At 60.8% G+C, this 57,671-nt stretch carries 53 protein-coding genes and 1 tRNA gene (2 of these 54 only partly in view); 15 read left to right on the top strand and 39 right to left on the bottom strand.

Translation table 11 applies throughout. The features are described 5' to 3' along the window. From IM739_RS12520 to IM739_RS12510, 3 genes are all read left to right on the top strand, one after another. Positions 1 to 356, top strand: partial view of an extracellular solute-binding protein gene (locus IM739_RS12520; protein ID WP_237368059.1) — the end only. Its footprint begins 1,450 nt before the window's first position; the window shows 356 of its 1,806 coding nt (coding positions 1,451–1,806); its start codon lies beyond the left edge, outside the window; the stop codon is at positions 354 to 356. A gap of 110 nt (positions 357 to 466) precedes the next feature. Continuing rightward, the gene (locus IM739_RS12515) at positions 467 to 1,138 is read left to right on the top strand and encodes a DsbA family oxidoreductase (protein WP_237368058.1); all 672 of its coding nucleotides are present in this window, start codon (positions 467 to 469) and stop codon (positions 1,136 to 1,138) included. Between the two features lie 57 nt (positions 1,139 to 1,195). Then, the gene (locus IM739_RS12510) at positions 1,196 to 2,137 is read left to right on the top strand and encodes a DMT family transporter (protein WP_237368057.1); all 942 of its coding nucleotides are present in this window, start codon (positions 1,196 to 1,198) and stop codon (positions 2,135 to 2,137) included. Here the strand turns inward: IM739_RS12510 and mfd are convergent. Further along, the gene (gene mfd, locus IM739_RS12505) at positions 2,134 to 5,646 is read right to left on the bottom strand and encodes a transcription-repair coupling factor (RefSeq protein WP_237368056.1); all 3,513 of its coding nucleotides are present in this window, start codon (positions 5,644 to 5,646) and stop codon (positions 2,134 to 2,136) included. The genes IM739_RS12510 and mfd overlap by 4 nt on opposite strands. 6 nt (positions 5,647 to 5,652) lie before the next feature. Further along, a complete protein-coding gene (locus IM739_RS12500; RefSeq protein WP_237368055.1) occupies positions 5,653 to 5,964 on the bottom strand; it encodes an FAD assembly factor SdhE in 312 nt (103 codons plus the stop codon). Between the two features lie 96 nt (positions 5,965 to 6,060). Between IM739_RS12500 and recG the strand changes: the two genes are divergently transcribed. Continuing rightward, positions 6,061 to 8,166 carry an ATP-dependent DNA helicase RecG gene (gene recG, locus IM739_RS12495; protein WP_237368054.1) on the top strand — a complete coding sequence of 702 codons (2,106 nt, stop codon included), beginning with the start codon at positions 6,061 to 6,063 and terminating at the stop codon, positions 8,164 to 8,166. Here recG and IM739_RS12490 read toward each other — a convergent pair. The 10 genes from IM739_RS12490 to pcsA form a co-directional block, all read right to left on the bottom strand. Continuing rightward, positions 8,153 to 8,869 (bottom strand): DUF502 domain-containing protein, encoded by a 717-nt coding sequence (locus IM739_RS12490; protein ID WP_237368053.1) that lies wholly within the window; start codon positions 8,867 to 8,869, stop codon positions 8,153 to 8,155. The two genes, recG and IM739_RS12490, sit on opposite strands and share 14 nt — an antisense overlap. A gap of 9 nt (positions 8,870 to 8,878) precedes the next feature. Further along, a complete protein-coding gene (locus tag IM739_RS12485; RefSeq protein WP_237368052.1) occupies positions 8,879 to 9,382 on the bottom strand; it encodes a GNAT family N-acetyltransferase in 504 nt (167 codons plus the stop codon). Beyond that, positions 9,379 to 11,205 carry a glutamine--fructose-6-phosphate transaminase (isomerizing) gene (gene glmS / locus IM739_RS12480; protein WP_237368051.1) on the bottom strand — a complete coding sequence of 609 codons (1,827 nt, stop codon included), beginning with the start codon at positions 11,203 to 11,205 and terminating at the stop codon, positions 9,379 to 9,381. The genes IM739_RS12485 and glmS overlap by 4 nt, the downstream gene beginning before the upstream one ends. A gap of 135 nt (positions 11,206 to 11,340) precedes the next feature. Next, positions 11,341 to 12,702 carry a bifunctional UDP-N-acetylglucosamine diphosphorylase/glucosamine-1-phosphate N-acetyltransferase GlmU gene (glmU, locus tag IM739_RS12475; RefSeq protein ID WP_237368050.1) on the bottom strand — a complete coding sequence of 454 codons (1,362 nt, stop codon included), beginning with the start codon at positions 12,700 to 12,702 and terminating at the stop codon, positions 11,341 to 11,343. A 78-nt stretch (positions 12,703 to 12,780) separates the two neighbouring features. Next, complete coding sequence (locus IM739_RS12470) at positions 12,781 to 13,530, bottom strand: FadR/GntR family transcriptional regulator (RefSeq protein ID WP_237368049.1); 750 nt, start codon at positions 13,528 to 13,530, stop codon at positions 12,781 to 12,783. A gap of 170 nt (positions 13,531 to 13,700) precedes the next feature. After that, complete coding sequence (locus tag IM739_RS12465) at positions 13,701 to 14,774, bottom strand: BMP family ABC transporter substrate-binding protein (RefSeq protein ID WP_237368048.1); 1,074 nt, start codon at positions 14,772 to 14,774, stop codon at positions 13,701 to 13,703. A gap of 41 nt (positions 14,775 to 14,815) precedes the next feature. After that, entirely contained in the window at positions 14,816 to 15,736 is a 921-nt protein-coding gene (locus IM739_RS12460) for an ABC transporter permease (protein WP_237371060.1), read from the bottom strand. After that, complete coding sequence (locus IM739_RS12455) at positions 15,730 to 16,827, bottom strand: ABC transporter permease (RefSeq protein ID WP_237368047.1); 1,098 nt, start codon at positions 16,825 to 16,827, stop codon at positions 15,730 to 15,732. Before IM739_RS12455 ends, IM739_RS12460 begins: the two co-directional genes overlap by 7 nt. After that, positions 16,817 to 18,379, bottom strand: coding sequence for an ABC transporter ATP-binding protein (locus tag IM739_RS12450; RefSeq protein ID WP_237368046.1), 1,563 nt, complete (start codon positions 18,377 to 18,379; stop codon positions 16,817 to 16,819). Before IM739_RS12450 ends, IM739_RS12455 begins: the two co-directional genes overlap by 11 nt. Positions 18,380 to 18,514: 135 nt before the next feature. Next, on the bottom strand, positions 18,515 to 19,246 hold the full coding sequence (gene pcsA / locus IM739_RS12445) for a phosphatidylcholine synthase (protein WP_237368045.1): 732 nt from the start codon (positions 19,244 to 19,246) through the stop codon (positions 18,515 to 18,517). A 216-nt stretch (positions 19,247 to 19,462) separates the two neighbouring features. Between pcsA and IM739_RS12440 the strand changes: the two genes are divergently transcribed. Next, positions 19,463 to 20,665 (top strand): UbiH/UbiF family hydroxylase, encoded by a 1,203-nt coding sequence (locus IM739_RS12440; protein ID WP_237368044.1) that lies wholly within the window; start codon positions 19,463 to 19,465, stop codon positions 20,663 to 20,665. On the opposite strand, the gene IM739_RS12435 is transcribed toward IM739_RS12440, so the two are convergent. Both IM739_RS12435 and IM739_RS12430 read right to left on the bottom strand, forming a co-directional pair. Then, complete coding sequence (locus tag IM739_RS12435; RefSeq protein WP_237368043.1) at positions 20,642 to 21,604, bottom strand: AEC family transporter; 963 nt, start codon at positions 21,602 to 21,604, stop codon at positions 20,642 to 20,644. The genes IM739_RS12440 and IM739_RS12435 overlap by 24 nt on opposite strands. A 72-nt stretch (positions 21,605 to 21,676) precedes the next feature. Further along, the gene (locus IM739_RS12430) at positions 21,677 to 22,423 is read right to left on the bottom strand and encodes a cytochrome c biogenesis CcdA family protein (protein ID WP_237368042.1); all 747 of its coding nucleotides are present in this window, start codon (positions 22,421 to 22,423) and stop codon (positions 21,677 to 21,679) included. Positions 22,424 to 22,712: 289 nt separating this feature from the next. On the opposite strand from IM739_RS12430, the gene IM739_RS12425 reads away from it, so the two are divergent. The 6 genes from IM739_RS12425 (at position 22,713) to IM739_RS12400 (ending at position 27,426) form a co-directional block, all read left to right on the top strand. After that, positions 22,713 to 22,788 (top strand) — tRNA-Lys (locus tag IM739_RS12425). Between the two features lie 195 nt (positions 22,789 to 22,983). Continuing rightward, positions 22,984 to 23,301 carry a hypothetical protein gene (locus IM739_RS12420; RefSeq protein WP_237368041.1) on the top strand — a complete coding sequence of 106 codons (318 nt, stop codon included), beginning with the start codon at positions 22,984 to 22,986 and terminating at the stop codon, positions 23,299 to 23,301. A 184-nt stretch (positions 23,302 to 23,485) separates the two neighbouring features. Further along, the gene (locus IM739_RS12415; protein WP_237368040.1) at positions 23,486 to 24,769 is read left to right on the top strand and encodes an efflux RND transporter periplasmic adaptor subunit; all 1,284 of its coding nucleotides are present in this window, start codon (positions 23,486 to 23,488) and stop codon (positions 24,767 to 24,769) included. 8 nt (positions 24,770 to 24,777) lie between these two features. Continuing rightward, positions 24,778 to 25,494 carry an ABC transporter ATP-binding protein gene (locus tag IM739_RS12410; RefSeq protein ID WP_237368039.1) on the top strand — a complete coding sequence of 239 codons (717 nt, stop codon included), beginning with the start codon at positions 24,778 to 24,780 and terminating at the stop codon, positions 25,492 to 25,494. Continuing rightward, entirely contained in the window at positions 25,484 to 26,689 is a 1,206-nt protein-coding gene (locus tag IM739_RS12405) for an ABC transporter permease (protein ID WP_237368038.1), read from the top strand. The genes IM739_RS12410 and IM739_RS12405 overlap by 11 nt, the downstream gene beginning before the upstream one ends. A gap of 113 nt (positions 26,690 to 26,802) precedes the next feature. Further along, complete coding sequence (locus IM739_RS12400) at positions 26,803 to 27,426, top strand: GntR family transcriptional regulator (protein WP_237368037.1); 624 nt, start codon at positions 26,803 to 26,805, stop codon at positions 27,424 to 27,426. 61 nt (positions 27,427 to 27,487) lie between these two features. On the opposite strand, the gene IM739_RS12395 is transcribed toward IM739_RS12400, so the two are convergent. From IM739_RS12395 to cysG, 5 genes are all read right to left on the bottom strand, one after another. Beyond that, on the bottom strand, positions 27,488 to 28,300 hold the full coding sequence (locus IM739_RS12395) for a ferredoxin--NADP reductase (RefSeq protein ID WP_237368036.1): 813 nt from the start codon (positions 28,298 to 28,300) through the stop codon (positions 27,488 to 27,490). Between the two features lie 169 nt (positions 28,301 to 28,469). Then, the gene (locus IM739_RS12390) at positions 28,470 to 28,982 is read right to left on the bottom strand and encodes a DUF934 domain-containing protein (protein ID WP_237368035.1); all 513 of its coding nucleotides are present in this window, start codon (positions 28,980 to 28,982) and stop codon (positions 28,470 to 28,472) included. 14 nt (positions 28,983 to 28,996) lie between these two features. Beyond that, entirely contained in the window at positions 28,997 to 30,667 is a 1,671-nt protein-coding gene (locus IM739_RS12385; RefSeq protein ID WP_237368034.1) for a nitrite/sulfite reductase, read from the bottom strand. A gap of 15 nt (positions 30,668 to 30,682) precedes the next feature. Then, complete coding sequence (locus IM739_RS12380; protein WP_237368033.1) at positions 30,683 to 30,997, bottom strand: DUF2849 domain-containing protein; 315 nt, start codon at positions 30,995 to 30,997, stop codon at positions 30,683 to 30,685. Positions 30,998 to 30,999: 2 nt separating this feature from the next. After that, positions 31,000 to 32,442, bottom strand: coding sequence for a siroheme synthase CysG (cysG, locus tag IM739_RS12375; protein ID WP_237368032.1), 1,443 nt, complete (start codon positions 32,440 to 32,442; stop codon positions 31,000 to 31,002). 268 nt (positions 32,443 to 32,710) lie between these two features. Between cysG and IM739_RS12370 the strand changes: the two genes are divergently transcribed. Both IM739_RS12370 and mazG read left to right on the top strand, forming a co-directional pair. Further along, entirely contained in the window at positions 32,711 to 33,298 is a 588-nt protein-coding gene (locus IM739_RS12370; RefSeq protein WP_237368031.1) for a deaminase, read from the top strand. Between the two features lie 23 nt (positions 33,299 to 33,321). Then, on the top strand, positions 33,322 to 34,155 hold the full coding sequence (mazG, locus tag IM739_RS12365) for a nucleoside triphosphate pyrophosphohydrolase (protein ID WP_237368030.1): 834 nt from the start codon (positions 33,322 to 33,324) through the stop codon (positions 34,153 to 34,155). A gap of 178 nt (positions 34,156 to 34,333) precedes the next feature. Here mazG and hflX read toward each other — a convergent pair whose 3' ends face one another. The 9 genes from hflX to dusB form a co-directional block, all read right to left on the bottom strand. Beyond that, the gene (gene hflX / locus IM739_RS12360; protein ID WP_237368029.1) at positions 34,334 to 35,668 is read right to left on the bottom strand and encodes a GTPase HflX; all 1,335 of its coding nucleotides are present in this window, start codon (positions 35,666 to 35,668) and stop codon (positions 34,334 to 34,336) included. A 67-nt stretch (positions 35,669 to 35,735) separates the two neighbouring features. Continuing rightward, entirely contained in the window at positions 35,736 to 35,987 is a 252-nt protein-coding gene (gene hfq / locus IM739_RS12355; protein WP_007604043.1) for an RNA chaperone Hfq, read from the bottom strand. A gap of 109 nt (positions 35,988 to 36,096) precedes the next feature. Continuing rightward, entirely contained in the window at positions 36,097 to 36,960 is an 864-nt protein-coding gene (locus IM739_RS12350; RefSeq protein ID WP_237368028.1) for a D-amino-acid transaminase, read from the bottom strand. Between the two features lie 18 nt (positions 36,961 to 36,978). Further along, entirely contained in the window at positions 36,979 to 38,355 is a 1,377-nt protein-coding gene (gene trkA, locus IM739_RS12345; RefSeq protein WP_237368027.1) for a Trk system potassium transporter TrkA, read from the bottom strand. Positions 38,356 to 38,406: 51 nt separating this feature from the next. Continuing rightward, positions 38,407 to 39,771 carry a nitrogen assimilation response regulator NtrX gene (gene ntrX, locus IM739_RS12340; RefSeq protein ID WP_237368026.1) on the bottom strand — a complete coding sequence of 455 codons (1,365 nt, stop codon included), beginning with the start codon at positions 39,769 to 39,771 and terminating at the stop codon, positions 38,407 to 38,409. Beyond that, entirely contained in the window at positions 39,761 to 42,028 is a 2,268-nt protein-coding gene (locus tag IM739_RS12335) for a sensor histidine kinase NtrY-like (RefSeq protein ID WP_237368025.1), read from the bottom strand. The genes ntrX and IM739_RS12335 overlap by 11 nt, the downstream gene beginning before the upstream one ends. A 185-nt stretch (positions 42,029 to 42,213) precedes the next feature. Next, entirely contained in the window at positions 42,214 to 43,665 is a 1,452-nt protein-coding gene (gene ntrC / locus IM739_RS12330; protein WP_237368024.1) for a nitrogen regulation protein NR(I), read from the bottom strand. Then, a complete protein-coding gene (locus IM739_RS12325) occupies positions 43,665 to 44,798 on the bottom strand; it encodes a two-component system sensor histidine kinase NtrB (protein ID WP_237368023.1) in 1,134 nt (377 codons plus the stop codon). The genes ntrC and IM739_RS12325 overlap by 1 nt, the downstream gene beginning before the upstream one ends. Next, a complete protein-coding gene (gene dusB / locus IM739_RS12320; protein WP_272911310.1) occupies positions 44,795 to 45,796 on the bottom strand; it encodes a tRNA dihydrouridine synthase DusB in 1,002 nt (333 codons plus the stop codon). Before dusB ends, IM739_RS12325 begins: the two co-directional genes overlap by 4 nt. Before the next feature lie 173 nt (positions 45,797 to 45,969). Here dusB and IM739_RS12315 point away from each other — a divergent pair, with 173 nt between their 5' ends. After that, positions 45,970 to 47,178, top strand: a complete 1,209-nt coding sequence (locus IM739_RS12315; RefSeq protein WP_237368022.1) for a bifunctional 2-C-methyl-D-erythritol 4-phosphate cytidylyltransferase/2-C-methyl-D-erythritol 2,4-cyclodiphosphate synthase — start codon at positions 45,970 to 45,972, stop codon at positions 47,176 to 47,178. Beyond that, positions 47,175 to 47,681, top strand: a complete 507-nt coding sequence (locus IM739_RS12310) for a CinA family protein (RefSeq protein ID WP_237368021.1) — start codon at positions 47,175 to 47,177, stop codon at positions 47,679 to 47,681. The genes IM739_RS12315 and IM739_RS12310 overlap by 4 nt, the downstream gene beginning before the upstream one ends. Here IM739_RS12310 and IM739_RS12305 read toward each other — a convergent pair. The 11 genes from IM739_RS12305 to eno all read right to left on the bottom strand — a co-directional run. After that, positions 47,666 to 48,118 (bottom strand): type II toxin-antitoxin system RatA family toxin, encoded by a 453-nt coding sequence (locus IM739_RS12305; protein ID WP_237368020.1) that lies wholly within the window; start codon positions 48,116 to 48,118, stop codon positions 47,666 to 47,668. The genes IM739_RS12310 and IM739_RS12305 overlap by 16 nt on opposite strands. Positions 48,119 to 48,491: 373 nt before the next feature. Further along, entirely contained in the window at positions 48,492 to 49,463 is a 972-nt protein-coding gene (gene lipA, locus IM739_RS12300) for a lipoyl synthase (protein ID WP_237368019.1), read from the bottom strand. A 45-nt stretch (positions 49,464 to 49,508) separates the two neighbouring features. Further along, the gene (locus IM739_RS12295) at positions 49,509 to 49,760 is read right to left on the bottom strand and encodes a GlsB/YeaQ/YmgE family stress response membrane protein (protein ID WP_237368018.1); all 252 of its coding nucleotides are present in this window, start codon (positions 49,758 to 49,760) and stop codon (positions 49,509 to 49,511) included. A gap of 79 nt (positions 49,761 to 49,839) precedes the next feature. Continuing rightward, positions 49,840 to 51,285 carry a dihydrolipoyl dehydrogenase gene (gene lpdA / locus IM739_RS12290; protein WP_237368017.1) on the bottom strand — a complete coding sequence of 482 codons (1,446 nt, stop codon included), beginning with the start codon at positions 51,283 to 51,285 and terminating at the stop codon, positions 49,840 to 49,842. Positions 51,286 to 51,367: 82 nt separating this feature from the next. Beyond that, positions 51,368 to 51,634: a YdcH family protein gene (locus IM739_RS12285; RefSeq protein ID WP_237368016.1), complete on the bottom strand. Its 267-nt coding sequence runs from the start codon at positions 51,632 to 51,634 to the stop codon at positions 51,368 to 51,370. 119 nt (positions 51,635 to 51,753) lie between these two features. Continuing rightward, positions 51,754 to 52,392: an SGNH/GDSL hydrolase family protein gene (locus IM739_RS12280; RefSeq protein WP_237368015.1), complete on the bottom strand. Its 639-nt coding sequence runs from the start codon at positions 52,390 to 52,392 to the stop codon at positions 51,754 to 51,756. A 15-nt stretch (positions 52,393 to 52,407) separates the two neighbouring features. Further along, complete coding sequence (locus tag IM739_RS12275) at positions 52,408 to 53,733, bottom strand: pyruvate dehydrogenase complex dihydrolipoamide acetyltransferase (protein WP_237368014.1); 1,326 nt, start codon at positions 53,731 to 53,733, stop codon at positions 52,408 to 52,410. A 15-nt stretch (positions 53,734 to 53,748) separates the two neighbouring features. After that, the gene (locus IM739_RS12270; RefSeq protein ID WP_237368013.1) at positions 53,749 to 55,125 is read right to left on the bottom strand and encodes a pyruvate dehydrogenase complex E1 component subunit beta; all 1,377 of its coding nucleotides are present in this window, start codon (positions 55,123 to 55,125) and stop codon (positions 53,749 to 53,751) included. 15 nt (positions 55,126 to 55,140) lie between these two features. Further along, positions 55,141 to 56,187: a pyruvate dehydrogenase (acetyl-transferring) E1 component subunit alpha gene (gene pdhA / locus IM739_RS12265; RefSeq protein ID WP_237368012.1), complete on the bottom strand. Its 1,047-nt coding sequence runs from the start codon at positions 56,185 to 56,187 to the stop codon at positions 55,141 to 55,143. A 149-nt stretch (positions 56,188 to 56,336) separates the two neighbouring features. Next, on the bottom strand, positions 56,337 to 56,654 hold the full coding sequence (locus IM739_RS12260; protein WP_237371058.1) for an FtsB family cell division protein: 318 nt from the start codon (positions 56,652 to 56,654) through the stop codon (positions 56,337 to 56,339). Between the two features lie 140 nt (positions 56,655 to 56,794). After that, positions 56,795 to 57,671: the 3' portion of a phosphopyruvate hydratase gene (gene eno, locus IM739_RS12255; protein ID WP_237368011.1), read on the bottom strand. It continues 398 nt past the right edge of the window; 877 of the gene's 1,275 nt are visible here — the last part of the coding sequence; its start codon lies beyond the right edge, outside the window; the stop codon is at positions 56,795 to 56,797.

Genomic DNA, 57,671 nt, shown 5'->3' with positions numbered 1-57,671 from the left:
ATTTCGACTATGACATGATCGTCAAGTCCTACACGTCCTCGCTGTCGCCGGGCGCCGAGCAGCCGAATCGCTGGGGTTCGGCTTCGAAGGATGCGCCGGGAAGCTTCAACTATGCCGGCGTGGCCGATGCCGATATCGACCGGATGATCGAGGCCTTGCTGCAGGCCCGCGACCCGGAAGATTTCAAGGCTGCCGTCAGGGCCTATGACCGGCTGCTGGTGGCGGGGCACTATGTCGTGCCGCTCTATCATACAGGCGAGCAATGGGTCGCACGCTGGAAGCATATCGGCCGCCCGGAGGCGACACCGCTCTACGGTTATCAGCGCTCCGTGTGGTTTGACGCGCGCGCGCAGTAATCTCACGCGGACGTGCATGGCAAACCGCCAGTCCCGGCTTGACCCGGGCTGGCGTTTGTCTATTGCGGACACTGAATTTTCGCCTGTCTCTCCCCGAAAGGACATTCATCATGGATCGCATCACCATCGACCTCGTTTCGGACGTCGTCTGCCCCTGGTGTTTCCTCGGCAAGGCGCGGCTTGAGCTGGCGATCGCGGAGGTGCAGGACGAGGTCAGCATCGACATCAACTGGCGGCCCTACCAGCTCAACCCAGACTATCCGCCGGAGGGTGTCGATCATCAGGTAGAACTTGCCAAGAAACTTGGCGGCAAGGAGCGCATGGATCAGGCCCATGCGCAATTGCAGGCGCTGGGGGCCGAGGTCGGGATCGCGTTCAATTTCGAGGCGATCAAGATTGGCCCGAATACGCTGGACGCGCACCGGCTGATCCACTGGGCGAGCCAGGAGAGCCGGGAAGTTCAAGGCCGCGTCGTCGACGGATTGTTTCGCGCCAATTTTGAACAAGGCCGCAATATCGGCGATGCGAAGGTCCTGGTCGACATTGCCGAGGAGGCAGGAATGATGCGCTCGGTCGTCGAGACGCTGCTGGCCGGTGAGGCCGATGTCCAGCATGTGTTGTCGGAAGTCGATGCGGCCAAGCAGATGGGCGTGAACGGTGTGCCCTTCTTCATCTTCGACCAGCAATATGCCGTCAGCGGTGCGCAGCCTGCGGCCGAACTTGCCAATGCGATGCGCGAAATCGCCAAGGCCAAGGCGGAAGCCATGCGCAATCTGAATTGACGGTTGGCGCGAACACCCGTATCCCGATGAGGTCACCTCCTCCCCGGGATTTTCACCTTGTCTTCCGATACCACGTTCAAAGGCGTCATCCTCGCCTTCATCTGCTTTGCCGCCTACGCATTCAGTGACGGATCGATCAAGCTGGTCGAAGGGCGGGTGTCGCCGTTCCTGGCCGGCTTCATCGGATCGAGCTTCGGCATTCTCGCCATTCCCTTCCTGATGAAGAGGGGCGACCACTGGCTGGATCTGGTCCGCACCACGAACTGGCCGCTCTGGTCATTGCGCTTCGTCTGTTCGGCGGTCGGCACGATCGGGAGCATCATCGCCTTTACCCAGCTCAGCATGGCCGAAGCCTTCTGCCTGATCTTCCTGCTGCCGTCGTTTGCGACGATCATGTCGGTGATCTTCCTCAAGGAACAGGTCGGCATCAAACGCTGGAGCGCCGTGCTGATCGGCTTCATCGGTGTCCTTGTCGTATTGCGGCCGGGCTTTCGCGAATTGCAGACCGGCCACCTGGCTGCGCTCGTCTCCGGATTTGCCGGTGCCGTCTCGATCGTCATCTTCCGGGCGATGGGTCCGAAGGAAAAGAACATCTCTCTCTATGGCGCGGGCCTGCTCGGCAGCGTGCTGATCTGCGCCGTCGTTGCCGTGCCGAACTTCCAGATGCCGTCAACCGGCGACTTTGCCTTGCTCGCCGCCTTCGGCATCCTCGGGGCCATCGGCAACGTGCTGATGATGCTGGCCTCGTTTTACGCGCCGCCCGCCATCGTCGGGCCGATCCAGTACAGCCAGATGCTCTGGGCAATCCTGCTCGGCTATCTCGTCTTCGGCGACAAGGTCGATGGTTTCATGGCTGTCGGCATCGCGCTGATCGTCAGCTCTGGTCTGCTGACGCTGACGCGCGAGCGCAAGCGCGGCGTCGCCCTGCCGCCATCCCTGCCCGGCAAGAGCGAGGCGGCGCTGGCGGTCAAGCCGGAATTCGACGACGAGCGCGCTTAAGCGCCCTTTGCCAGTTCCGCCAGTTGCGTCATCACCACGGCAGCCCCAGCCAGCCGCTTGTCCGGCGTCGGCAGGTCGCGGGTGAGGAAGACGCTATGGTCGGGACGGATCTTGGCCATCGTGCCCTGCTTGGCGATATAACCAACCAGTGCTGCCGGGTTGGGGAATTGCTTGCCGCGGAACTGGACGACGACGCCCTTGGGGCCTGCTTCCAGTTTCTCGACATTGGCCTTGCGGCACAGCGCCTTGATATAGACGACCTTCAGCAGATGCTGGACCTCGACCGGCATCGGGCCGAAGCGGTCGATCATTTCGGCACCGAAGCCGTCGATGTCGTTCAGTTCGGTGATCTCTCCAAGACGACGGTAGAGGCCGAGGCGCAAATGCAGGTCCGGCACATAGTCGTCCGGGATCATCACCGAGGTGCCGACCTGGATCTGCGGTGACCAGCCGGTATCATGGACCTCGTCGACGCCCTTCACTTCGGCGACCGCCTCCTCCAGCATCTGCTGGTAAAGCTCAAATCCGACCTCCTTGATATGGCCGGACTGTTCCTCACCGAGAAGGTTGCCCGCGCCACGGATGTCGAGGTCGTGGCTGGCGAGCTGGAAACCGGCGCCAAGCGTGTCGAGCGACTGCAGGACCTTGAGGCGGCGTTCGGCGCTTGTGGTCATCACCTTGTTGACCGGCAGCGTCAGCAGCGCGAAGGCGCGGACCTTGGAGCGGCCGACGCGGCCGCGGATCTGGTAGAGCTGCGCCAGGCCGAACATATCGGCGCGATGCACGATCAGGGTATTGGCCGTCGGCACGTCGAGGCCGGATTCGACGATCGTGGTCGACAGCAGCACGTCATAGCGGCCTTCGTAGAAGGCGTTCATGATGTCTTCGAGTTCACCGGCGGCCATCTGGCCATGGGCGATCGCCACCTTCAGCTCCGGCACGTCACTATCGAGGAAGGCCTTGATGTCGGCAAGATCGGCGAGACGCGGGCAGACATAGAAACTCTGGCCGCCGCGATAATGCTCGCGCATCAGGGTTTCGCGGATGACCAATGGATCGAATGGCGAGATGAAGGTGCGCACCGCCATGCGGTCGACCGGTGGCGTGGTGATCAGCGACAGTTCGCGCACGCCGGTCATGGCGAGCTGCAGGGTACGCGGGATCGGCGTGGCCGAGAGGGTCAGGACATGGACGTCGGACTTCAGCTCCTTCAGCCGTTCCTTGTGCTTGACGCCGAAATGCTGCTCCTCGTCGATGATCAGCAGGCCGAGATTGGCGAAATTGACGCCAGCCCCGAGCAATGCATGGGTGCCGACGACGATGTCTGTCTTGCCGTCCGCCACTTCCTTCTTGACCAGGTTGAGTTCCTTGGTGCCGACCAGGCGCGAGGCCTGCTGGATACGGATCGGCAGGCCGCGGAAGCGTTCGGTGAAGGTCTTGAAATGCTGGCGGGCCAGGAGCGTGGTCGGAACGACGACGGCGACCTGAATGCCGTTCATCGCCGCGACGAAGGCAGCGCGCAGGGCCACTTCCGTCTTGCCGAAGCCGACATCGCCGCAGATCAGCCGGTCCATCGGGCGGCCTTCGCCAAGATCGGAGCGTACGGCCTCGATGGCATTCATCTGGTCTTCCGTCTCGTCATAGGGGAAACGGGCGGCGAATTCGTCGTAGAGGCCCTCCTGGGTGGTCAGGACCGGTGCCGTGCGGGTCATGCGCTCGGCGGCGATGCGGATCAGGGCACCGGCCATATCGAGCAGGCGCTTCTTCAGCTTGGCCTTGCGCATCTGCCAGGCGCCACCGCCGAGCTTGTCCAGCGGAACTTCGGTGCCTTCGCCGCCGAAACGCGACAAAAGATCGATGTTCTCGACCGGCAAAAACAGCTTGGCCTCGTCGGCATATTGCAGCTCGAGGCAGGCATGCGGTGCACCCGCAGCCTCGATCGTTCTCAGACCGATGAAGCGGCCGATGCCATGTTCGGCGTGCACTACGATCGAACCTTCGTCGATGCTGGCGACTTCAGAGATGAAATCGGCACCACGCTTGCGGCGCTTTGAACGACGGACCATGCGGTCGCCGAGAATGTCCTGTTCACCGACGATGATCAGATCGCCGGCTTCGAAGCCACCCTCGAGGCTGAGCACGGTGGTGCCGGCTTCGCCCTTCTTGAGGGTCGCCATATCCTTGAGGGCGGCCACGGGTTTGAGCTTTTCAAGGCCGTGTTCGTTCATCACCTGCAAAAGGCGATCGAGCGAGCCTTCCGACCAGCCGGAAATCAGCACCTTGGCGCCGGCCGCCCGTTTGTCGGCGATATATTTGACAGCCTGTGTGAAGACGTTGACGCGCTTGGCATCCTCGCCGTCCTCGGTTGCGGCGGCGGCCTTGGCCCAGCGTGGTGACGGGCGGGCTTCCACCTCGATGACGGTGCGGCTCTCGCCGCCATGCTCGGCAAAGGGAGTGATGCGGATCGGATCGAAGGCATCGAGGTTGCGGCCGAATTCGGCGGCGCCGAGATAGAGGCGCTCGGGCGGCACGGGCTTGTAGGGTGTTCCCTGCGACAGGTGGCCCTTGCCCGGCGTCGCACTGTTGAGGCGCGCCTCGTAATAATCGCGGATCAGCTTGGCCCGCTCTTCGGCCGCCTCACGCACAGTATGGTCGGTGACGATGCGGAAACCCTTGAGATAGTCGAAAGTGGTTTCCAGATGATCATGAAACAGCGGCAACCAGTGCTCCATGCCGGCATAACGGCGGCCTTCGGAGACGGCCGCGTAGAGCGCATCGTCACGGGTGGCGGCGCCAAACAGCGACAGATAGTTCTTGCGGAAGCGGCCGATCACCTCCGGCGTCAGCGTCACTTCGCTCATCGGGTTGAGATCGAGCGAACGAACCTGGCCGATGGTGCGCTGGGAGGCCGGGTCGAAGGAGCGGATGCTCTCCAGCGTGTCCCCGAAGAAATCGAGGCGAACAGGCTCTTCGGAGCCGGGGACAAACACGTCGAGGATGCCCCCGCGCACGGCGAATTCGCCGACCTCACGGACGGTCGCGACACGGTCGAAGCCGTTGCGCTCCAGCCGCGCGGCGATGTCGTCCATCTTCAACGTGTTGCCGGGTTTGGCAGAGAAACCGAGGCTGTCGATGATATCGGCGGGCGCCACCTTCTGCAGCATGGCATTGACGGTGACGAGCACGATCGCCGGATGCGGCTTCAGATAGAGCGAAATCAGGCCGGTCAGCGCCGAGAGGCGACGGGCCGAGACATCGGCCGAAGGCGAGACGCGGTCATAGGGAAGGCAATCCCAGGCGGGCAGCGTCAGCACCGGGATTTCCGGTGCGGCAAAGCTCAGGATCTGCTCGATGTTTTGCAGGCGCTGGCCATCGGAGACGACATAGGCGACCGGCCGGCCTTCGCGGGCAAGCTCGGCCAGAATGAAGGCATCCATGCCATCGGGCACATGCGACAGCGTCAGTGCGGATTGCGCCTTGGCGATCCGCTTCACATCGATCAGGGACATATTGGACTACTTTGCAAGCGTTTCGGCGTTGACCGGCGAAAAATCGGGGCGAAGAGCGGCAATGCGGGTAAAGAGCGGCGTCTGGAAACGGTCGGGGATGGGCGCGGCACCCGTTACCCACTTGACCAGATCATTGTCCTCCTCGGCCATGATCAGCTCCAGTTCGTCAAGATCGGTGTCCGACAGGGTTGCGATCTCGGCTTCGCAAAACTGGCCGAGCATGAGGTCCATCTCGCGGATGCCGCGATGCCAGCAGCGGAACAATATCCGCCGACGGCGCGGATCAAGCTCGGCACTGCTCATGATCAAACCGGTCATCGGCGCATTCCTTCCTGTTGATGGGCCTCTATAGAACTAAGCGAAGCAATTGTCAGCTTGCCAAGGCGGCAATTTGCGGGGCATTTTGCCGGCATCATGCGCCCTACCCTACTTGATCCCCTGTTCGCCTCCGTTGCCTCGCTTGCAGGCGTTGGCCCCAAGCTCGCCCAGCTTCTCGCAACCCTGATGGGACGCGAAGATGCGGAGGATACGCGCGTCGTCGACTTGCTGTTTCTCGCCCCTCATCGGCTGATCGACCGGCGGCATCAACCAGGCATTGCGCTGGCCCAGCCGGGCGCACTGGTGACAGTCACGGGACGGGTCGATCGGCATCAGCCTCCCCCGCCGGGCAAGAGCAACCTGCCCTACCGCGTTTTCCTGCATGACGAAACGGGCGAACTGGCGCTGACCTTCTTCCGCGCCAAAGGCAACTGGCTGGAAAAGGCCTTGCCGATCGACGAGATCGTCATGGTGTCGGGCAAGGTCGACTGGTTCAATGGCCGGGCCTCGATGGTGCATCCGGATTTCATGGTCAAGGCGAGCGAGGCGGAGAACCTGCCGCTGGTCGAGCCCGTCTATCCGCTGACCGCGGGGTTATCGCCAAAAGTCTTGCGCAAATCGATCGAGGCTGCCGTCGAGCGCATGCCGGAGCTTGCAGAGTGGATCGATCCACCGCTTGTGCAGAAGCAGGGATTTGCCAGCGTCAAGGATGCGCTGATCGCGCTGCATCATCCGCGTGAAGAAAAGGATGTCGACCCGCAGGCACCGGCAAGACGACGGCTCGCCTATGACGAATTCCTGGCCGGCCAGGTTTCGCTGGCGCTGGTCAGGCAAAAGCTGCGGCGGATACCGGGCGTGCCGATCAAGCCGACGGGGCTGTTGAGCGACAAGATCCGCGCGACGCTGCCGTTTTCCCCGACAAAGAGCCAGGTCGCGGCGATTGCCGATATCCTGAAAGACATGAGTTCGGATACCCGCATGCTGCGGCTCCTGCAAGGCGATGTCGGCGCGGGCAAGACGCTGGTGGCGCTGTTTGCCATGGCGGCGGCCGTCGAAAGCGGCGGCCAGACTGTGCTGATGGCGCCGACGGAAATCCTCGCACGGCAGCATCACGCGACACTGTCGAAGCTTGGCGCCTCGGCCGGATTGCGGATCGAGGTGTTGACCGGGCGGACCAAGGGCAAGGAGCGCGAGGCCATTCTGGAGCGGATCGCTTCTGGCGAAGCGCAGATCGTCATCGGTACCCATGCGCTGTTCCAGGACGCAGTGTCCTACAAGAACCTGACGCTGGCGGTCGTCGACGAGCAGCATCGTTTCGGCGTGCATCAGCGCCTGCGCCTGACGGCCAAGGGCATCACGCCGCATATGCTGGTGATGACGGCAACACCGATCCCGCGCACGCTCGTGCTGGCGGCCTTCGGCGACATGGATGTGTCGAAACTCACCGAAAAGCCGGCCGGACGAAAACCGATCCAGACGGTCACCGTGCCGACGGAGCGGCTTGAGGATGTAATCGAGCGGCTGCGCGCGGCGATCGCCGAGGGCAAGAAGGCCTACTGGATCTGCCCGCTTGTCGAGGAGACCGAAGAAAGCGAGCTGATGTCGGTGGAGGAGCGCCATTCGGTGCTGTCGATGATGATCAAGGCGCCGATCGGTCTGGTGCATGGCCGCATGAGCGGGCCGGAAAAGGACGCAGCGATGCTCGCCTTCAAGTCCGGCGAGACGAGACTGCTGGTCGCCACCACCGTGGTCGAAGTCGGCGTCGACGTGCCGGATGCGACGATCATGGTGATCGAACATGCCGAGCGTTTCGGCCTTGCCCAATTGCACCAGTTGCGCGGCCGTGTCGGGCGCGGCGACGAGGCGTCGAGTTGCATCCTAATGTACAAGGGCCCCCTGGGCGAGAACGGCAAGGCGCGGCTGTCAATCCTGCGCGACAGCGAGGACGGGTTCCTGATTGCCGAGGAAGACCTGAAGCTGCGCGGCGAAGGCGAATTGCTGGGAACGCGCCAATCCGGCACGCCGGGCTTCAAGATCGCCAGCCTAGAGGCGCATGGCGACCTGCTGGAGATCGCCCGCAAGGACGCAAGCTATCTACTGGAGAGGGATGCCGAACTGACATCGGCGCGCGGCGAAGCGGTACGCACGCTGCTCTATCTGCATCGCCGCGACGAAGCGATCCGGTTTCTCAGGGCTGGTTGACGGAGGGCTGGCTGACGGGGGGCTGAGTGACCGGGATTTCCGGTAGCGGTTCCGGCTTCGGCGTCCAGTTTGGTGTCACCAGGCCTGCGGAAATCAGCAGCTTGATACCCTCTTCCGGCGACATGTCGAGGAGCTTCACCTTGCTGCGCGGCACGAAGATCAGGAAGCCTGCGGTTGGCACAGGGGTCGGCGCCATGAAGACCGCGATCATCTCCTCGCCATCCTCGTTGAGCTTCGCGGCGATCTCACCCTTTGCATCGGTGGAGACAAAAACCAGAGCCCAGCTTCCCGGGCCTGGAAATTCGATCAGCCCAACCTTCTTGAAGGAACTCGACTGCTCCTTCAATACGGTCTCGAAGATCTGCTTGGTGCTCTTGTAGACCGTGCGCACCAGCGGCATGCGATGCAGCACCGATTCGCCATAGGCAACGATCGAGCGGCCAATCAGGTTTTTGCCGAGAAAACCGATCAGGGTGATGGCAATCAGCGCCAGCAGCAAGCCGGTGCCGGGAATGGCAAACTGAATGTAGTTTTCGGGGTTGTAACGATCCGGAATGTAAGGCTTTACCCAGCTGTCGGCCCAGCGGATGAATGTCCAGGTCAGCCAGATGGTGATGGTGACCGGTGCGCAGATGATCAGACCGGTCAGGAAGTCGTTCCTGAGTCGCGTGGCCACCGAAATTGGATCAGAATTCTCAGTCATCAACCGCCGTTATTGTGCACTGCCGTAAAAACCCGGATTGAAGGCGACAATGCCCAAGGCATCCGGACCATGCAAGAGCAAAGCCTGGAAATGTCCCGGCGGAACGTCGGGAAGCACGAGACCGTGATCCAGGCGGAAGCCGAAGCGGCTGTAATAAGCCGGATCGCCGAGCAGGACGCAGCCGGCGGCACCGAGTGAGCGCAACCGATCCAGTCCCTCGCAGACGAGACGCGAGCCGATCCCCCTGCCCTGATGCGCAGGCGCGACGCTGATCGGGCCGAGGCCGTACCAGCCTTCGTCTCCACCCGAAAGCGACACCGGCGAAAACGCGACATGCCCGAGGATCGCTCCGGCCTCCTCGGCCACCAGCGACAATGTCAGTGCGCCGGCATCGCGCAATCGATCGACAATCAGCGGCTCGGTCTGGTCGCTGTAGCGCATTACGGCAAAGGCTGCAGCGGTGACGGCGCCAATGGCGGCCTCGTCACCGGCGCGCTCTGCCCGAATGATCATTCCACGGTTACCGACTTGGCCAGATTGCGCGGCTGGTCGACATCGGTGCCCATGAAGACGGCCGTGTGATAGGCGAGCAGCTGGATCGGCAGCGAGAAGACCATCGGCGAGATGATCTCGGCGACGTTCGGCAGGACGATGGTCGCCATGGTCTCCAGCTTGGAGGCGGCGGCACCCTTTTCATCGGTGATGAAGATGATCCGGCCACCGCGGGCGGCCACTTCCTGCATGTTGGATACGGTCTTGTCGAAGAAGCGGTCATGCGGCGCAATGACGATCACCGGCATGTTTTCGTCGATCAGTGCGATCGGGCCGTGCTTCAATTCTCCCGCCGCATAACCTTCGGCGTGGATATAGGAAATTTCCTTCAGCTTCAGTGCGCCTTCCATGGCCAGCGGATAGCTGGTACCGCGGCCGAGATAAAGAACGTCCTTGAACTTGGCGAGATCGCGCGACAGGGCTTCTATCTGCGGTTGGATGCTGTTCAGCACCTGCGACATGATGCGCGGCATTTCCGCCAGGTGCTTGACCAGCTGCTTTTCTTCGACGTCCGTCAGCGTGCCGCGAGCGCGACCGGCGGCAATCGACAGCGAGGCAAGCACGGCGAGTTGGCAGGTGAACGCCTTGGTCGACGCGACGCCGATTTCCGGTCCGGCAAGGATGGGGAAGACGGCATCGGCTTCGCGGGCAATCGTCGATTCCCTGACATTGACCACTGCGCCGATCTTCAGGCCGTTTTCGCGGCAGTAGCGCAGCGAGGCCAACGTGTCAGCCGTCTCGCCCGATTGCGAGATGAAGAAAGCGGCCTGATCCTCAGACAGCGGCATTTCGCGGTAGCGGAATTCCGAGGCCACATCGATCTCGACCGGCAGGCGGGCATATCGTTCGAACCAGTATTTGCCGACCAGACCCGAAAGATAGGCCGTGCCGCAGGCGGACATGGCCAGACCACGCAGGCTGGCGAAATCCAGCTCGCCCTCGAAAGGCTTTATCTTGTTGGCGGCGAAATCGACGTAGTGCGACAGCGCGTGGGAAATCACCTCCGGCTGTTCGTAGATTTCCTTTTCCATGAAGTGGCGATGATTGCCCTTGTCGATCATGTAGGCGCTGGCCGAGGAAATCTGGACCTGACGGTCGACGGGATTGCCATCGAGATCGAAGATATGTGCGCCGCGCGCGCCGATCACCGCCCAGTCACCGTCCTGCAGATAGGCTATGCGGTTGGTAAAAGGCGAAAGCGCAATCGCGTCGGAGCCGAGGAACATTTCGCCATCGCCGAAGCCGATGGCCAGCGGCGGGCCGGAGCGCGCCGCCATGATGGTCGAGGGATCATCCTTGAAGATCACGGCGAGCGCATAGGCGCCGGTCACCTGACGCAGCATCTTGTGCATCGCTTCGCGACGCCCGAGGCCATCACGGAGATATTTCGCCAGCAGTTGCGCCACGACTTCGGTGTCCGTCTGGGTCGCAAAGGTTGCGCCGCCTGCCGAGAGTTCATCCTTGATCTCAGAGAAGTTCTCGATGATGCCGTTGTGGACGACGGCGACGCCATCGACAAAATGCGGATGGGCATTGGTTTCGTTCGGCACGCCGTGGGTTGCCCAGCGGGTATGGGCAATGCCGATATTGCCGGCCAGCGGCTCGGCAGCCAACTTCGTCTCGAGATTGAAAAGCTTGCCTTCGGCACGCCGACGCTCGAGCATGTTGTCATGTATCGTTGCAACACCGGCAGAATCATAGCCGCGATATTCGAGCCGCTTCAATGCATCGACGAGGCGCGCTGCAACCGGCTGGTTACCGACAATACCAACAATACCGCACATGAAATTCTCCGTCTGGCATCAATAATTTGCGTCAGTCCTACCGGTTTTGCCGGAATGCGCAATCTTCGGTGAGGTCAAATTGCATTTCGTAACGTAACGCAATGCAGCAATGGTGAACGCATTGCGATGCAAGACTTAGTTGCCGGCCTTCTTTGCTGCCTTGATCGCCAGGTTCTTCTCGCGAATCTTCACGGCGCCGCCGGGCTTCATCTCCTGCCGTGAGCGGCCGAAAGCGAGTGCATCAGCCGGCACATCCCTGGTGACGACACTGCCAGACGCGACCAGAGCACCATTGCCTATGGTGACTGGCGCAACCAGCGACGAGTTGGATCCGATGAAGGCGCGTTCGCCGATGCGCGTCTCGTGCTTGTTGACGCCGTCATAGTTGCAGGTGATCGTGCCTGCGCCGATATTGCTCTCGGCACCAACAAAAGCGTCGCCGATATAGGTCAGGTGATTGACCTTGGCGCCCTTGCCGATCTCGGCTTTCTTGACCTCGCAGAAGTTGCCGACCTTGGATCCCTCGGCCAGGTTCGCGCCCGGGCGCAGTCGCGCGTAGGGCCCAACGGTCGCTCCGGTTGCGACATGGGCGCCTTCGAGATGGGAGAAGGCATGGATCACGGCGCCACTCTCGACCACGACGCCCGGACCGAAGACGACATTCGGCTCGATCAGCGCATCCTGGCCGATCTCTGTATCATGGCTGAGGAAGACGGTTTCCGGTGCAATCATCGTAACCCCGGAGACCATCAGTTCATGGCGACGACGCTGCTGCCAGAGGCGTTCGATCACGGCAAGTTCGGCGCGGTTGTTGCAGCCGGTCAGCTCGCTTTCTGGCGCATCGACGGCCACGACACGGCCGCCGAGCGACCGGGCGATCTCAACGAGGTCGGTCAGATAATATTCGCCCTTGGCATTGGTGTTGCCGATGCGGGACAGCAAGTCGATCGCCTTGCGGCCATCGATGGCCATCAGGCCGCTGTTGCACCACGTGACAGCACGCTCGGCCTCGGTTGCATCCTTTTCCTCACGGATCGCCACCAGCTCGCCGTCTTCAACCAGCAGGCGACCATAACCCGTCGGGTTTTGGGTATGAAACCCGATGACGGCAACGTCCGCACCACCGGCCAGCGCTTCTCGTGCGGCCATGAGCGGTCCGGGCGTGATCAGCGGCACATCGCCATAGGCCACCAAAATCTCGTCATAACCGCGCGCGATCGCGTCGCGGGCCATCAATACAGCATGGCCGGTGCCCAGCCGCTCGACCTGCAGGACACTTTCCACTGTCATGCCGTCCAGGCTGCCCGCCTTTGCCACTCGTTCGGCGTCACGTCCGACCACCAGTGCAACGTCATGGATGCCGGAGGCGGCAATGGAGGCCATGACATGGGCGATCATCGGACGTCCGGCCACCGGATGAAGCACCTTCGACATGGATGATTTCATCCGGGTGCTGTCGCCAGCGGCAAGAATGACGGCGAGACATCTGCGTGCCATGAAAAACTCCGGTCGTTGCTGCAATGAAATTTCACTAGCGAGCCGCTCTGTTGGCCGCAAGCTGAAAAGCAGTGCCGGTCAGGAAGTGTGGACCCGTTCGACGGCATAAATCGCACTTCGCCGACCAAGCTGGACGACGTTTTCCATCGCGGCCCTTGCTGCATCTACATCGCCGCGCTCCACCGCTTCGACGATCGCCATATGGGTATCACGCAATTCGGCATCCCGGTTGGGTACCGGCGGCTTCAGCGCCAGCGTGAATGCCCCCTCGAGCGCCGCGCGTATGAAGCCGACCATGCTTTCCATGAACGGATTTCCACCTACGAGCATCAGGAGAAGATGAAAACAGAGATCGGCTTCCACCTGAGACTGCCAATCGAATTCCGTTGAACCGAGCTTTGCCGCAAAACTGCGCAATTCGGCACAGTCGTCGGCCGTAGCGCGCTGCGCTGCATAGGCCGCCGCCGCTGGCTCCAGCAAAAGGCGAATGTCATAGAGATGGTCGATAAATGCCGCCGATACGCCACTGGCGAAATGCCAACGCAGGACGTCCTCATCCAGGAGGTTCCAATAGCACTGATCGGTCACGCGCGTTCCAATGCGCGACTTGGCAACGACAAGGCCCTTGGCCGCCAGGGTTTTCATCGCCTCACGCAAGACGGACCGGGAAACCTCAAAACGCTGCTGCAGTTCCGGGTCGCCAGGCAGCACATCGCCGACGGCAAACTCGCCCGACACAATCGCCAGACCCAGCTGCTCGACCACACGGGCGTGGTTCGTCCGCGGCCTCGAAGCCAATAACCAGCCGGCAATCGCTTCCTTGCGCATGCCTGTGCTCCCTTGTGTCTTTGCGATTCGCTATTTTCTGAAGGCTTCTCGTAGCAATGCACACCATCCGCAAGGGCCATATCTTAGCATTTCCGTATTTTTGTATATCCACAACAAAGAAAGGGCGCCGAGGCGCCCTTTCCGTGATTGCAACTGCAATGTCCGCGCGATTATTGCGGCAGCTTGTCGTCGACGCCTTCGATGTAGAAATTCATTCCGAGGATGGTGCCGTCATCGGCCGACTCGCCTTCCTTCAGCCACGGCGTGCCGTCCTGCTTGTTGATCGGACCGGTGAAGGGCTTGAGTTCGCCCGACTTGATCTTGGTCATGGTGTCGGTCGCCATCGCCTTGACGTCGTCCGGCATGTTGGTGAACGGCGCCATGGTGAGGATACCGTCCTTCAGGCCGTCAAAGGTCTGCTGGCTGGCCCAGGTGCCGTCGATCACCGCCTGGGTGCGCTTGATGTAGTAGGCGCCCCAGGTGTCGACGATGGAGCTAAGCTGGGCAGTCGGGCCGGCGGCGATCATGTCGGATGCCTGGCCGAATGCCTGGATGCCACGCTCCTGGGCTACCTGCATCGGCGCGGTGGTGTCGGTGTGCTGGGTCAGGATGTCAACGCCCTGGTCGATCAGCGCCTTGGCTGCATCGGCTTCCTTGCCGGGGTCGAACCAGGTGTTGACCCAGATAACCTTCAGCTTGAATTCAGGGTTGACGGTGCGGGCACCGTGAAGGAAGGCGTTGATGCCGCCGACCACTTCCGGGATCGGGAAGGAAGCAATGTAGCCGGCTACACCTTTCTTCGACATCTTGCCGGCGATCTGGCCGTTGATGAAGCGGCCTTCATAGAAGCGCGAGTTGTAGGTGGCAACATTGGCAGCTGTCTTGTAGCCGGTCGCATGTTCGAACTTCACATCCGGGAACTTTTCGGCGACCTTCAGGGTCGCATCCATGAAGCCGAACGATGTGGAGAAGACCAAGGCGCAGCCGGAACGGGCCATGCGCTCGATGGCGCGCTCAGCGTCGGGACCTTCCGGAACGCTTTCGAGGAACGGCGTTTCGATCTTGTCGCCGAAATGGGCCTGCAGTTCCTGGCGGCCGATGTCATGCGCCTGCGTCCAGCCACCGTCAGTCTTGGTGCCGACGTAGACGAAGCAGATTTTCGTCTTGTCCTGCGCGGAGGCAGGTGCAGCGACCGCGGCAAGTGCCGCAGCCGAAGCGGCAAGCGCAAGAAGGAATTTCTTCATGATGTACCCCTGTGTGGTTAGGTTGAAGCTTTTGTTTTCTTTTAACGATCCGGCACGAAAGGCTTGCCCAGCGAGGCCGGCGTATTGATCAGCGTCGTGCGCCGATTATGGGAGATAATGATCAGGACGACAATGGTCGCGGCATAGGGCAGCGCCGAGAGAAACTGCGAGGGAAGAGCGATGCCGAAAGCCTGGGCGTGCAGCTGTCCAATGGTCACGGCACCGAAAAGATAGCCGCCGGCCAAAAGCCGCCAGGGCCGCCAGGCGGCGAAGACGACCAGCGCCAGCGCGATCCAGCCGCGGCCCGCCGACATGTTTTCCACCCATTGCGGCGTGTAGACCAGCGACAGCTGTGCTCCTGCAAGACCGGCACAAGCGCCGCCGAACATGACCGCGAGATAACGGGTGCGAATGACCGGAAGGCCGAGCGTATGGGCCGAGCCATGGCTGTCGCCGATGGCTCGCAGTTTCAGCCCGGCGCGGCTCTTGAACAGGAACCAGTTCACCCCGATCACCAAAGCGATCGACAGGTAGAAGATGATGTCCTGCTTGAAGAACAGCGGCCCGAGAACCGGGATATCGGCAAGCACCGGAATAGCGATCGGGGCAAGCTTGACGCCCGGCACTCCGACCAGGCTCTCGCCGACCATGCCGGATACACCAAGGCCGAGAATAGTCAGGGCGAGGCCGGTGGCGACCTGATTTGCCACCAGGGTGAGTGTCAGGAAGCCGAAGAGCAACGAGAAGGCCGCCCCCGCGGCAACACCTGCCAGAACGCCCATGAAGGGAGATCCGGATACCTGGGCGGCGGCAAATGCGCAGACGGCGCCGATGATCATCATGCCCTCGACGCCCAGATTGAGCACGCCGGAGCGCTCGGTGACCAGCTCACCAAGTGCGGCAATGACCAGCGGCGTGGAAGCGGTGATGACGGTGAGCAGGATCGCTTCGACAATCATGATACGCTCCTCCCGGCAAGCTTGCGGGCGCGATCGAAGACGATGCGTACCTTGTAGAGAATAAGAGTGTCGCAGGAGAGGACGAAGAAGAGCAGCAGACCCTGGAAGACACGGGTGACCTTGTCGGAGACGCCAATCGACAGCTGCGCGCCTTCACCGCCCAGATAGGTCAGCGCCAGCACCAGGCCCGAGGCGACGATACCGAGCGGATTGAGACGTCCAAGAAAAGCGACGATGATTGCGGTAAAGCCGTAACCTGGCGAAATCGACGGCTGCAGGTGGCCAATGGATCCCGACACTTCCGATATCCCAGCGAGGCCAGCGAGCGCTCCGGAAAACAGCATCGAAAACCAGACCATGCCACGCGCAGAGAAACCGGCAAACCGCCCTGCCCGCTCGGATTGCCCCAGCACGACGACCTGAAAACCCTTCAGCGTATAGCGCATCATGAACCAGACGGCGACGGCAGCCACCAGCGCGAAGGCAAAGCCCCAATGGGCGCGACCCGATGACGACAGGATTTCCGGCAGCACGGCTTCACTGACAAAGCTGCGGCTCTGGGGGAAGTTGTAGCCGCCGGGATCGCGCCAGGCGCCACGCACGAGCCAATCGAGGAAGAGCTGGGCGATATAGACCAGCATCAGGCTGGTCAGGATCTCGTTGGTGTTGAAGCGGGTCTTGAGCAGGGCCGGAATGCCGGCATAGACCGCCCCGCCCAACGCCCCCATGACCATCATCAGCGGCAGCAGCAGCGGTGAATGCCACTCGTAGAAGATGATCGGCAGGATCGAACCGGTAATGGCACCGACCGTGAACTGACCCTCCGCGCCGATATTCCAGTTGTTCGAGCGATAACAGACCGACAGGCCGACAGCGATGAGGATCAGCGGACCGGCCTTGATCGCCAGTTCATGCAGCGACCAGACCTCAAGCAGCGGCTCGATGAAGAAGCTGTAGAGCGCAGAGACCGGATCCTTGCCGAGCAGCGCAAACATGATGCCGCCGAAGAACACGGTCAGGGCCAGCGCCAGCAGTGGCGAGATGATGGCAAACAGCGCCGACTGGCGCGGACGGCGTTCAAGTTCAATGCGCATGCGCCGTCTCCAAGCCATGCATGCCGCCCATGAGGATGCCGATCTTTTCGCGGTTCATGCTGCCGGCCGGATGGACCGCCGACAGTTTTCCCTCGGAGATTGCCGCAATGCTGGTTGCCACTTCAAAGATTTCGTCGAGGTCCTGGCTGATCACCACGACGGCCGAACCGCTTTTCGCCAGATCGACAAGTGCCTGCCGGATCCGGCTGGCCGCGCCTGCGTCGACGCCCCAGGTCGGCTGATTGACGACCAGAACGGAAGGTTGGCGATCGAGTTCGCGCCCGACAATGAATTTCTGCAGATTGCCGCCCGACAACGAGCCCGCAGCCGGGTCATCGCCGCTCTTTCTCACATCCATCATCTCGGAGATGCGCCGCGCCGCCTGCTGTACGAGCCCGTGGCGAATCAGCCCGAGTTTTCCTCCGGCCAGATAGGCCTTGCGGTCGGAGGCATTGCGCGACAGGAACAGGTTCTCCGACAGGCTCATCGTTGGCACGGCAGCATGACCATGCCGTTCCTCGGGAACGAAGCCCGCGCCGAGCAGTCGGCGTGCATTGATGCCGAGGTGGCCGACGGCATGGCCGCGAATGCGGATCTGATCTGCGCTTTCCACCGGATATTCGCCGGACAGCGCGTCAAACAATTCGCTCTGACCGTTGCCGGCAACGCCGGCGATCGCCAGAACCTCACCGGCGCGAACCGTCATCGACACCGCCTTGAGCGGCATGGCAAACGGTGAGCGTGGGCTTACCGACAATGCAGTGACTTCGAGCTGAAGCGCACCGTCGGCCGGTGGGTCGACTTTTTCGACGCCGGCAACTTCGGCACCGACCATCATGCGGGCAAGCGAGGCAGGTGTCTCCCGGCGCGGATCGCAGGCGCCCGTGACCCTGCCATGCCGCAGGACCGTTGCCCGGTCGCAGATGCGCTGAACCTCCTCCAGCCGGTGGCTGATATATAGAACCGAACGTCCTTCGGCTTTCAGTTTGAACAAGGTCTCGAACAGGCGATCGGCTTCCTGCGGTGTCAGGACGGATGTCGGTTCATCGAGAATGATCAGTCTGGGATTTTGCAGCAGCGCGCGAACGATCTCGATGCGCTGCCTTTCGCCTACCGACAAATCGGCGACGTGGGCGTCGGGATCGAGCGGCAGGCCGTAGGCGATCGACAGTTCCGCGGCCTTCTTCGACAGGTCGGATATCGAGATCTTCTCATCGAGCGACAAAGCAATGTTTTCGGCGACCGTGAGCGCTTCAAACAGCGAAAAATGTTGAAACACCATGCCGATCCCAAGGCGCCGCGCCTCGGCCGGATTGGCGATCACTGTTTCTTCCCCCCGCCAGGAGATGGAACCGGCCGAAGGGGCCAGAATTCCGAACAGCATCTTTACAAGCGTTGATTTACCCGCGCCGTTTTCGCCAAGAAGCGCGTGAATCTCGCCGTGGCCGATATCGAGATCAATGCCATCGCAGGCCTTGAAGCTGCCGAACAGCTTGCTGAGGCCCCGCACGGACAAAAGCGGCAATTCGCCTGTCGATTGGTCGTTCGCCACGAGTCCCCCTTGCACTACAAAGCTCCCAGGCCGGGTCTTGCGCCCGGTCCGAAGCTCAATTCATAACCGGTTTGCCGCGCCGCACAATATATAGGCAGGAGTTTTTTTTGGTTTTGCGCAGGCAAGGTTACCGGGTCAGTGAGCGGTGCGGCCAAGGCTCGGGAAAAACTGCAGGATTCCCCCGATGAGATACAAATAAAGGCCCGTCACCACGGTTCCCGCAACCACCCAGTAAGGCGTGTCGAAATGCAGCAGGAGGGCATATCCGCCAAAGGCGCACCATAGCAGGAAGACCGCCATATTGAGCCCACGCAGCCGCTTGACGCGGACGGGATGCAGGAAATGGATCGGCAGGAAGGTCAGGACGACCGAGACCAAGACCGCGACAAGCGCGGTTGTCGCACTGGCATCGATGACGAAGAGCGTGAAGACCAACATGTTCCAGACCACGGGAAAACCGGAGAAGAAATACTCATCCGTCTTCATGCCCATGTCGGCGTAGTATATGGCACTCGAGACGACGATCAGGCCTGCGGCGACGAAGGACCAGGGCTCACCGATCATGCCGCTCTGATAAAGCGCAAATGCCGGGAGCAAAACATAGGTGACGTAGTCGATGATATTGTCGAGCGTATCGCCTGACCAGTTGGGCAGGACTTCCTTGACACGCACCTTGCGGGCGATCGGGCCGTCGATACCATCGACCAAAAGCGCCAGACCGAGCCACCAGAACATATCGACGAAGCGATGTTCAGCCGCTGCAACCACGCCTAAAAAAGCCAGGAACGACCCTGATGCGGTCAGGATGTGGACCGAGAACGCGCGGATTTCCGCGTAGGGAACCCGTTTGTAGTTGAAGATCTTCATCCCTGCTCCAAGCTATAAGCCGTCCGGTGCCCACGGTATCCGATGAATTCCTGTCATTTGCAACAGAGGAGCGAAACCGCGACCGGTTTTACCGCAAAAACAAAGGATCGACGGGGGATGAAGCAACGGGCCGGGGCTGCGCCAAATCGGCCCATGGATTTTCCTGGCCGGGGTGCATAAATAGCAGACCAGAATGCCGCATTGGACGCAAAGATCATGAAGCACTACGATATCGCCATCATCGGTGCCGGCCCCGCCGGCCAGATTTCAGCCATCGCCATGGCACGCGGCGGTCGGCGCGTGGCGCTGATCGGCCCGCAGCCGGATGGTTCCGACCGGCGCACCACCGCCCTGATGCATCAATCGCTGGAAATGATGGAGCGGCTCGGCCTCTGGAACGAGTTGCGAACCAAAGCGGCAGCACTGTCGACGATGCAGATCATCGACGGGACAAAACGGCTGCTGCGCGCACCGACGGTTGCCTTTCGCAGCGCCGAAATCGACCTGCCGGCCTTCGGCTTCAACATTCCGAATGCCGCGCTGGTTACCGCGCTTTCGCAGGCCGTCGCGACGGAACCATTGATCGAGCGCTTTTCGGTTGCTGCCGGTTCGATCGAGATTGCTGAGGACCTTGTCACCATCCGGCTCCCGAACGACGAGATCCTCACGGCGGACTTCGTCATCGGCGCCGATGGACGTCAATCAAAAACCCGCGACAGCGCGGGTGTCGGGGTGAAGACCTGGTCCTATCCCCAGACAGCGGTGGTGCTGAATTTCGCCCATACGCTGCCGCACCAGAATACCTCGACGGAATTCCACACGGAATCGGGTCCGTTTACCCAAGTCCCCCTGCCCGGCATGCGCTCCAGCCTAGTCTGGGTTGTTGCACCTGCAGAAGCTGAACGACTGATCGAACTCGATCCGGCACGTCTGTCGGGCGAGGTGGAAAGCCGGATGCAGTCGCTGCTCGGAAAGGTGACCGTCGAGGACGGCGTACAGGCGTGGCCGCTGTCGGGCATGACGGCCAACCACTACGGACGCGGTCGCGCCGCCTTTATCGGCGAAGCAGGTCATGCCTTCCCGCCGATCGGTGCACAGGGGCTCAATCTCAGTCTTCGTGATATCGCAGCACTTGAAGACATCCTGATCGACCGCCGCGGCGATCAGATCACATCCTCAGCCGGCGATCGCTTCGACCGCAAACGGCGGCTCGATATTTCCAGCCGCACCGTCAGCGTCGACCTTTTGAACCGCTCGCTGCTTTCGGGGCTGCTGCCGGTGCAGATGATGCGCGCGGCAGGCCTGCAGGTGCTGGCAAGCTTTGCGCCACTGCGCAATCTGGTGATGCAGGAAGGTGTGGCACCCGGCCGCGGGCTGAAAAGCTTGCCGCAGGTGTTACGGGAAAAGATCCGGCGGTAAGACGCCGCTCTTGATGGCAAACAGCAGCGAGGACACGGAAAATACCGAGATGACCGTGGTGATCAGGATTGTCGCCGAGGCACGCTCCTGCCAGATGCCATATTGCTGGCCGATGACGAAGACATTGGTAGCGGTCGGCAGCGAGGCAAGCAGGATCGCCGTATAGAGCCAAAGCGGGTCGAAATTACCGACGAAGCTCAAGACGATATAGACCAGAATCGGATGCAGCACGAGCTTGATTGGCACGATATAGCCGATCTCGACCGGGATGCGCTTGAGCGGCCGCAGCGCCAAGGTGACGCCCATGGCAAAGAGCGCACAGGGCGCAGCCGCCTGCGCCAGATAGTCGATCAGGCGCTGTAGCGCGACGGGCGGTTCAAAGGCGAAGGCCGCGGCAAGAAAGCCGATCAGCGTGGCGATGATGAAGGGATGCGTGGCGATCTTGCGCGCCACGTCCAGCGCCAGTTGCAAGGGTGGGCGTCGGTCGCCGCCGGCAAAGGCCATCAGCGCCGGGGCCGCGATGAAATGCGCTGCATTTTCGAAGCAGAAGACCAGTGCCACCGGAACGGCGGCCTTCTCGCCAAAGGCAAGCAGAGCGAGGCCGGGGCCCATGTAGCCGATATTGCCATAACACCCGGCTAGCGCCTGCACGGTGCATTCGGCGATCGTATTGCCGCGGATATATCGGCCTATGGCAAAGACCAGCAGGAAAATCGTATAGGTCGAGGCCAGCGCCGCGGCGATGAAATCAACGCGTGTCAGTTCTTCGATGGGCGTGCGCGAGACCAGCTTGAAGAACAGTGCCGGCAATGTGACATAGATCACGAAAAAATTCAGCCAGCCGAGCGCACCGGCGGAGTGGTCGGCAATCCTGCCGGAAACGTAGCCGATCAGGATCAGCCCGAAAAACGGCAGCACCAGCGCGACAATGTCAGCCATCGGCAAAGCTCTCTTCCTATCGCGGCCCAAGCCGCGCCTGCCGCGCCGAGCGGACATGCGCGCTATCGGGACTTAGCCGATTTGCGACAGGATTGGAAAGGTCTGCTGGAACCAGATCGCCATGTCGGAGATGTAGCCGAAGATGAAGGCAAGACCGGTCGCCACCAGCAATCCACCCATGGCCTTCTCCACAAGGCCGAGATGGCGGCGGAACCGGGCCAGGAAACGCATGAAGGCACCGGAGAAACCCGCTGCAATCCAGAACGGCACCGCGAGACCGAGGGAATAGATGGCAAGCAGCAGCGCGCCGTCGCCAACCGTCTGCTTGGAGGCGGCCACGCCGAGGATAGCCCCGAGAACCGGACCAATGCACGGCGTCCAGCCGAAGGCAAAGGCAAGGCCCATGACATAGGCGCCCGACAGCGTTGCCGGCTTGCCGCCGCCGGCGAATCGCATTTCCGACGACAGGAAGCCAAGGCGGAAAACGCCGAGGAAATTCAGCCCCATGATGATGATGATCGCGCCGCCGATCTTGGCGAGCAGGTCGAGGTGCTGGCGCAACAGGCCGCCAATTGTCGAGGCGCCTGCCCCGAGAGCGACGAAGACGGTCGCAAAACCAAGCGTGAAGACGAGCGACGTCAGGAAAACGGTCCGGCGGGCGGCGGCATTCTGCGTCTCTTCGCCGGCCCGGAACTGATCGACGGAAATACCGGCCATATAACAGAGATAGGGCGGCACCAGAGGCAGAACGCAGGGCGAAAGAAAGGACAGAGCTCCCGCCAGAAGCGCGCTGACGAAAGAAATCTCGGCGATCGACACACGCAGCTCCACAGTGAATGTAATTTGCCAAACGGATTGGCGCCTTTCCTATCCGCCAGAATGGGGCCTTGCCAATCACCTTTGCGTTCGTTGCGACAAAAGGACTTTTTCATTGCGGAGAACGCATTTTTCCGGTTGACCGGATGGAGTCGCCTGCCTATGTTCCGCGCACTTCCAAAGCCGGGGCACAAACCCTGCCTGGAAGAGCGTGGCTCAGCTGGTTGAGCACCGACTTTCAAACTGCTCCAAGCAGGTCTTCAGTCGACATGCCGCGCGATGGAAATGGTGTGAGAGGCTAGCTCAGCTGGTAGAGCAGCGCACTTTTAATGCGCTGGTCGTGGGTTCGAGTCCCACGCCTCTCACCACTTCCCAGATTTTCCATGCCGATCATAAAACCAACATTTTCAATCGCGTCATTGCAATGACGACGGCAGGCTGTTGCGTTCGGCAAGCCGCATCCCCGTTTCACCGCTGGACCCCGCCGCCGTGGCCGTGTAGGTCGATCACTGTGTTTCGAACCGCAGACACTTTGCGTCCCTTTGCCCACGAAGTCCAAATCCATGGCTCCTATCCGCTCGCCGAAAACCGATCGATCAGATCCCGAACACCCGATCGAGTGTCAGGAAGCGATGGAGGATGCCTTTCTGGACATGGTCAATCGGGGTGTCAGGGCGGGATGGGACGTCGAGCAGGTGATTTCGGCGGTTATCGAGCTTGCCGATACGCAGATGGTCCTGCGCCAGGAGGATGCACGGCTGGAGCGCACCCTGCGCCGCATGCGCAAGGATCCGACCTTGGCAGAAATGGGCATAATCGCCTTTTTCGGCATTGTCGGCATCGCCCTTGCCGCGACCTTCATCCTCAGCATTTTCATGTGAATACAAGCAGATCAGCGCAAACCACCAGCGTCCGATTCTTACCAAATATTCACTGGGGTTTTGCCGCGATCCGTGGAAAAACCGCAACCACTGGCGGCAGGCCGCCCGGCAATTGATTTCAATCAAGATGGCAATCGCCGGAACCGGCAACTTCTCTGCATAACAACATGACAATGGTGCCTTCGTGACGACAGACACAGACAGCAGTTCCAAAGAACCCGGCCTGAACGCAGATGAGCTGAAGGCACTGATCGGTGCACCGCGGGGAAAGAAACCTCGCTGGGTCCTCAGGATCGTGACACTGATGCTTGTCGCCGGCACTGCCTATGGCATCTATGCGCTGACGACGCGCACGGCGTCCTATACCTATGCCACGGCCGAAGTGAAAAAGGGCGATCTCACCGTCATGGTCACCGCCACGGGTTCGGTCGAGCCGACGGTACAGGTTGACGTATCGAGCGAGCAGTCGGGCACCATCCGCGAGGTGTTGGTCGCGGAAAACACCCAGGTGACCAAGGGCGAAGTGCTGGCACGGCTCGATACCGCAAAGCTGACCGCGGAACTGAAAGGCTCGGAAGCAGCGCTTGCGGCTGCAAAAGCCAGTGTTTCCAAGGCCGAAGCCGACCGGCTGTCTGCCAAGGCAAGCCTCGACCGGTTGAAGGCGCTGGTGACCAGCCGCGTATCGAGCCAGCAGGATCTCGATTCGGCGCTCTTCAGCTATGAGGCCGCGGTGGCGACCAAGGCGAGCGCGGAAGCCAATGTTCTGTCCGCCGAAGCCACGCTCGAGCAGTCGAAGCTTTCGCTGAGCAAGGCGACCATCGTCTCGCCGATCGACGGTATCGTTCTCGCACGGGACGTCGATCCCGGCGCGACCGTCGCGGCCTCACTCGAAGCCCCGACCCTTTTCACGCTGGCTGGCGATCTCAGGGAGATGGAGCTGCAGGTGTCGATCGATGAGGCGGATGTCGGCCAGGTGGCCGTCGGACAAAAGGCGACATTCACCGTCGATGCCTTTCCCGATCAACGATTTCCGGCGGAAATCACCTCGGTCCGCTACGCTTCGGAGACCGTCAATGATGTGGTGACCTACAAGGGCATCCTGTCGGTGCGCAATGAAGACATGGTGCTGCGCCAGGGCATGACCGCGACGGCCGATATCGTGGTGAAGGCGATTTCCGGATCGCTGCTCGTTCCCAACGCGGCCCTGCGCTATTCGCCGCCGGCTGTCGCCACCCGCTCAGGCGGCGGCAGCGGCATATTCAGCCTTTTCCGCCCACCGCGCATGGGGTCGCTAACCACGGCCCAACCAACGGGCAGCGAACGTACGGTCTGGGTCCTGCGCAATGGCGTGCCTGCCGCCGTCAATGTCGAGATCGGCGCAAGCGATGGTCAAAACACCGTGCTGGTGAAAGGCGATATAACCGAAGGCGATCAACTGGTGACCGATTCCACCGAAAAGAAGGGCTGAGGACGCCCATGGCCCCAGCTCCCCTGATTCATTTTCGCCAGATTTCCAAGCTTTATGGGCGTGGCGAAGCAACCATCCGCGCCCTGGACAGTCTCGACTTGACCATCGAGACACATGAATTCGTCGCCATCATGGGGCCTTCGGGCTCTGGAAAGTCCACCGCGATGAACATTCTCGGCTTTCTCGACGTACCAACCTCGGGGAACTATCTGTTCCAGGGGCTGGAAACGACCGGGTTCGACCGATCGCAATACACCTTGCTACGCCGGCACATGCTCGGCTTCGTCTTCCAGGGATTCAACCTGCTGGCGCGTACCTCGGCTGTGGAAAATGTGGAATTGCCGCTGATCTATCGTGGCATGGATGCGCGGGAGAGGCGCAAGCTGGCGCTCGAGGCGCTGGCGCAGGTCGGCCTTGCCGGCCGCGAGAACCACACCACGCAGGAATTGTCCGGCGGACAGCAGCAACGCGTCGCGATCGCACGCGCCATTGTCACCAAACCGGCAATCCTTCTGGCAGATGAACCCACCGGCAATCTCGACACCCGTACCAGTCGCGAAATCATGGACCTGATCACGTCGCTGAACCGGGATCGTGGGATCACAGTGATCATGGTCACGCATGAGGATGATATCGCGGCCTATGCCAAGCGCACCCTGCGCTTCCTCGACGGGCATCTGCAGTCCGACAGCAAGACAACGGAGGTGGCGGACGATGTTCACTGAGACGATCAAGCTTGCGCTTCGCGCCATCACCCGCAACCTGCTGCGATCGTTCCTGACCGTGCTCGGGGTCGTGATCGGTGTTGCAGCCGTCATCGCCATGGTGACCATCGGCAATGGCACGACGGCGCAGGTGACGTCTGAGATCTCCAAGCTCGGGACCAATCTCCTGTTTGTCCGCCCCGGCCAGTTCGGTCCCGGCCGTGCCAGCGCCGATGCCAAGAAATTCTCCGAACGCGACGTCGAAGCGATCCGCGACCAGGTCAGCGGATTGCGGGCTGTCGCCGGCGTCAATCAATCCAGCCAGACGGTGATCTTCGGCGGCGAAAGCCGGGCAACAACGATCATCGGCACGGTTGGCGACTATCTCGTCGCACAGGACTGGACGCTGGCGACCGGCAGAACCTTCCTTGCCTCGGAAGAACGTGGCGGACAGGCCGTCTGCCTTGTCGGCGAGACGGTACGCTCCAAACTGTTCGGCTCAACGCCGGCGCTCGAGCAGACGATCCGCGTCGACAATGTCGCCTGCCAGATCATCGGGACACTGTCGAAAAAAGGCCAGAGCGGCATGGGTAGCGACCAGGACGACGTGGTCATGATGCCGCTCAAGGTGTTCCAGCGGCGAATCGGCGGATCGCAAGACGTGTCCAGCATCATGTTGTCGGCAGAAAACGGCGTCTCCACCTCCAAGGTCCAGGCCAGCGTCGAATTGTTGCTGAGGGAGCGTCGCAAGATCGTTTCCGGCCGCGAAGACGATTTCAGCGTCAACGACATGACGCAGATGGCCGCGACGCTGACCGGAACGACAACATTGATGACCGGCCTGCTCGGAGCCGTGGCAGCCGTGTCACTGCTGGTCGGTGGTATCGGCATCATGAATATCATGCTGGTTTCGGTTACCGAACGGACGCGCGAGATCGGCATCCGCCTGGCGATCGGCGCCGTGGAAAGCCAGGTGCTGATGCAGTTTCTCGTCGAAGCGGTGACGCTCTCCGTGTTTGGCGGCGTGGTGGGTATCGCGCTGGGGCTGACGATTGCCTATACGGCCGTCAGTCTGATGTCTGTCCCGTTTGTCGCCAGCCCGTCCATCGTGCTGTTGGCCTTCGCCTTCTCGGCAATCATCGGCATGGTCTTCGGCTATTTCCCCGCCAGACGTGCAGCACAGTTGAACCCGATCGAGGCATTGCGGCACGAATAGTGCCATAGCACCAGCTCCAGCCGGTACCAGCGCAGACCGGCGGCCTGATATATCAGCCTGACTTGCCATTCTGTCTGCGCCATGCGACAGCTTGGTATATCAGTGGAGCGCGCATGCAGAACAAAAGCCCCTCGCAAAGCCACCTCGCCTATCTGGAGCTTGAACGGCAGATCGTCATGCTAAGGCTCAAGCCGGGTGCCACGGTCAGCGAAAGGGAACTGATTGAAGCCTCGGGTTTCGGGCGAACTCCCGTTAGGGAAGCGATTCAAAAGCTTGAGTGGCAGGGGTTGATCGTGGTTCGTCCGCGTGTCGGACTGCAGATCTCCGAGATCAAACCCTATGATCATCGGGCGATCATGGCCGTTCGCGTACGCCTCGAACCATATGCCGTGCGTCTTGCAGCCGAATCCGCCAATATCGAGGTCAAGTCCGCCCTTGCCGACTGCGCCACCGCCATGACGGCCGCGGCCGCCGAGGGCGACTTTGATGCCTTCCTCCGGGCCGACAAGGCATTTGACGTGCTGATCGAAAGCGCCTGCCCGAACTGTTTTCTGACCACCGCGCTTGCGCCGCTGCAGACCCATTCGAGGCGGCTGTGGTACAGCACGGCGACCGCGGAGAAGATGGATCGATCGGTGGCGATGCATGTCGCGGTGATCCACGCCATCCAGCAGGATAAAAGCGTCGAGGCTGAACGCGCCACGGCCAATCTGATCGGCTACCTCAGCGAAAACTGACGACTTCCATTGAAAACGCCCGGACAAGCCGGGCGTTTTCAGTCGAGACTATATGTCGAGGTCAGCCGACGAAGGCGCGCTCGATGACGAATTCGGCCGGCTTGTTGTTGGCGCCTTCGGTCAGGCCCGCCTTTTCCAGGATCGCCTTGGTGTCCTTCAGCATGGCGGTCGACCCGCAGATCATGCCGCGGTCGATCGTCGGGTCAAGCGCCGGCACGCCAAGGTCGGCAAACATCTTGCCGTTCTCCATCAGGTCGGTGATACGGCCCATGAACGGATAGTTTTCGCGCGTCACTGTCGCATAGTGCTTCAACTTATCGCCGACGAGTTCCGCCAGGAATTCATGATTCCTGATTTCCTCGACCAGATCGAAACCGTATTTCAGTTCGGCCACATCGCGGCAGGTGTGGGTGAGGACGACTTCCTCGAATTTTTCATAGGTTTCCGGGTCTCGGATCAGGCTGGCGAATGGTGCAATCCCGGTACCGGTCGAAAACATATAAAGCCGCTTGCCCGGCGTCAGCGCGTCGAGCACCAGGGTGCCGGTCGACTTCTTGCGCATCAGAACCTTGTCACCCGGCTGGATTCGCTGCAGGTGCTGGGTCAGCGGACCGTCCTGTACCTTGATCGAGAAGAATTCGAGTTCTTCATCCCAGGACGGGCTGGCAATGGAGTAAGCCCGGTAGATCGGCTTTCCCTCAACCATCAGGCCGATCATGGCGAATTCGCCCGAACGAAAACGGAAGCCTGCCGGACGGGTCATCCGGAAGCGGAACAGATGATCGGTATAATGCGTCACGCTCAGCACCGTTTCGGCATAGACGCCGTCGGGCACGATCATTTCGGCATTGTCGGTCTTCACAAGAGCATTCATAGGCTGTCGGTCCTATCGTTCGGTCGCGTGGGGCAGCCTATAAAGCAGACTTCGCCATTCCACAATTCAGCCGGCATGCAGATTTTGCAGCCATGGGATGCCTGAAAGCAAAGGCAGCGTCCTTGACCACGGTCAAATCGCCATCAATACATAGGCTGTTTGTTATGTTTCAAGCGCCGGTCGAGCCGATCCTGCGCCAGCTAAAGCCGGCAACCGCCTTGGAAGACCGTGCCGTTGGCTGATATTGCTGGGCAACGCCCATCAGACAGTGTTCGTCCAGCCGCTTCAACGCAGTCTCATTGGTCACGGCGAAACTGTCGAAACCGGTGCGCAGCATCAAAGGAACCTGATCGATCAGCACGTCGCCCACAGCGCGCAATTCGCCCTGATAGTCGAGGCGTTCGCGCAGCAGGCTCGCATGGCTGAAGCCGCGGCCGTCATTGAACGCCGGGAAGGCAATGGCAATCAGGGCGATGCGGTCAAGATAAGGTTCGAGCTTGCGCACATCATCGGCAGGCGCGACCAGAACACCAAAGCCGCCTTCGTTCGTGTCGGCTGCCGCTGCAAGGAAGGCGTCGAGGCCGTAGATCGGCGTTTCGCCCTCGCCTGCCTTCACCTCATCTGTTTCGATGACCCAGGCATCCTTGGCGACAAAGCCGGTTTCTTTCCAAATCTTGGTCATGGTCTCAATCATCCTTACGCGGCTTCTGCCGTCGCGCCGTAAAGGGCATCCTTGAACGGCTTGGGGCCGACGCGACGATAGGCCAGAAGGAAGGTCTCCTTCGGATCAAGGCGCAGGCCAAGATAGGTGTCGACGATGGTCTCCACCGCGTCCGTCACCTTTTCCGGCTCGAAGCCGCGGCCGATGATCTCGCCGATCGACGAATTCTCGTCACCGGAGCCTCCGAGCGTGATCTGATAGAGCTCGGCGCCCTTCTTCTCAACCCCCAGAAGGCCGATATGACCGACATGGTGATGACCGCAGGCATTGATGCAGCCGGAAATCTTGATCTTCAACTCGCCTATTTCAGCCTGGCGAGCCTGCGAGCCGAAGCGCTGCGAAATCTCCTGGGCCACCGGGATCGACCGAGCATTGGCCAAGGCGCAGTAGTCCAGGCCCGGACAGGCAATCATGTCGGTGATCAGGCCGGCATTCGCTGTAGCCAGGCCTGATTTTTCCAGCGCCTGATAAACCGCATAGAGATCGCCCATGGCGACATGCGGCAGGATCAGGTTCTGCTCGTGGCTGACACGGATCTCGTCAAAGGCATAACGTTCGGCAATATCGGCAACCAGATCCATCTGGGCGTCCGAAGCGTCACCCGGCGTGCCGCCGATAGGCTTCAGCGAGATCGTGACCATGCCGTAATCGGGATGGGTGTGTGGTTGGACGTTCTGGCCGACCCAGGCAGCGAAGGCGGCATCCGCCTTCTTGGCGCGGGCAAGCGCTTCCCAGCCATCAGCGCGATCGGCGAGAACCGGCGGCGCGAAATAGGCCTCGATCGACCGGATATCGGCCTCCGGCAGCTTCAATTCGCTGTCGCGGATCTGGTCGAACTCGGCCTCGACCTGACGGGTCAGTTCCTCGGCGCCGGTTTCGTGCACGAGGATCTTGATACGCGCCTTGTACTTGTTGTCGCGGCGGCCATTGAGATTGTAAACGCGGACGATCGCCGTGACATAGGTCAACAGATCGGCTTCCGGCAGGAAGTCGCGGATCTTCTTTGCAATCAGAGGCGTGCGGCCCTGACCACCACCGACATAGACTGCAAATCCGAGTTCGCCCGCTTCGTTCTTCTTCAGATGCAGGCCGATGTCGTGAACCTGGATGGCCGCACGGTCGCTCGGAGCACCAGTAACGGCGATCTTGAACTTGCGCGGCAGGAAGGAAAATTCGGGATGCAGAGACGACCACTGGCGCAGGATCTCGGCATAGGGGCGCGGGTCGGCGACTTCGTCGGCGGCGGCACCAGCAAAATGGTCGGCAGTGACATTGCGGATGCAGTTTCCCGAGGTCTGGATCGCGTGCATCTCGACACTGGCGAGTTCGCTCAGGATATCCGGCGTGTCGGACAGCTTCGGCCAGTTGTACTGGATGTTCTGGCGGGTGGTGAAATGGCCATAGCCGCGGTCATACTTGCGGGCAATGTGGGCCAGCATGCGCATCTGCTTCGAGTTCAGCGTGCCATAGGGAATGGCGACGCGCAGCATGTAGGCGTGCAATTGCAGATAGACGCCATTCATCAGGCGCAACGGCTTGAAGGCGTCCTCGGCCAACTCTCCTGACAGGCGGCGGTTCACCTGGTCGCGAAACTGCTCTACGCGCGCCGATACAAAGGCGTGGTCGAATTCGTCGTAACGATACATGTCTTTCCTCAGGCCTCAGGCAGCGATGAATGCGGGGTCGGCATAACCATGACCCTCGGCATATGCAATGGTGGGGCCTTCGGCGCGAATGCGTTCACGAAGGCGCAACGGGCGAAGCAGGCCATCCTTTTCCTCGATGTCGATGACGTTGACATCGACAACCAAATTGCTGGCGAATGCCTGCCTGCCGGCAACCTCCAGTGCGTCGACGGCTTCCACATGGCGCGCGACAAATGCATCCTGCAGACGTTCGGTCCAATGGCCGCTGGCATCAAGCCAGACAGCGATGCCGTCGCTCAGCCGGTTGGCGGTCAAGACTTTATCAGCCATGGTCAGTTCCTCACACTTTCAAGTTCCGCAGACTGGCGCGCACCGAGTGGTTCGGAGCGGCTGAAATCGGCGCCGGCAACAGCGTCGCCGATGATTACCATTACCGGGCCGGTCAACTCCGTGCGGGCTTCCAGTCCGGGCAATTCCTTCAATGTCCCATGCATGCGCCGGCTGTCTCGACGGCCGGCATTCTCGACCACGGCCACCGTCGTATCCTCGGCGAGGCCTGCCGCCATCAGCCGTTCCGCGACGGAAGCCGCGACCGTCCGGCCCATATAGACGGCAACCGTCGTGCCCGAGAGCGCCAGGCGCGCCCAATCTGGCAGAATATCGCCATTGAGATCGTGACCGGTGGTGAAGACCAGCGATGACGATACACCGCGCAGGGTCAGCGGCAGCTCGAAATCGGCAGCTGCAGCGAATGCCGAGGTAACACCCGGGACAATTTCATAGGGGATGCCGGCATGGCGCAATGCCGCCATTTCTTCCCCCGCACGACCGAAAATCAGCGGATCGCCGGATTTCAACCGAACGACGCGCTTTCCTTCGCGTCCGAGCTCGACCAGCAAGTCATTGATCTCGTCCTGCGACTTCGAATGGCAGCCCTTGCGCTTGCCGACGGGGATACGGTCAGCATCGCGCCGGCCCATATCGACAACTTCACGCGGCACCAGGGCGTCATAAACGATCACATCGCATTCCATCATCAAACGGTGCGCACGCAGCGTCAGCAGATCTTCGGCCCCCGGACCGGCGCCGACCAGGAACACGCGGCCCTCGACCTTCGATGCAGCAGTCGCTCGCAACAGTCGCGTTGCCTCGCGGCGGGCCTGGCTGACATCATCCGCCTCGACCGCATCGGCGACCTTGCCCTTGAAGAAGTCACGCCAGAAAAGGCGACGCGGAGCACCACGGGGCACCAGCCGATCGACCGCGCTGCGGTAGGAATTGGCCAGGCGGCCAAGGTTGCCAAGCGAACGCGGCAGCAGCCGGTCGATATCGGCACGAATCATCTGCGCCAAAACAGGCCCGACGCCCTCCGTCCCGATCGCGACTGCGACCGGAGCGCGATTGACCAGAGCAGGCGTGTAGAAGTCGCAATAGTCGGGCTGATCGACCGCGTTGGCCGGAATGCGGGCAAGGCGCGCGGCCGCGACGATATCGCGGTCGAGCGCTGCATTGCCTGTCGCGGCAAACACAAGCCTTGCGCCTTCGACCTGATCAGCGGCAAATGGTCCGGCGACCCGGACAATTTCATGCTGGGCAAGAAAGGCCGCATAGTCGGCTTCAGGCGCTACCGTGTAGGCAACGATCCGCGCCTTGGTATTTTTCAGCAACCGCACCTTGGCATAGGCTTCCGCGCCGTCACCAAAAACGGCGGCGACTGCATTCTCGACCTTGAAGAAGGCCGGAAAAACCGAAAGCTGTGAATCGTTCTCTGCCATGGTCAACCCAATTCCAGTGGGCTGCACTATCACCTTTTGCGACCAGCATTTGAAGAAAGATAAATCCCTTCCCCACAGCCCGCAGGTATTTCTTTACTAGGCTTTTCGCCATTGCGAGCAAAACTCACCGGAAGCTGAGGAAACCGCGCTTTCCATGGACGATCGCTGATTGAGATCGCAGAAAACAGGAGACGAACAACAATTTTGCTTTCGCGGTTGCAACCGGCACCGATATGATCGCGTGGCAAGATTGACCGGGGATACGACATTGACGACACTCGCCATCACCAAACGCCTTCTCGACGTGATCGAGAATGACATCCTGCCGCTGACGGCCAAAGGCGTTGCCATGGGCAACAAGGTGTTCGGCGCGGCCGTCCTGCGCAAATCCGATCTGTCGCTGGTCGTCGCCGAGACGAACAATGAGTTGGAAAACCCGCTCTGGCACGGCGAGGTTCACACGCTGAAGCGCTTCTATGAGCTGGGCGAGCGGCCAAACACCAAGGACCTCATTTTTCTGTCGACGCATGAACCCTGCACCATGTGCATGTCGGCGATCACCTGGGCCGGTTTTGACAATTTCTATTATTTCTTCAGCCATGAAGACAGCCGCGATGCGTTTGCGATTCCGCACGACCTCAAGATCCTCAAAGAGGTTTTCGGGTTGGAGCCGGGCGGCTATCGCCGGCAGAACGCCTTCTGGCTCAGCCATGCGATGATCGAGATGGTGGCATCGGCCAACGATTCCGAGCGCCCGGCCCTGTTCGAGCAGGTGAGCCGGATCCGCGCCGCCTATGACCGGCTATCGGACACCTATCAGGCCACCAAGGGCGACAACGAAATTCCGCTCAACTGAGCAAGCGAGACGCAGAACAGATCATGAAAGCTTCGACCGACATAACCCGCCTGCTCGACATCATGGCGGCACTGCGCAATCCCGAGACCGGCTGCCCCTGGGACATCGTCCAGACCTTCGAGACGATCAAGCCCTATACGATCGAGGAGGCCTATGAAGTCGCCGACGCGATCGAGCGGAATGATCCGGACGACCTGTGCGACGAACTCGGCGATCTTCTGCTGCAGGTGGTGTTCCATGCCCGGATTGCCGAAGAGGCGGGGCTGTTCAATTTCGGCGACGTCGTCACCGCGATCACCACGAAGATGATCCGCCGGCATCCGCATGTGTTTGCTCGCTCGGATGCAGACACGCCGGAGACGGTCAAGCTGCAATGGGACGCCATCAAGCGCCAGGAGAAGCAGGAGCGCGCAGAGCGGAGGGCCAACAACGGCGCCAGCGAGGATTTCAAGCAAGGCCATCTCGGCGGCGTGCAGCGCTCGTTCCCGGCTCTCACAGAGGCACTGAAACTACAGGAACAGGCGGCCAAAGTCGGCTTCGACTGGTCCGAGGCTGAACCCATTCTCGACAAGGTCGAGGAGGAAATCGGCGAACTGCGTGAGGCGCTGAAGGCTGGCAAGCAGGACAAGATCTCGGACGAGCTTGGTGACCTGATCTTCGCACTGGTCAATATCGGCAGGCATGTGGGAGCCGAACCTGAACAGGCGCTGCGCGGAACCAATACAAAGTTTCGTCGCCGGTTCAATCATATAGAAACAGAACTTCATGCAAATGGAGAGGCTCTGAAGGCAGCAACGCTGGAGCGTATGGAAGAACTCTGGCAAGCGGCAAAACAGATCGAGCGTCGCCTCGACTAGGCGGGCAAGCAAGCATGAGGCACTTGATGTTTGCGTGCCGGTGCCGGGTTCAGCGAAACAACAGCTTCGACAAATTCGGCAAGAACTGACGTTCTATGCGATCCACGACCGGAGGACTTGATCGCCTCCGGCGAAGCTCCGGCATTTCGGCCCGGTGCATGTCAGAGAACCGGGAGCGTTATCGCTCCCAGTCTTCCTTGTCCGGCTTCTGGCCGGATCCCAGCTTGCGCTCCATTTCGTCGGCCTGCCTCTCGGTCAGGCGCACGTCGAGGCTGACAGAGCCGTCCTCGTGGTCTTCGCGGCCGGTGACAACGGCGTTTTCATAGGCCCAGGAGATCAGCGCATGCTTGTCGGCGGGAATCGTGATCGTCGCCTCGGTCAGGACTCCCGACAGACGCTGCGAAATGACGTCGAGAAGCTTGTCGATGCCTTCACCGGTGATCGCCGAGACGGACATGACATTCTCACGGCCATCGGCCTTCTGCAGGATGGCATCATGGGTCTCCGGGTCCAACCGGTCGATCTTGTTCCAGATCTCGATGATGCGTTCGGAGCGCTCCTTCTCGTCAATGCCGAGGTCATCGAGAATGCGCAGCACGTCGGCGGACTGGGCACCGTTGTCCGGATCGGACATGTCGCGCACATGCAGGATCAGATCGGCCTCCAGCACCTCCTCCAGCGTCGCGCGAAAGGCGGCGACAAGGTGGGTGGGCAGATTGGAAATGAAGCCGACGGTGTCGGAGAGAATGACCGTTCGGCCATGTGGCAGCTTCATCCGGCGCAATGTCGGATCAAGCGTGGCAAACAGCATGTCTTCGGCCAACACGCCAGCGCCGGTAATCCGGTTGAACAGGGTCGACTTGCCGGCATTGGTGTAGCCGACCAGTGCGACGATCGGATGCGGAACCTTGCGTCGCTTGGCGCGGTGCAGCTGGCGGGTGCGCACGACCTGCTCAAGCTCCTTTTCGAGCTTGACGATGCGGTCCTGCAACATGCGCCGGTCGGCTTCGATCTGGGTTTCACCCGGACCACCCATGAAGCCCGCACCACCGCGCTGACGCTCCAGGTGGGTCCAGCTGCGGACCAGACGGCCCTTCTGGTAGTTCAGGTGGGCAAGTTCGACCTGCAGCGTGCCTTCCTTGGTCGAGGCGCGGCGACCGAAAATTTCCAGAATGAGGCCGGTGCGGTCGATGACCTTGGCGTTCCATTCCTTTTCGAGATTGCGCTGCTGGACCGGGGTCAGCGGATGATCGACGATGACCAAGCCGGCGTCGCGCTCGTCGAGCATGGCCGTCACTTCCTCGATCTTGCCGGAGCCGAGCAACGTGGCCGGACGCGGCTGATTGACCGGAACGATCATGCCGGCCGCAATCGTCAGGTCGATTGCGCGCGCAAGCCCCATCGCTTCTTCGAGGCGGGCTTCATTCGAACGACCGGGAGCGGGTGGCGCGCCTTCCGGCAGAGCCTGTTGGCGGCCCTGCTTGAGTACGGGCACGAGCACGACCGCCCGCATGTCATCCCGACGCTTTTCGCCTTCCGGGATGATCGATTCGTTCTTGGTATCGCGGTTTGTGATGATCTCAGTCCTGTCCGGAAGCGTTGTCTTCGCTCTCGAACATCTGCATCGGCTGGCCCGGCATGATGGTCGAGATGGCGTGTTTGTAGACGAGCTGCGAATGCCCGTCACGACGCAGGAGAACGCAGAAATTGTCGAAGGACGTCACAACACCCGTCAGCTTCACGCCGTTGATCAGGAAGATGGTCAACGAGATTTTCTGCTTACGGACTGTGTTGAGGAAAAGATCCTGCAGGTTCTGAGAACGTTCCGCCATGGCGCCGCTTCTTTCTTTCTTGCCAGCCTTTTGGCCGGTGTGATTATTGTTGTCACTGGTCGGGTTGCAGGAAATGGCCCCCTCGCCCCTTCACCAGCAAAACTTGGTATCAAATCGCCGTCTTCTCCGCAACGTCGAAAAAGGCGGATCGGATCTTGTCGGAAACCGATCCAGGATGACCGTTTCCGATCGTTTGGCCATCGATTTCGACGATCGGAAAACAAATGCTGGTAGCCGCCGTGATGAAAACTTCGCGTGCCGACAACAATTCCTCGCGGGAAAATTCACGCTCTGCAACCTTAATGCCGAGGCGGGCGGTCACGTCCATCAGTCCGGTGCGGGTAATACCGCGCAGAATTCCGTGTTCGGCCGGCCTGGTGACCAGAACGCCGTTTGCGTCCACCATCCAGACATTGGTGGCGGCCCCTTCGGTCACCATGCCACGTGCGTCGACATAGATCGCTTCCTGAGCGCCGGCCTCCTTGGCGGCCTGACGTGCCATAACATTCGGAAGCAGCCCGACCGTCTTGATATCGACGCGGTCCCAGCGATTGTCCGGCAGGGTGATCGCCTTGAGACCCTTTTCGTTCTTGGCCGCAATGATACCAGGATCGGTGATCTTGGCGGTGATGACCAGCGACGGCGTGGTATCGGCCGAGGGAAAGACATGATCGCGGCGGGAAACGCCCCGAGTCACCTGCAGATAGAACAAGCCGTTCTTCACCCGATTGCGACGGGCGACCTCGCGAATGATCTGGGTCAATGCCCTGCGGCTCATCGGGCTCTTCATCCGAAGTTCGCCCAGTGATCGATCAAGCCGGTCGAGATGGCGGGTCAGATCGACGATCATGCCATGGCGGATCTCGCAGACTTCGTAAACGCCATCGGCGAACTGGTAGCCACGATCCTCGATATGAACAGCAGCATCGTCGTGTGCCACGTAGCGACCATTCACATAGGCTATTCTCGGCATGGATATTGAACCTGTCGGTTAGAAATACTGGATTGAGACGCGGAACAGCTGCTCGACATGACGCACGGCAGCCGCGGTCGCGAAGATCACCACCCGATCCTTGGCCTTGATCTTGGTGTCGCCATTCGGCCGGATCACTGTCTTGTCGCGGTAGATCGCACCGATGCGCAGGCCGGCCGGCAGCTCGAGATCGCGGAAAGGACGGCCGACCAGGGGCGACGTCTCAAGCGCTTCGGCCTCGATGACTTCGGCCGTGCCCTTCTGTACCGCGTAGACCGCGAGAATGCGGCCCTTGCGCACATGCTGCAAGACGCGGGAAATCGTCACCGCGCGCGGATTGATATAGGCGTCGATGCCGATCGATGCGGCAAGATCGTGGAATGACGGGCTGTTGATCAGCGCCATGCCGGACTTGCAGCCAAGGCGCTTGGCCATGGCGGCGCTCAGAATGTTGGTCTGGTCGTTGTTGGTCAGCGTGATCATCAGGTCAGCGTCCTGAATGTCAGCCTGCTGCAGAATGTGCTGATCGAGCGCAGAGCCATGCAGGACGATGCTTTCGCGCAATTGATCGGACACCGATACCGCGCGTTCCCGGTCGCTTTCAATGATCTTGATGCGGGTCTTCGGCTGCATTTCTTCGATCGTGCGGGCGACGAAATAGCCGATGTTGCCGCCGCCGGCGATAACGATGCGGGCGGCCTCCTGCTCCTCGTGGCCAAACAGCCCGAGCGTGCGCCGCGCATGGTCGCGCTGGCAGATGACATAGGCCAGATCGCCGACGAGGAGATGATCCTCGGATCGGGTCACCATCAGCTTGCCATTGCGATAAATGGCCGCGACGGTTGCCATCAGATCGGGGAAAAGCTCGCTGAGTTGATGCAGCGGCGTATCGACGACCGGACAATCCTCCATGCATTCGATCGCCAGCATGGCAATGTTATCGTCCGCGAAACGCACGATATCCGTCGCGCCTGGAAAGGAAATGCGGCGCAGGACCATCTTGCCGACTTCGATTTCCGGCGAGATCGTCACGTCGATCGGCAAGTTGTCGCGGCTGAACAGGTCGGAATATTCCGGACGCAGGTAATTCTGCGAGCGGATACGCGCGATCTTGGTCGGAACGTTGAACAGCGAATGCGCTACCTGGCAGGCGGTCATGTTGATTTCATCGTATAGCGTGACGGCGATCAGCATGTCGGCCTGATCGGCGCCGGCCTTGGCCAGAACGTCAGGATGCGCGCCATGGCCGACATAGCCGCGCACGTCCAGCGTCTCGGTGATGTGGCTGACGAGCGATGCAGACGTGTCGATGACCGACACATCGTTGTCTTCCTGGGACAGGCGCTCGGCGATGCCGTAGCCAACCTGACCTGCGCCACAAATGATGACCTTCATGAATGCCTTTCCCGGCCGTCAGGCTCAATCGCCCGGCGCTGCGAGACTCAGTTATACGCCAAGGGATTTCAGTTTGCGATGGAGTGCAGAGCGCTCCATGCCGACGAATTCCGCGGTCCGTGAAATGTTTCCACCGAAGCGATTGATCTGGGCAATCAGATAGTCGCGTTCGAACATTTCGCGCGCCTCGCGCAAAGGCAGGGTCATGATATGGGTGTCATTGCTGGCCGATACCTTCGGCAGCATGTCGGACAGATCCTGCGGCAACATTTCAGCGGTAATTGCGGTCTCCGGCGCGTCACCACGGGCGAGAATCATCAGTCGCTCGATGTTGTTGCGCAACTGCCGGATATTGCCGGGCCAATCGTTCGCCTGAAGCACGGCCATGGCATCCTCGCCGATCTTTCGCTGGCGGATACCCGCCTGCTCGGAGATCTGGCGCATGAACATGTCGACGAGGAACGGAATATCCTCCCGACGCTCGGCCAGCGCCGGCACCTTAATCGGCACCACGGCAAGCCGGTGGAACAGGTCTTCGCGGAACCGGCCTTCGGCGATCATGCTCTCAAGATTATAGGCACTGGACGAAATGATCCGGACGTCGACCTTGACGCGCTTGGAGCCGCCGACGCGCTCGAACTGCTGATCGACAAGGACGCGCAATATCTTGTTCTGCGTCTCACGCGGCATTTCGCCGATTTCGTCGAGGTAGAGAATGCCGCGATGGGCTTCTTCCAGCGCACCGATACGGCGCGGTTGACCCGGCGTGCCTTCGGTGCCGAACAGCGCCATTTCCATGCGGTCCGGGGTGATAGCGGCCGCATTCAGCGACACAAATGGTCCACCGGCGCGGGACGAGCGCTTGTGGATCATGCGGGCAACCAGTTCCTTGCCGCAGCCTGAGGCACCAAAAATCATGATGCGGCTATTGGTCGGCGCGACCTTCTCGATCGTCTGGCGCAGCTGCGAGACGGCGACCGAGGTTCCGATCAGCTCGACGGCATCACCAGTGCGGCGCTTGAGATCGGACACCTCGCGCTTGAGCTTGGAGTTTTCCAAGGCACGCTCGGCAATCAGGATCAGGCGATCCGCCTTGAACGGCTTTTCGATGAAATCGAACGCACCGCGCTTGATCGCCGATACGGCCGTTTCGATATTGCCGTGACCGGAAATCATCACCACCGGCAGATCGGGATGGCGCACCTTGATCTCGTCAAGCAGGGACAGGCCGTCGAGGCGGCTGCCCTGCATCCAGATATCGAGGAAAATCAGGCGCGGGGCACGATCAGAAATCGCCGCAAGAGCGCTGTCGGCATCATGCGCCGTCCGCGTCTCGTGGCCCTCGTCGCTCAGGATGCCGGAGACAATCTCGCGAATGTCCTCTTCGTCATCGACTACCAGAATATCAGAGGCCATAGACCTTTTCCTTGTCGTTATCGCTTTCCATGGCGGCAGTCTCGATGCGCGGCAGGATGATGCGGATCATCGCGCCCCTGCCCCGGTCAAAATCGGCCGGTGCATCATGCAGCTCGAGCTGCCCGCCATGCTCTTCAATGATCTTCTTGACGATGGCGAGACCGAGGCCGGTGCCCTTCTCGCGCATGGTCATATAGGGTTCGAGAATACGGTGACGATTCTCCACCGGCAGACCCCGGCCGTTGTCGATCACATCAACGGCAAAGCGGTCCAGCTCGCGATCAAAATACGAGCGCACCATGATCTTGCCGCCGGTGCCGAGTTCCTCGGCGGGGACCGCCTCAATCGCTTCCACGGCATTCTTGACGATGTTGCCGACGGCCTGCGACAGCATGCGGGCGTCGAAGCTGCCTTCGAGCGGCTCATTGCCGAAGTCGCGTTGAAAATCGATCTCGGTGGTGCCCATCTCGCGCAGGAAGACGGCATCCTTCAAGATCTCGCGCAGATCGGTCCGCTGCTTCGTCGGCTTTGGCATACGGGCGAATGCGGAGAATTCATCGACCATACGGCCGATATCCTCAACCTGGCGGACGATCGTGTCGGTACACTGGTTGAACACCGCCTTATCGTCCTCGGCTATCTGCTTGCCATAGCGACGCTTCAGGCGTTCGGCCGACAACTGGATCGGGGTCAACGGATTCTTGATTTCGTGGGCGATACGGCGTGCGACATCGGCCCAGGCTGACGATCGCTGGGCGATGACGAGATCGGTGAAGTCGTCGAGCGTAATCACGTAGCTGTCGGCGGACCCGCGTGTCTCCTCGCGCGTGACCTGGACGTTCAGCGTCCGCTCCTTGCCGCCACGGATCAGGTTGATCTGCTCGCGATATTCGCCGCGATGGCGAACGGCCGCTTCGGCGAGCACGCGGTCAACCTCCGGTGCGACCAAAGCCAGCTTCTGGCCGATCAACTGGTCGGCCGACAGGCCGAGGAAGAATTCGGCCGATGGATTGACGATGGTGATCACACCATCGTCCTCGACACCGATGACGGCGGCAGTGACGCCCGACAATACCGCCTCGATGAACCGGCGACGGTCATCGACCTCGTCCTTGGCCTCGAGGATCTCGTCGCGCTGGGTCCGGATCTGGGTGATCATCTTGTTGAAGGTGCGCGAAAGACTGCCCACGTCGCCGTCTGCGGCCCGGACCGGCACGATCACATTGAGATTGCCGGACGCAATGCTGTCGGCAGCGCCGATCAAAAGGCGGATGGGCCGCACGATGCGGTCGGCCACCGCAATGGCGGTCCAGATGGCGGCAAGAAGCACGATCAGGGCAAAACCGAGATAGAGGATTGCAAAGGCGATCTGCAAGGTCGTCCGACCATCCTCCATCGCCTTGTATTCGGCCGTATTTTCTTCCATCAGCCGCATGGCGGCCATGACCTTCGGGTCCACCGCCCGGATGGTGTAAAGGAAGGTTCCCGATATCGAATCGAGCTGGATGATGGCGCCGACCAAGTTGGTGACACCGGGCGGGATCAGCGTCGGCTGGCCGGCGGACGCGCTCTGCAGCGCATCGCGCGGAATGGCCGGAAGCGGCTTTTCCGTCTGGATGTCGGCCTGGGTGATTGCCGAACCATCTTCTCGAACGAGAAACGCGCCGAGCATGCCGCGGCCCCGTGCCTGGCGGGTCAGAAGCTCGACGAAGCCGGTGCGATCGAGGTAAAACAGCGACCGGTTGCGCTCCAGATCATTGGCCATCGAGATGGTCTGGCCCTGCAGATAGCTGGCATTCTCCATCATGTAAGCCTGGGCGACGTTCATGGACGACGAGACGATCGACTGCGTGCGCAGTGAGAACCAGCGATCCAGACCGACATTCAGGGTGATGGAGGCAAAGATTGCCACAAGGATCGCCGGGGTGATCGCGATGATCGAAAACAGCGCGACGATGCGCACATGGAGGCGCGCTGCGGCACGACCACGGTTGCGCGCACGAAACAGGCGGGTGACTTCGCGGCCGATCAGGAACATCAGACCGACGATGAACAGCGAATTGACCACAGCCGATGCGATCAGGACCTGCGAGGTCGGCTCGATCGGGGTCAGCCCGAGCAGGATCGGCAGCGTGACGATGGCGCAGATCAGCGCGCCGCTCGCGACCAGAAGTCCGGGCAGCGCAAATGATGCGCGCCGATCATGAGCCAATGCGGCATCGGCGTCCGCAACCGACGCTCTTCTCAAGCTCACCATCCGTTTCCCCCTGGCCCGTTCAGAGCCATTGTCGCGACGATCGGGGCAAAGTCCGCGATCGGTGAATTGTCATTTGCAAAAGCGTACCGCTGTTCCCGCAATCCGGCACGGACTGACAGGTACAAAGGCAACGTGGCTTTTGAGCAACGCAATGTGGCGAAATTGCAACGGAGGCTTTCGGCTTGTCAAGCCGAGCGCGAGCTTCGGTAGACAGAGACACCCAGTTCGCGGATCTTTTTGCGCAGTGTATTGCGGTTCAGTCCGAGGAGATCGGCCGCCTTGATCTGGTTGCCGCGGGTCGCCGTAAGGGCCGCCAGAATCAGTGGATATTCCATTTCGGTCAGCACACGATCATAAAGACCAGAGGGCGGCAGAGCATCGCCAAAACCGGCGAAATAAGTCCGCATGTTTTCCTCGACTGCCTGGGAAATGGTCATCGACCCGGTCGGCATGCCGGCCTTTGTGATCGGGCTATCGGCAATATCAGCCCGCAGTTCCTGCTCCACAACTTCGCGCGCGATGACGTCCTGCGGGTAGAGCGCCATCAGGCGACGCACGACATTCTCGAGCTCGCGCACATTGCCCGGCCAGGCATAGGCTTTCATCACCTCCAACGCTTCATGCTCGAAACGCTTGGAATCGAGGCCTTCCTTTTCACCCTGCTGGATGAAGTGGCGGACAAGATCGGGGATATCCTCGGCACGATCACGCAACGGCGGCAGGCGCAGCGGCACGACATTCAGGCGGTAATAAAGGTCTTCACGGAAAAGGCCCTGATTGATCGAATGTTTCAGGTCCTTGTTGGTCGCAGCCACAATGCGGACATCGGTGCGGATCGGCGTGCGGCCGCCAACCGTGGTGTATTCACCCTGCTGGAGCACGCGCAACAGGCGCGTCTGCGCATCCATGGGCATGTCGCCGATTTCGTCGAGGAAGAGTGTTCCGCCTTCGGCCTGCTCGAAACGACCAGTCGAGCGGTTCTGCGCACCGGTGAACGCGCCCTTTTCGTGGCCGAACAGTTCCGACTCGATCAGGTCGCGCGGGATGGCGGCCATGTTGATCGCAACGAAAGGACCGTTGCGGCGCTTGCCGTAGTCGTGCAGCGCCTTGGCGACCAGCTCCTTGCCGGTGCCCGATTCACCGGTGATCATCAGCGTCAGGTCGGTCTGCATCAGTCGGGCAAGCACCCGGTAGATTTCCTGCATCGCGGCGGAGCGCCCAACGAGCGGCATGCCGTCCTGCATGTCGTCATCGAGCCGCGCCGGCTTCTTCTTCGGCTCGGCGAGTGCCCGACCGATGATCGCGATCAGTTCGGTCAGATCGAACGGCTTCGGCAGGTAATCGTATGCCCCCTTCTCGGACGCCTTGATCGCCGTCATGAATGTGTTTTGCGCGCTCATCACCAGCACCGGGAGATCCGGCCGAGCCTTCTTGATCCTCGGCAGAAGGTCGAATGCATTTTCATCGGGCATGATGACATCGGTCACCACCAGATCGCCCTCTCCTGCGGAAATCCAGCGCCAGAGCGTGGCGGCATTGGACGTAATGCGCACATCGTAACCGGCCCGGCTCAGGGCCTGGTTCAATACCGTGCGGATCGCTGCATCGTCGTCAGCAACAAGAATCGTGGCCGTCATCAATTTGTTCCTGTGGATTTTGCAAGGGGCGCATCATCCGGCGATGTCTCCTTGGACATCGGCATGAGCACGCGGAAAGTGGTTCGGCTGGCCTGGCTGTCGCATTCTACGATACCGCCATGGGCACCGATGATCTTCGCCACCAGCGCAAGCCCAAGGCCGGAGCCGTTGGTCTTGGTGGTGATGAAGGGATCAAAAAGGTGCGGCACCAGATCGGAAGGCACGCCCGGGCCATTGTCGTGCACGCAGAATTCAAGCGGCAGCGAAATTTTCTCACGCGATCCGGCAACAGACAGTCGGATTCCCGGTCGGTATGCTGTGGTCAGCTGGATCTCACCATCGGAACGCTCGCCGATGGCTTCCGAGGCATTCTTGACCAGATTGAGAAAGACCTGCACCAGCTGGTCACGATTGGCAAAGACAGACGGCAGAGACGGGTCGTAGCTTTCGGTGATGCGGATATTGCGGGCGAAGCCGGCCTTGGCGACGGCCTTTACCTGGTCCAGTACCGAATGGATGTTGATTGACTGGCGATCGACCGGGCGTTCGTCGGAAAACACCTCCATGCGATCGACGAGCGAAACGATACGATCTGTCTCGTCGCAGATCAAACGGGTAAGCGCGCGGTCTTCATCGGTGACGGCAGTTTCCAGCAGCTGGGCCGCGCCACGGATACCCGAAAGCGGGTTCTTGATTTCGTGCGCCAGCATCGAGGCCAGACCGGTAACGGAACGCGCGGCGGCGCGATGGGTCAGCTGGCGGTCGATCTTGTCGGCCATCGAACGCTCCTGGAAGACCACCACGACATTGCCGGGCTGGCTGACGACCGGCGCGACGTAGATGTCGACGAGCTTTTCTTGGCCAAGGCGGGGCGAACTGAGGTCGACGCGGTACTCGTTGACCGGCGCCAGACGCTCGCGCACCTGCTCGATCAGCGACAATAGCGGGCTTCCGAAGGGAATGAATGTCGATAGGCGGTAGCGGGCGAGATGGCTCGCGCTGGCGCCGAAGAAGGCTTCAGCCTCCCAGTTGGCAAAGGCGATATGGCCATTGGCATCAACCATGACAACCGGATTCTGGATGGCGTTCAAGACCGCCATGGCCAGCCCGTTGCCGCTTGAATTCGCCGTCATGCGGCCTCCTGTCTTGATTGCGGGGCAAGCCCGGCAGAAAGTGCAGCCATCATCGCATCGGCGACAAAATCGGGATCCTTCGCCGTCATGATCGCGGCTTTAGCGTCCGGCGGAAGCGTCGGCGCATGATGGCCGAGATACCAGCCGAGATGCTTGCGCGCATGCCGCACTCCGACATCGGCACCGTAGTGGGAGAGCATCATCCGGTAGTGCTCGACCGCGAGTGCCGGAATATCGGCAGCCAACGGCACCGTTGCTCCGGCCAGCCAGCCGGCATGCCAAGGGCGTCCCTGGCACGCGCGCCCAACCATGACGGCATCCGCACCGGAACGGCGCAGGATCTCGGCCGCGTCCTCGCGGCTTTCAACATCGCCATTGGCAATCAACGGCACCTTGATCGCATCGCGAACTACGGCAATCGCATCCCAGTCTGCGCGCCCCTCGTAAAACTGCATGCGGGTGCGGCCATGAATGGTGATCAATTGCACGCCCGCCGCTTCGGCACGGGCAGCGATCTGCGGCGCATTGATCGAGTTGTCGTCCCAGCCGAGCCGCATCTTGACCGTCACGGGAACCTTGACAGCCCTTACCGTCGCCTCGATCAGCGACAGAGCGTGGTCAGGCTCGCGCATCAACGCGGAGCCGGCATAACCCCCGATGACCTTCTTGGCAGGGCAGCCCATGTTGATGTCGATGATGTCGGCGCCATTGCCTTCGGCGATCCTGGCGGCTTCGGCCAGCCAATAAGCCTCGCGCCCGGCAAGCTGCACCATATGCGGCGTTAGCCCCGCCCCCTTCAGACGGCTCCAACTTTCGGCAGCATTGAACACAAGTTCGCGGCTGGCCACCATCTCGGTCACGACCAAGCCAGCGCCGAAGCGAAAGGCAAGCTGCCGAAACGGAAGATCAGTCACGCCGGACATCGGCGCGAGCACCACACGGTTGCGTATGGACACTGAGCCGATGCTGAAAGGCGTATCTAACGCAACTGAATTCAAATGATTATCTTTCGGGCAATCGTGGGTTTTGCACTATTTTTAGCCAGTGTTCCGCCACTTGCCAAGAGGCATTGATGTCTCATCGACAAAATTTCGGGCAAATGCTGGAAAAGGCGATTACGAGCCGATAGAGCACGGGTGCGAAGAAAATGTGTCATGGACCAGGCGGGACGATGGAGCAAGAGTTGACGCGCACAATCGGTATCGTGGTCGTGGCTGCCGGACGCGGCGAACGGGCGGGCGCTTCGGTCGAAGGGCCCAAGCAATACCGCAGGATCGGCGGCAAGCCGGTGCTCTGGCACACGATACGACGCCTGCTTGATTGGCCCAAAACTGGCCCGATCGTGGCGGTCATCCATCCGGACGACCAATCGCTGTTCGATGCCGTTCGCAGCCAGTTTCCAGCCGAAGCGCCGCTATATTGCGTAACGGGTGGCGCAACGCGACAAATCTCGGTGCAGAAGGGCCTGAAAGCGATTGAGCCGCACGGCATCAGCCATGTGCTCATCCATGACGGCGTCCGTCCTTTTGTCGATCTTGCTCTGCTGGAGAGAATCGAGGCTGGCTTCAATCAGGGCTTGGCTGCGATGCTCCCAGCGCTGGCGATTGCCGACACGGTAAAGCGTGGCGCAAGCGGCCTAGTGACAGACACCATTCCCAGGGCCGGCCTTTTCACGGCCCAGACGCCGCAGGCGTTCGAATTTTCAGCCATCCTGAACGCGCACGACCGCGCCGCCGAAATGGCCAGCACCGAATTCACCGACGACGCCTCGATTGCGGAATGGGCCGGACTGCCGGTGACGCTGATCGAGGGCTCTGTCGACAACGTCAAGCTTACCTTACAGAAGGACATCACCATGGCGGATGAGAAACTTGCGGGCAGCGCGCTTCCCGACGTGCGCACCGGCAATGGCTATGATGTGCACCAACTCGAGGCCGGCGATGGCGTGACGCTGTGCGGCATCTTCCTGCCGCATGACCAGAGCTTGAAGGGGCATTCCGACGCCGACGTCGCCCTGCACGCCCTGACCGACGCCTTGCTTGCGACATGCGGAGCGGGCGATATTGGCGACCATTTTCCGCCATCGGATCCTCAGTGGCGCGGTGCGGCCTCGCGTATTTTTGTCGAGCATGCCGTCAAGATCATCCGCCAGGCCGGCGGCACCATCATGAACGCAGATATTTCGCTTATTGCCGAAGCGCCTAAGATCGGGCCTCGCCGGCAAGAGATGCGCGAAAAGCTGGCTGACATGCTCGGGATCTCGCTCGATCGCTGCTCGGTCAAGGCAACAACCAACGAGACAATCGGCTTTGTCGGTCGGCGCGAAGGGATTGCCGCCATTGCAACGGCGACCGTCGTGTTTCAAAGCACGTCCGCATGAGCCTGTTTCCAGCCGGAACGGCCAGGCTTGCCGAAGAGATCATTGCACTTTACCGGACGCGTGGCTGGATGGTGGCAACCGCTGAATCCTGTACCGGCGGACTGATTGCCGGAGCCCTGACCGATGTGTCCGGTTCCTCCGCGGTGGTAGATCGTGGCTTTGTCACCTATACGAATGACGCCAAGATGGACCTGATCGGCGTGACGCCGGCAACACTTGAAATGTTTGGCGCAGTGTCGCGCGAAACCGCGCTGCAGATGGCGCATGGCGCGCTTTACCGTTCACGGGCAGATGTCGCCGTCGCCGTGACCGGTATTGCCGGACCCGGTGGCGGAACGACAGACAAGCCGGTCGGGCTGGTTCATCTGGCGTTAAAGAGCCGGTCGGGTCTCATGCTGCATCGGGAAATGCACTATGGCGACATCGGTCGCGACGGAGTAAGGCTGGCGACCGTGCAGACAGCGCTGGAACTGTTGATGAAAGCCGCTCAGACGGCGGCATAGATCTTGTCGGCACGTGTCTCGAAGGCTTCGGCGAACATGCGGAAGGCGCGATCGAACATCGATCCCATCAGGGCGCCGAGGATGCGGTTCTTGAACTCGTAGTCGATGAAGAAATTGACCGCACAACCGCCCTCACCCGTCTCTTCGAACCGCCAGCGATTGTCGAGATACTTGAACGGCCCCTCGATATATTTGACGTCGATGACATGCTCGGCTGGATTGAGCAGAACCTGGGTGGTGAAGGTTTCGCGGATCGCCTTGTAGCCCACGGTCATGTCGGCGATCAGCAATTCCTTGCCATCGCGTTCACGGCGCGAACGGATGACAAGCGCTTCGCAGAGCGGCAGAAATTCCGGATAACGCTCCACATCGGCGACGAGATCGTACATCCGATCGGGAGAATGCGTGACAAGGCGGCGGGTTTCAAACTGTGGCATGGAGCCGACTTAAGCAGGCGCGCCGACAAGATCAAGCAGGCGGCGCATGTCTTTGCGGGATTTCAGCAGCAGTACACCTATGTTGGGACCGTGCAGGTCCAGTTCGCCAGCGATGCGCGGGGCGGATCTATCGATGAGGTGACACGCTTTCGGAGAGCGGCGAGCCTAGGCTTACCGTCTTAATCTGGAGCGGACACTGCATCTGCTGGCAGGCAATCCAAAACTCGCCGGACAGCGGTTGGAAATCACGCCGCCAATCCGCGTTTACCCCGTTCGTGCGCATTTGATCGCTTAGCAAGACTTGACGGATCACGACATTCTCGTGATCCGCATATGCCATGGCCACGAAGATTGGCAGGCAATACGCGACAGATCAGCCCCGCGCCGCTTGCGCCTTCTCGCGATTGGCCTTCAGCCGAGCGAAGTCGTCGCCAGCGTGGTGCGAGGATCGGGTGAGTGGGCTCGACGACACCATCAGGAAGCCCTTGGCATAGGCCACGGTCTCGTAGGACTTGAATTCGTCCGGCGTGACGAAGCTCATCACCTTGTGGTGCTTGCGGGTCGGCTGCAGATACTGGCCGATGGTGAGGAAGTCGACATCGGCGGTGCGCAGGTCGTCCATAAGCTGCAGCACTTCGTTGCGCTCCTCGCCTAGGCCGACCATGATGCCGGACTTGGTGAACATGGTCGGGTCGAGTTCCTTGACCCGCTGCAGCAGACGCACCGAATGGAAATAGCGGGCGCCCGGTCGAACGGTCAGATAGTTGCCCGGAACGGTTTCCATGTTGTGATTGAAGACGTCCGGCTTTGCGGCGACGACACGCTCCAGGGCACCCGGCTTCTTCAGGAAGTCCGGCGTCAGGATCTCGATCGTCGTTTCCGGCGATGCTTCGCGGATCGCCCAGATCACCTTTTCGAAATGCTCGGCGCCGCCGTCTTCCAGATCGTCGCGGTCAACCGAAGTAATGACCACATGTGACAGACCCATCTGCTTGACGGCCTTGGCGACATTTTCGGGCTCGGCCATATCGAGGGCATTCGGCTTGCCGGTCGCGACATTGCAGAAGGCGCAGGCACGCGTACAGATCTCGCCCATGATCATGAAGGTCGCGTGCTTCTTGTCCCAGCACTCGCCGATATTCGGGCAACCGGCTTCCTCGCAGACGGTGACGAGCTTGTGGCTGCGCACCAGCTCACGCGTCTCATGGTAGCCCTTCGATGTCGGGGCCTTGACGCGGATCCATTCCGGCTTGCGCATCACTTCCGTATCCGGCCGGTGGGCCTTTTCCGGATGGCGCACGCGCTTTTCGTCGGCGAGATTGGTCCTGTCGAGGATCGTGACCATTATGGTAACCTGTCCTGGCCGCTCAGCGTGGCGGCAGTAGAGAAATTAGCGCCGCACAAGCTTGGCGACGAAGAGAAGAAGGCTTGCGCCGACAAAGCTGGTGATCAGGTAGCCGAGCCAGTCGCCTTCGACGAAGATGCCGAGGCGGCGGAAGATGGCGGCGGCAACCGCTGCACCGACAATGCCGATGATGATGTTCATGAATATGCCGAAACGCATGTCCATGAGCTTGCCGGCGAGCCAGCCGGCCAAACCGCCGACGACAATGGTCAGGAACCAGCCAATTTCAAAACCCATCGTCCACTCCTCTGTCTCCAATTCGCCGTCTATATAGGCGGCGAGACCCTTCGTCACAACAGTCGCGCGGTTGCGGGCCTCAGGCGTTGAGAACCCTGCCGTAAGCGTCGAGCACACTTTCCTTCATCGTTTCCGAAATGGTCGGATGCGGGAAGATCGTGTGCATCAGTTCTTCCTCGGTGGTTTCGAGGTTCATGGCGACGACGAAGCCCTGGATCAGTTCGGTCACTTCAGCGCCGACCATGTGCGCTCCGAGCAGTTCGCCGGTCTTCTTGTCGAAGATCGTCTTGACCAGACCCTGGTCCTCGCCGAGCGCGATCGCCTTGCCGTTGCCGGCAAACGGGAAGCGACCGACGCGGATGTCACGGCCCTCGGCCTTGGCCTTGGCTTCCGTCATGCCGACAGAGGCGACCTGCGGATTGCAGTAGGTGCAGCCCGGGATCTTCAACTTGTCCATCGGATGCACGTTCGGCAGGCCGGCAATCTTCTCGATGCAGATGACGGCTTCATGCTCGGCCTTGTGGGCCAGCATCGGCGGGCCGGCAACGTCGCCGATCGCGTAGACGCCAGGCACGTTGGTCTTGCCGTAGCCATCGATGACGATGCAACCACGATCGGTCTTGATGCCCAAGGTTTCAAGGCCGAGGTTTTCGATATTGCCCTGAACGCCGACAGCCGAAATCATCCGGTCAGCGGTGATCTTCTCGACAGAGCCGTCCTTCTTCTCGACATGCGCGGTGATGCTGTCGGCACCCTTCTCGACCTTGGAAACCTTGGCGTCGAGAATGATCTTCATGCCCTGCTTGTCGAACTGTTTCTTGGCGAAATTCGAGATCTCGATGTCTTCCACCGGCATGACCTGGCTCATCAGTTCGACGACGGTCACATCCACGCCCATGGTGCGGTAGAAGGAGGCGAATTCGATACCGATCGCGCCCGAGCCCATGACCAGCAGCGACTTCGGCATGGCTTCCGGCTTCATCGCGTCGAAATAGGTCCAGATCAGCTTGCCGTCCGGCTCGATGCCAGGCAGCGCGCGCGGACGCGCGCCAGTGGCAATGACGATGTGCTTGGCCGTGTAGGTACCCTCGGCCAACGTGTTCTTCGGGAGCGGCGCCTGCGGCTGGACGATCGGCTTTGCGGTCTTGGATACGACCACCTCACCCGGCTTGGTCAGCTTGGCCTCGCCCCAGATGATATCGACCTTGTTCTTCTTGAACAGGAACCCAACGCCGGCATTCATGCGCTCGGCAATGCCGCGCGAACGGGCAACGATCGCCTTCAGGTCCGGCTTGATCGAGCCCTCCAGCGTCAGGCCGAAGCTCTTGGCGTGCTGGGCGGCATGCAGGACGTCGGCCGACCGCAGCAAAGCCTTGGTCGGGATACAGCCCCAGTTCGAGCAGATGCCGGCCAGGTGCTCGCGCTCGACCACTGCGACCTTCATGCCGAGCTGTGCGGCACGGATCGCCGCGATATAGCCACCGGGGCCGGAACCGATAATGATGACGTCATAAGCATTCGACATGGGTGCTTCCACTCCTTGGTTATCAGAGCCTCCGGTTACATTGGCACCGAAGGTTCAAGCGGGACTGGAAGCACATCCCGTCTTATGTGGCGGGTTTCTCGGCTTCCGGTTCATGACGAACCAGCATCCCGTAGATTTCATCCTTGAGCTGCATCCGCTTCTTGCGAAGTTCGACAATGTGGAAGTCGTCAGCAGGCTCGATATTGGTCTCGGCGCGATGGATGGTCCCGTTGACCTGATGATAGGTCTCGAACAGCCTGGCAAAATGTCCATCCGTTTCCTTCAGATGACGCATCAGCCCGACGTGTTCCGGAAATTCCGCCGCCAGTTCGTGCGGTGTGTTCGACATGTGCCCGTCTCCTCTTCTAAGGTCTACGGCAACACCCTAAGCACGGCGCACAATCACTCCTTGATTTTGATCAACGGTGCCGGCCTTTGTCGCTCCGGCACCCTTTGGCATAGTCCAGTCTATATCCCGAGCATCATACGAGCGATCGGTTCAAGCCCGCGACCGATCGCACAGGTATTTTCCGCATCGAGATGAATGCCATCCAACGGCGATGTTTTCGCCACAGAACCGGCATCGAAGAAACCGCAACCCGCCTCGTCCGCGAGATCGCGGTAGAGGCTCGCAAGCATCTGCGATTCCTCCAGTCCACCCTTGAACATGGCAGCAAAATGCACATTGGCCGTATGGCAAATCGGCGGCGGCGAGACGAGCAGGATGTCAGGCCCGTCATAGCCGAAACCCCAGTCATGATGGCGGATCTGCTTGACCAGGCGATCGATGCCCTTGGTGGCCGCAATCGCTGAACCACCGATGCCACGCTTCATGTCGTTGGTGCCGAGCAGCAGGATGACGAGATCCAGCGGCTTGTGGGTTTCGAGGATGCTCGGCAGCAGCTTGACGCCATTGCGCTCGCAATCGGCGAGATGGTCGTCATAGGCGGTGGTGCGGCCGTTCAGGCCCTCGGCAATCACCCTGACACCGTGTCCGAGCGCCTTTTGCAAGACGCTCGTCCAACGGTCCTCGTAGGCATGACGACCCGGATTGACCGGATCGTATCCCCAGGTCAGGCTATCGCCAAAGCAAAGAACGGATTTCATGCACCCGCTCCTTTGTCAGACCAGCATGCCCATAGGATTTTCGATGTAGCGCTTGAAGGCACCGAGCAGTTCGGCACCGAGCGCTCCATCGACGCAGCGATGGTCGGTCGACAGTGTCACGGTCATGACGTTGGCGATCTTCATCTCGCCGTTCTTGACCACGACGCGCTCCTCGCCGGCACCGACTGCCAGAATGGTGGCATGCGGCGGGTTGACGACAGCGGAGAAGCTTTTCACGCCCATCATGCCCATGTTGGACACGGCTGTCGTGCCACCCTGGTATTCTTCGGGCTTCAGCTTGCGGTCCTTGGCGCGCTTGCCGAGGTCCTTCATCTCGGTCGAGATGGCCGAAAGCGTCTTCAGCTCGGCGCTGCGGATGATCGGCGTGATCAGGCCACCCGGGATCGACACGGCAACGCCGACATCGGCGTGCTTGTGCTTGACCATGGCGCTTTCCGTCCAGGACACGTTGGCATCCGGCACGTCGCGCAGGGCAAGCGCCAAGGCCTTGATGACCATGTCATTGACCGAGAGCTTGTAGGCCGGCGCGCTATCCTTGCGAGGTGCGGCATCGTTCAGCTGGGCACGCAAGGCAAGCAGGGTGTCGAGCTCGCAATCCACGGAGACGTAGAAATGCGGGATCGTCTGCTTGGATTCGACCAGGCGCTTGGCGATCGTCTTGCGCATGCCGTCATGCGGCACCAGCTCGTAGGAGCCTTCGGCGAAGTTCTTGAGAACAGCCTCGTCCGATGCACCCTTTGCCAGAACGGGTGCCGGCGCGGCAGCAGCCGGAGCAGCCTTGGCGCTACCGGTGGTGACAGCCTTCTCGACATCGCTCTTGACGACGCGGCCCTTCGGGCCGGAACCGGCAACAGCCGACAGGTCGAGGCCTGCCTCCCTGGCGAGGCGACGCGCCAGCGGCGATGCGAAGATGCGGTCGCCCGACTGTGCAACAGCGGGTGCAGCAGCAGCAACGGGTGCCGGTGCCGCGGCAGCAGCCGGAGCCGGAGTGGCGGCCGGTGCAGGAGCGGCAGGAGGTGCTTCAGCCTTGGCCGGCGCGGCAGAACCGCCGCCGGCTGCGGCGGCAGCAACATCCTCGCCGTCGGCGGCGAGGATGGCGATCACGGCATTGACCTTCACGGCTTCGGTGCCGGCCGGAACGACCAGCTTGGCGACGACGCCTTCATCCACGGCTTCCACTTCCATGGTCGCCTTGTCGGTCTCGATCTCGGCGATGACATCGCCGGACTTGACGGTGTCGCCTTCCTTGACCAGCCACTTGGCCAGATTGCCCTCTTCCATTGTCGGAGAGAGCGCCGGCATGGTGATATTGATCGGCATGACCCTAGCCTCCCCTTACTTGTAGCAGACGGTTTTGACGGCCTGAACCACTTCGCCGACATTCGGCAGAGCGAGCTTTTCGAGATTGGCCGCGTAAGGCATCGGAACGTCCTTGCCGGCGATCGTCAGGATCGGCGCATCGAGATAGTCGAAGGCCTGCTGCATGACGCGGGTGGCGATTTCGGTGCCGACGGAACCCTGCGGGTAACCTTCCTCGACGGTAACCAGACGGCCCGTCTTCTTCACCGATTCAATCACGGTCGGAAGATCCATCGGACGGATGGTGCGCAAGTCGATCAGCTCTACGTCGATGCCTTCCTTGGCCAGTTCCTCGACCGCCTTGACGGCATAGGTCATGCCGATACCGAAGGAGACAATCGTCGCGTCCTTGCCGGTCTTGTGGATGCGCGCCTTGCCGATCGGCAGGACGAAGTCATCCATCTTCGGCACTTCGAACGAATGACCGTAGAGGATTTCGTTCTCGAGGAAGATGATCGGGTTCGGGTCGCGGATGGCTGCCTTCAGCAGGCCCTTCGCATCAGCAGCCGTGTACGGCATGATGACTTTCAGACCCGGGATCTGACTGTACCAGGCCGCATAGTCCTGGCTGTGCTGGGCGCCGACGCGGGCAGCCGCACCATTGGGACCGCGGAACACGATCGGCGCGCCCATCTGGCCACCGGACATGTAAAGCGTCTTGGCGGCCGAATTGATGATCTGGTCGATCGCCTGCATGGCGAAGTTGAAGGTCATGAACTCAACGATCGGACGCAGGCCGGTCATCGCCGCACCGACGCCGACGCCGGCAAAGCCATGCTCGGTGATCGGGGTATCGACGACGCGCTTGGCGCCGAATTCGGCGAGCAACCCTTGCGTGATCTTGTAGGCGCCCTGATACTCGGCGACTTCCTCACCCATGATGAAGACATCGGGGTTGGCGCGCATTTCTTCCGCCATGGCTTCGCGCAGCGCTTCACGCACCGTCATCGTCACCATTTCGGTGCCGGCCGGAATATCCGGATCGGCGGCAATCTGCGTGACCGGAGCGGCCGGCACGGGCGCCGATGCGGCACTTGCTGCCGGAGCGGCAACTGGTGCAGCCTCAGCCGGTGCGGCAGCCTTCGGGGCCGGGGCAGCGTCGGCGCTTTCACCATCCTGTAACAGGACCGCGATCGGCGTATTGACCTTGACGTTCTCGGTGCCGGCAGCAATCAGCAGCTTGCCGAGCACGCCTTCATCGACGGCTTCCACTTCCATGGTCGCCTTGTCTGTCTCGATCTCGGCGATCACGTCGCCGGACTTGACGGTGTCGCCTTCCTGCTTGATCCACTTGGAAAGCGTGCCTTCTTCCATCGTCGGAGAAAGGGCGGGCATCAAAATTTCGATCGGCATGGGTTCCCTCCCCGATTACAGAAGAATGTCGGTGTAGAGCTCGGATACATCCGGCTCCGGATCGGCCTGGGCGAAATCGGCACTGTCGGCGACGATGTCGCGAACGTCCTTGTCGATCGCCTTCAGCTGATCTTCGTTGGCCCAGCCCTTTTCGAGAAGGCGAGCCTTCACCTGCTCGATCGGATCCTGCTCCGAGCGCATCTTCTGCACTTCTTCCTTGGAACGATACTTGGCCGGGTCCGACATCGAGTGACCACGATAGCGATAGGTCAGCATTTCGAGGATGATCGGACCCTTGCCGGAACGGCAATGTTCAAGCGCATCGTCGGCCGCAGCCTTGACCGCGCGCACGTCCATGCCGTCGACCTGGACGCCCGGAATACCGAAGCCGGAGCCGCGCAGGGAGTAGTTCGATTGCGCCGTCGCGCGGGCGGTCGAGGTGCCCATGGCGTAACGGTTGTTCTCGACGATATAAATGATGGGCAGCTTCCAGAGAGCGGCCATGTTGAAGCTCTCGTAGACCTGGCCCTGGTTGGCAGCGCCGTCGCCGAAATACGCAACCGCTACGTTGTCATTGCCACGATACTTGTTGGCGAAGGCGAGGCCGGTGCCGAGCGAGACCTGCGCGCCGACGATGCCGTGACCACCATAGAAATGCTTCTCTTTCGAGAACATGTGCATGGAGCCGCCCTTGCCCTTGGACAGGCCGCTGCGGCGACCAGTCAACTCGGCCATGACGCCGCGAGCGCTAAGGCCGGCAGCCAGCATGTGACCGTGGTCGCGATAGGCGGTGATGACCTGGTCACCTTCCTTCTGCGCCATCTGCATGCCGACAACGACAGCTTCCTGACCGATATAGAGGTGACAGAAACCGCCGATGAAACCCATGCCGTAAAGCTGGCCGGCCTTCTCTTCGAAACGGCGGATCAGAAGCATCTCGCGATAGGCGTGAAGCTCTTCATCGGCACCAAACTCGGGCATATTCTTTCCGGTGAATTCCTTGCCGGCAACTTTTGCAGTCGTTTTCCGGCTGGAAGCAGTCGCGGATTTTCGCGGCGCCATTCATCCCTCCCATGGGTTATGCATGCTCTATCGTTGAATGCAGGATATGCAAGAAAAGGCGCGGCGGCAATGCTAGAAATGCATAGCTTGCATTCCACACAAGTATTTGTAATTTCTTGCAGAATTACAATTAACCTGATTTCAGTTAATTAGAAATAGGTATTGAAGATGACGATTTCGTCCGGCCGAGACATGTTCAACTGATAGCGCGCCTTCTCGTCAATGATATCCTCATCCAGCGAGCCGTCGCTCAACAATCCGACCTCTTTTTCAAGGCTCGTACGCTGGGCAACCAACACAGCAAGCTCAGCGCTGCGCGCCAGGCGCTGTCGCTCGAACTCCTGCGCTGCGCGCAGGCCGTAATCGCCATGGAGGGAATGATAACCGAAGTAGGAGAGGAATGCGATGGTCACGGCAGGAAGAATGAGACGACCGAATTTCTTCTTTTTATGATGCCTGGTCCACATGCCGACAACGCCCTGATACGCAAAACTTTTCGCCAAGTTAGCGCTGATGTCTTAACCGATCATTGACCGCGATTGGCAAGCAATAAAAAACCTGCGCCACGGGTATGGCGCAGGTTCACCGATGGGTATCGAAAGCGGTATCAGCCGCGCAGGATGGACGTGCCTGCGTAACGGGCCTGCGGGCCAAGCGCTTCCTCGATGCGGATCAGCTGGTTGTACTTTGCGGTACGATCCGAACGGGCAAGCGAGCCGGTCTTGATCTGACCGCAGTTGGTGGCAACCGCGAGATCGGCGATCGTGGAGTCCTCAGTCTCACCCGAACGGTGCGACATGACGGCCGTGTAGGCAGCGCGGTTTGCGGTCGAAACAGCATCGAGCGTCTCCGAGAGCGAGCCGATCTGGTTGACCTTGACGAGGATGGAGTTGGCAACGCCCATCTTGATGCCGTCGCGCAGGCGCGAGGAATTGGTGACGAAGAGATCGTCGCCGACGAGCTGGACCTTGGCACCGATCTTGTCGGTCAGGGACTTCCAGCCTTCCCAGTCGTCTTCCGCCATACCGTCTTCGATCGAGAAGATCGGGTATTTGCCGGCGAGTTCGGCCAGGTAGTCGGCCATCGCCTCCGGCTCGAGCGTGCGGCCTTCGCCTTCGAGAACATATTTGCCGTCCTTGAAGAACTCGGTCGAGGCGCAGTCGAGAGCGATATGCATGTCTTCGCCCGGACGATAGCCGGCCTTTTCGATCGACTTCATGATGAAGTCGAGGGCAGCCGGCGCGGAGGCCAGACCCGGAGCGAAGCCGCCTTCATCGCCAACGTTGGTGTTGTGACCATCGGCTGCGAGCTGCTTCTTCAGCGTGTGGAAGACTTCCGAACCCATGCGAACGGCGTCGCGGATGGTTTCCGCACCAACCGGCACGATCATGAATTCCTGGAAGTCGATCGGGTTATCAGCATGAGCGCCGCCGTTGATGATGTTCATCATCGGAACCGGCAGAACATGGGCGTTCGGGCCGCCG

The sequence above is a fragment of the Rhizobium sp. SL42 genome, assembly GCF_021729845.1.
Taxonomy (GTDB): Bacteria; Pseudomonadota; Alphaproteobacteria; order Rhizobiales; family Rhizobiaceae; genus Allorhizobium.
Note: the sequence above shows the minus strand (reverse complement) of the source record. Positions and strands in the feature narration are given on the sequence as shown.

Excerpts from the sequence above, each read along its gene's own strand:
- IM739_RS12515 (WP_237368058.1), top strand. The coding sequence starts at position 467 with ATGGATCGCATCACCATCGACCTCGTTTCGGACGTCGTCTGCCCCTGG.
- mfd (WP_237368056.1), bottom strand. The coding sequence starts at position 5,646 with ATGTCCCTGATCGATGTGAAGCGGATCGCCAAGGCGCAATCCGCACTG.
- IM739_RS12500 (WP_237368055.1), bottom strand. The coding sequence starts at position 5,964 with ATGACCGGTTTGATCATGAGCAGTGCCGAGCTTGATCCGCGCCGTCGG.
- recG (WP_237368054.1), top strand. The coding sequence starts at position 6,061 with ATGCGCCCTACCCTACTTGATCCCCTGTTCGCCTCCGTTGCCTCGCTT.
- IM739_RS12490 (WP_237368053.1), bottom strand. The coding sequence starts at position 8,869 with ATGACTGAGAATTCTGATCCAATTTCGGTGGCCACGCGACTCAGGAAC.
- IM739_RS12485 (WP_237368052.1), bottom strand. The coding sequence starts at position 9,382 with ATGATCATTCGGGCAGAGCGCGCCGGTGACGAGGCCGCCATTGGCGCC.
- glmS (WP_237368051.1), bottom strand. The coding sequence starts at position 11,205 with ATGTGCGGTATTGTTGGTATTGTCGGTAACCAGCCGGTTGCAGCGCGC.
- glmU (WP_237368050.1), bottom strand. The coding sequence starts at position 12,702 with ATGGCACGCAGATGTCTCGCCGTCATTCTTGCCGCTGGCGACAGCACC.
- IM739_RS12470 (WP_237368049.1), bottom strand. The coding sequence starts at position 13,530 with ATGCGCAAGGAAGCGATTGCCGGCTGGTTATTGGCTTCGAGGCCGCGG.
- IM739_RS12465 (WP_237368048.1), bottom strand. The coding sequence starts at position 14,774 with ATGAAGAAATTCCTTCTTGCGCTTGCCGCTTCGGCTGCGGCACTTGCC.
- IM739_RS12455 (WP_237368047.1), bottom strand. The coding sequence starts at position 16,827 with ATGCGCATTGAACTTGAACGCCGTCCGCGCCAGTCGGCGCTGTTTGCC.
- pcsA (WP_237368045.1), bottom strand. The coding sequence starts at position 19,246 with ATGAAGATCTTCAACTACAAACGGGTTCCCTACGCGGAAATCCGCGCG.
- IM739_RS12440 (WP_237368044.1), top strand. The coding sequence starts at position 19,463 with ATGAAGCACTACGATATCGCCATCATCGGTGCCGGCCCCGCCGGCCAG.
- IM739_RS12435 (WP_237368043.1), bottom strand. The coding sequence starts at position 21,604 with ATGGCTGACATTGTCGCGCTGGTGCTGCCGTTTTTCGGGCTGATCCTG.
- IM739_RS12420 (WP_237368041.1), top strand. The coding sequence starts at position 22,984 with ATGGCTCCTATCCGCTCGCCGAAAACCGATCGATCAGATCCCGAACAC.
- IM739_RS12410 (WP_237368039.1), top strand. The coding sequence starts at position 24,778 with ATGGCCCCAGCTCCCCTGATTCATTTTCGCCAGATTTCCAAGCTTTAT.
- IM739_RS12405 (WP_237368038.1), top strand. The coding sequence starts at position 25,484 with ATGTTCACTGAGACGATCAAGCTTGCGCTTCGCGCCATCACCCGCAAC.
- IM739_RS12400 (WP_237368037.1), top strand. The coding sequence starts at position 26,803 with ATGCAGAACAAAAGCCCCTCGCAAAGCCACCTCGCCTATCTGGAGCTT.
- IM739_RS12395 (WP_237368036.1), bottom strand. The coding sequence starts at position 28,300 with ATGAATGCTCTTGTGAAGACCGACAATGCCGAAATGATCGTGCCCGAC.
- IM739_RS12390 (WP_237368035.1), bottom strand. The coding sequence starts at position 28,982 with ATGACCAAGATTTGGAAAGAAACCGGCTTTGTCGCCAAGGATGCCTGG.
- IM739_RS12385 (WP_237368034.1), bottom strand. The coding sequence starts at position 30,667 with ATGTATCGTTACGACGAATTCGACCACGCCTTTGTATCGGCGCGCGTA.
- IM739_RS12380 (WP_237368033.1), bottom strand. The coding sequence starts at position 30,997 with ATGGCTGATAAAGTCTTGACCGCCAACCGGCTGAGCGACGGCATCGCT.
- cysG (WP_237368032.1), bottom strand. The coding sequence starts at position 32,442 with ATGGCAGAGAACGATTCACAGCTTTCGGTTTTTCCGGCCTTCTTCAAG.
- mazG (WP_237368030.1), top strand. The coding sequence starts at position 33,322 with ATGAAAGCTTCGACCGACATAACCCGCCTGCTCGACATCATGGCGGCA.
- hflX (WP_237368029.1), bottom strand. The coding sequence starts at position 35,668 with ATGCGGGCGGTCGTGCTCGTGCCCGTACTCAAGCAGGGCCGCCAACAG.
- hfq (WP_007604043.1), bottom strand. The coding sequence starts at position 35,987 with ATGGCGGAACGTTCTCAGAACCTGCAGGATCTTTTCCTCAACACAGTC.
- IM739_RS12350 (WP_237368028.1), bottom strand. The coding sequence starts at position 36,960 with ATGCCGAGAATAGCCTATGTGAATGGTCGCTACGTGGCACACGACGAT.
- trkA (WP_237368027.1), bottom strand. The coding sequence starts at position 38,355 with ATGAAGGTCATCATTTGTGGCGCAGGTCAGGTTGGCTACGGCATCGCC.
- ntrX (WP_237368026.1), bottom strand. The coding sequence starts at position 39,771 with ATGGCCTCTGATATTCTGGTAGTCGATGACGAAGAGGACATTCGCGAG.
- IM739_RS12335 (WP_237368025.1), bottom strand. The coding sequence starts at position 42,028 with ATGGTGAGCTTGAGAAGAGCGTCGGTTGCGGACGCCGATGCCGCATTG.
- ntrC (WP_237368024.1), bottom strand. The coding sequence starts at position 43,665 with ATGACGGCCACGATTCTTGTTGCTGACGACGATGCAGCGATCCGCACG.
- IM739_RS12325 (WP_237368023.1), bottom strand. The coding sequence starts at position 44,798 with ATGACGGCGAATTCAAGCGGCAACGGGCTGGCCATGGCGGTCTTGAAC.
- IM739_RS12315 (WP_237368022.1), top strand. The coding sequence starts at position 45,970 with ATGGAGCAAGAGTTGACGCGCACAATCGGTATCGTGGTCGTGGCTGCC.
- IM739_RS12310 (WP_237368021.1), top strand. The coding sequence starts at position 47,175 with ATGAGCCTGTTTCCAGCCGGAACGGCCAGGCTTGCCGAAGAGATCATT.
- IM739_RS12305 (WP_237368020.1), bottom strand. The coding sequence starts at position 48,118 with ATGCCACAGTTTGAAACCCGCCGCCTTGTCACGCATTCTCCCGATCGG.
- lipA (WP_237368019.1), bottom strand. The coding sequence starts at position 49,463 with ATGGTCACGATCCTCGACAGGACCAATCTCGCCGACGAAAAGCGCGTG.
- IM739_RS12295 (WP_237368018.1), bottom strand. The coding sequence starts at position 49,760 with ATGGGTTTTGAAATTGGCTGGTTCCTGACCATTGTCGTCGGCGGTTTG.
- lpdA (WP_237368017.1), bottom strand. The coding sequence starts at position 51,285 with ATGTCGAATGCTTATGACGTCATCATTATCGGTTCCGGCCCCGGTGGC.
- IM739_RS12285 (WP_237368016.1), bottom strand. The coding sequence starts at position 51,634 with ATGTCGAACACACCGCACGAACTGGCGGCGGAATTTCCGGAACACGTC.
- IM739_RS12280 (WP_237368015.1), bottom strand. The coding sequence starts at position 52,392 with ATGAAATCCGTTCTTTGCTTTGGCGATAGCCTGACCTGGGGATACGAT.
- IM739_RS12275 (WP_237368014.1), bottom strand. The coding sequence starts at position 53,733 with ATGCCGATCAATATCACCATGCCGGCGCTCTCTCCGACAATGGAAGAG.
- IM739_RS12270 (WP_237368013.1), bottom strand. The coding sequence starts at position 55,125 with ATGCCGATCGAAATTTTGATGCCCGCCCTTTCTCCGACGATGGAAGAA.
- pdhA (WP_237368012.1), bottom strand. The coding sequence starts at position 56,187 with ATGGCGCCGCGAAAATCCGCGACTGCTTCCAGCCGGAAAACGACTGCA.
- IM739_RS12260 (WP_237371058.1), bottom strand. The coding sequence starts at position 56,654 with ATGTGGACCAGGCATCATAAAAAGAAGAAATTCGGTCGTCTCATTCTT.